At 68.4% G+C, this 56,085-nt stretch carries 55 protein-coding genes (2 of these 55 running past the window's edge); 32 read left to right on the top strand and 23 right to left on the bottom strand.

All coding sequences use genetic code 11. The annotated features are described in order from the left end of the window. The 3 genes in view from mauD to VEC57_04670 are tightly spaced (at most 19 nt apart) and all read left to right on the top strand, a layout consistent with a single transcriptional unit that may run on beyond the window. A protein-coding gene (mauD, locus tag VEC57_04660) for a methylamine dehydrogenase accessory protein MauD (GenBank protein ID HYB98407.1) crosses the window boundary here: on the top strand, nt 1–288 show its end. The gene continues 327 nt to the left of window position 1, outside the view; only the last 288 of its 615 coding nucleotides appear in the window; its start codon lies beyond the left edge, outside the window; the stop codon is at nt 286–288. A gap of 1 nt (nt 289) precedes the next feature. Continuing rightward, nucleotides 290–844 carry a methylamine dehydrogenase light chain gene (locus VEC57_04665; GenBank protein ID HYB98408.1) on the top strand — a complete coding sequence of 185 codons (555 nt, stop codon included), beginning with the start codon at nt 290–292 and terminating at the stop codon, nt 842–844. Between the two features lie 19 nt (nt 845–863). Continuing rightward, nucleotides 864–1,529: a hypothetical protein gene (locus VEC57_04670; GenBank protein HYB98409.1), complete on the top strand. Its 666-nt coding sequence runs from the start codon at nt 864–866 to the stop codon at nt 1,527–1,529. A 20-nt stretch (nt 1,530–1,549) separates the two neighbouring features. On the opposite strand, the gene VEC57_04675 is transcribed toward VEC57_04670, so the two are convergent. Beyond that, nucleotides 1,550–2,632, bottom strand: coding sequence for an MBL fold metallo-hydrolase (locus VEC57_04675; GenBank protein ID HYB98410.1), 1,083 nt, complete (start codon nt 2,630–2,632; stop codon nt 1,550–1,552). A 39-nt stretch (nt 2,633–2,671) separates the two neighbouring features. Beyond that, nucleotides 2,672–3,478: an SDR family NAD(P)-dependent oxidoreductase gene (locus tag VEC57_04680; protein HYB98411.1), complete on the bottom strand. Its 807-nt coding sequence runs from the start codon at nt 3,476–3,478 to the stop codon at nt 2,672–2,674. 128 nt (nt 3,479–3,606) lie between these two features. On the opposite strand from VEC57_04680, the gene VEC57_04685 reads away from it, so the two are divergent. Both VEC57_04685 and VEC57_04690 read left to right on the top strand, forming a co-directional pair. After that, nucleotides 3,607–4,470: an alpha/beta hydrolase gene (locus VEC57_04685; GenBank protein ID HYB98412.1), complete on the top strand. Its 864-nt coding sequence runs from the start codon at nt 3,607–3,609 to the stop codon at nt 4,468–4,470. Nucleotides 4,471–4,474: 4 nt separating this feature from the next. After that, complete coding sequence (locus VEC57_04690; protein ID HYB98413.1) at nt 4,475–5,188, top strand: hypothetical protein; 714 nt, start codon at nt 4,475–4,477, stop codon at nt 5,186–5,188. Between the two features lie 30 nt (nt 5,189–5,218). Here VEC57_04690 and VEC57_04695 read toward each other — a convergent pair whose 3' ends face one another. Next, the gene (locus VEC57_04695) at nt 5,219–6,763 is read right to left on the bottom strand and encodes a mechanosensitive ion channel family protein (GenBank protein ID HYB98414.1); all 1,545 of its coding nucleotides are present in this window, start codon (nt 6,761–6,763) and stop codon (nt 5,219–5,221) included. A 267-nt stretch (nt 6,764–7,030) separates the two neighbouring features. Here VEC57_04695 and VEC57_04700 point away from each other — a divergent pair, with 267 nt between their 5' ends. Both VEC57_04700 and VEC57_04705 read left to right on the top strand, forming a co-directional pair. Next, nucleotides 7,031–7,813 (top strand): SDR family oxidoreductase, encoded by a 783-nt coding sequence (locus VEC57_04700; protein ID HYB98415.1) that lies wholly within the window; start codon nt 7,031–7,033, stop codon nt 7,811–7,813. Nucleotides 7,814–7,857: 44 nt separating this feature from the next. Beyond that, nucleotides 7,858–8,607 carry a glutathione S-transferase family protein gene (locus VEC57_04705; GenBank protein HYB98416.1) on the top strand — a complete coding sequence of 250 codons (750 nt, stop codon included), beginning with the start codon at nt 7,858–7,860 and terminating at the stop codon, nt 8,605–8,607. A 227-nt stretch (nt 8,608–8,834) separates the two neighbouring features. Here the strand turns inward: VEC57_04705 and VEC57_04710 are convergent, their stop codons facing one another. Next, nucleotides 8,835–9,218 (bottom strand): hypothetical protein, encoded by a 384-nt coding sequence (locus VEC57_04710; GenBank protein HYB98417.1) that lies wholly within the window; start codon nt 9,216–9,218, stop codon nt 8,835–8,837. Between the two features lie 251 nt (nt 9,219–9,469). Continuing rightward, nucleotides 9,470–10,651, bottom strand: coding sequence for a hypothetical protein (locus VEC57_04715; GenBank protein ID HYB98418.1), 1,182 nt, complete (start codon nt 10,649–10,651; stop codon nt 9,470–9,472). 80 nt (nt 10,652–10,731) lie between these two features. Between VEC57_04715 and VEC57_04720 the strand changes: the two genes are divergently transcribed. Continuing rightward, nucleotides 10,732–11,490 (top strand): DUF72 domain-containing protein, encoded by a 759-nt coding sequence (locus VEC57_04720; protein ID HYB98419.1) that lies wholly within the window; start codon nt 10,732–10,734, stop codon nt 11,488–11,490. Here VEC57_04720 and VEC57_04725 read toward each other — a convergent pair. From VEC57_04725 to VEC57_04740, 4 genes are all read right to left on the bottom strand, one after another. Further along, nucleotides 11,459–13,027 carry an ATP-binding protein gene (locus VEC57_04725; protein ID HYB98420.1) on the bottom strand — a complete coding sequence of 523 codons (1,569 nt, stop codon included), beginning with the start codon at nt 13,025–13,027 and terminating at the stop codon, nt 11,459–11,461. The genes VEC57_04720 and VEC57_04725 overlap by 32 nt on opposite strands. After that, entirely contained in the window at nt 13,024–13,911 is an 888-nt protein-coding gene (locus tag VEC57_04730) for a DUF2333 family protein (protein ID HYB98421.1), read from the bottom strand. The genes VEC57_04725 and VEC57_04730 overlap by 4 nt, the downstream gene beginning before the upstream one ends. A 46-nt stretch (nt 13,912–13,957) precedes the next feature. After that, nucleotides 13,958–18,055, bottom strand: a complete 4,098-nt coding sequence (locus VEC57_04735; GenBank protein ID HYB98422.1) for a chemotaxis protein CheB — start codon at nt 18,053–18,055, stop codon at nt 13,958–13,960. 127 nt (nt 18,056–18,182) lie between these two features. Further along, complete coding sequence (locus VEC57_04740) at nt 18,183–18,572, bottom strand: hypothetical protein (GenBank protein ID HYB98423.1); 390 nt, start codon at nt 18,570–18,572, stop codon at nt 18,183–18,185. A gap of 256 nt (nt 18,573–18,828) precedes the next feature. Between VEC57_04740 and VEC57_04745 the strand changes: the two genes are divergently transcribed. Further along, nucleotides 18,829–21,456, top strand: a complete 2,628-nt coding sequence (locus VEC57_04745) for a hypothetical protein (GenBank protein ID HYB98424.1) — start codon at nt 18,829–18,831, stop codon at nt 21,454–21,456. A gap of 78 nt (nt 21,457–21,534) precedes the next feature. After that, nucleotides 21,535–22,314: an enoyl-CoA hydratase gene (locus VEC57_04750; GenBank protein ID HYB98425.1), complete on the top strand. Its 780-nt coding sequence runs from the start codon at nt 21,535–21,537 to the stop codon at nt 22,312–22,314. Between the two features lie 102 nt (nt 22,315–22,416). Here VEC57_04750 and VEC57_04755 read toward each other — a convergent pair whose 3' ends face one another. Continuing rightward, nucleotides 22,417–22,707 (bottom strand): hypothetical protein, encoded by a 291-nt coding sequence (locus tag VEC57_04755; protein HYB98426.1) that lies wholly within the window; start codon nt 22,705–22,707, stop codon nt 22,417–22,419. Nucleotides 22,708–23,088: 381 nt separating this feature from the next. Here VEC57_04755 and VEC57_04760 point away from each other — a divergent pair, with 381 nt between their 5' ends. Next, nucleotides 23,089–23,823 carry a TerC family protein gene (locus tag VEC57_04760; GenBank protein HYB98427.1) on the top strand — a complete coding sequence of 245 codons (735 nt, stop codon included), beginning with the start codon at nt 23,089–23,091 and terminating at the stop codon, nt 23,821–23,823. 197 nt (nt 23,824–24,020) lie between these two features. Here the strand turns inward: VEC57_04760 and clpB are convergent, their stop codons facing one another. After that, the gene (clpB, locus tag VEC57_04765; GenBank protein HYB98428.1) at nt 24,021–26,627 is read right to left on the bottom strand and encodes an ATP-dependent chaperone ClpB; all 2,607 of its coding nucleotides are present in this window, start codon (nt 26,625–26,627) and stop codon (nt 24,021–24,023) included. A 244-nt stretch (nt 26,628–26,871) separates the two neighbouring features. Between clpB and VEC57_04770 the strand changes: the two genes are divergently transcribed. From VEC57_04770 to VEC57_04790, 5 genes are all read left to right on the top strand, one after another. After that, complete coding sequence (locus VEC57_04770; GenBank protein HYB98429.1) at nt 26,872–27,165, top strand: PGPGW domain-containing protein; 294 nt, start codon at nt 26,872–26,874, stop codon at nt 27,163–27,165. Nucleotides 27,166–27,205: 40 nt separating this feature from the next. Next, nucleotides 27,206–27,529 (top strand): zf-TFIIB domain-containing protein, encoded by a 324-nt coding sequence (locus VEC57_04775; GenBank protein ID HYB98430.1) that lies wholly within the window; start codon nt 27,206–27,208, stop codon nt 27,527–27,529. 4 nt (nt 27,530–27,533) lie between these two features. Then, nucleotides 27,534–28,142: a riboflavin synthase gene (locus VEC57_04780; GenBank protein ID HYB98431.1), complete on the top strand. Its 609-nt coding sequence runs from the start codon at nt 27,534–27,536 to the stop codon at nt 28,140–28,142. A gap of 135 nt (nt 28,143–28,277) precedes the next feature. Continuing rightward, the gene (locus VEC57_04785; GenBank protein ID HYB98432.1) at nt 28,278–28,901 is read left to right on the top strand and encodes a hypothetical protein; all 624 of its coding nucleotides are present in this window, start codon (nt 28,278–28,280) and stop codon (nt 28,899–28,901) included. Between the two features lie 48 nt (nt 28,902–28,949). After that, entirely contained in the window at nt 28,950–29,414 is a 465-nt protein-coding gene (locus tag VEC57_04790; GenBank protein ID HYB98433.1) for a hypothetical protein, read from the top strand. A 129-nt stretch (nt 29,415–29,543) separates the two neighbouring features. On the opposite strand, the gene VEC57_04795 is transcribed toward VEC57_04790, so the two are convergent. The 6 genes from VEC57_04795 to VEC57_04820 all read right to left on the bottom strand — a co-directional run bounded on the left by VEC57_04795 (nt 29,544) and on the right by VEC57_04820 (nt 34,640). After that, a complete protein-coding gene (locus VEC57_04795) occupies nt 29,544–30,887 on the bottom strand; it encodes an AarF/ABC1/UbiB kinase family protein (protein HYB98434.1) in 1,344 nt (447 codons plus the stop codon). A gap of 33 nt (nt 30,888–30,920) precedes the next feature. After that, a complete protein-coding gene (locus VEC57_04800; GenBank protein ID HYB98435.1) occupies nt 30,921–31,085 on the bottom strand; it encodes a CcmD family protein in 165 nt (54 codons plus the stop codon). After that, complete coding sequence (gene ccsA, locus VEC57_04805) at nt 31,082–31,786, bottom strand: cytochrome c biogenesis protein CcsA (protein HYB98436.1); 705 nt, start codon at nt 31,784–31,786, stop codon at nt 31,082–31,084. The genes VEC57_04800 and ccsA overlap by 4 nt, the downstream gene beginning before the upstream one ends. A 258-nt stretch (nt 31,787–32,044) precedes the next feature. After that, the gene (locus VEC57_04810) at nt 32,045–32,704 is read right to left on the bottom strand and encodes a heme exporter protein CcmB (GenBank protein HYB98437.1); all 660 of its coding nucleotides are present in this window, start codon (nt 32,702–32,704) and stop codon (nt 32,045–32,047) included. Between the two features lie 7 nt (nt 32,705–32,711). Continuing rightward, nucleotides 32,712–33,431 carry a heme ABC exporter ATP-binding protein CcmA gene (ccmA, locus tag VEC57_04815; protein HYB98438.1) on the bottom strand — a complete coding sequence of 240 codons (720 nt, stop codon included), beginning with the start codon at nt 33,429–33,431 and terminating at the stop codon, nt 32,712–32,714. Further along, entirely contained in the window at nt 33,432–34,640 is a 1,209-nt protein-coding gene (locus tag VEC57_04820) for a hypothetical protein (GenBank protein HYB98439.1), read from the bottom strand. Between the two features lie 99 nt (nt 34,641–34,739). On the opposite strand from VEC57_04820, the gene VEC57_04825 reads away from it, so the two are divergent. The 3 genes from VEC57_04825 to VEC57_04835 all read left to right on the top strand — a co-directional run bounded on the left by VEC57_04825 (nt 34,740) and on the right by VEC57_04835 (nt 37,677). After that, nucleotides 34,740–35,753: a prenyltransferase gene (locus VEC57_04825; protein HYB98440.1), complete on the top strand. Its 1,014-nt coding sequence runs from the start codon at nt 34,740–34,742 to the stop codon at nt 35,751–35,753. A 201-nt stretch (nt 35,754–35,954) separates the two neighbouring features. Next, nucleotides 35,955–37,133: a thiolase family protein gene (locus VEC57_04830; GenBank protein ID HYB98441.1), complete on the top strand. Its 1,179-nt coding sequence runs from the start codon at nt 35,955–35,957 to the stop codon at nt 37,131–37,133. A 67-nt stretch (nt 37,134–37,200) separates the two neighbouring features. Next, nucleotides 37,201–37,677, top strand: a complete 477-nt coding sequence (locus tag VEC57_04835; GenBank protein HYB98442.1) for a hypothetical protein — start codon at nt 37,201–37,203, stop codon at nt 37,675–37,677. A 38-nt stretch (nt 37,678–37,715) separates the two neighbouring features. On the opposite strand, the gene VEC57_04840 is transcribed toward VEC57_04835, so the two are convergent. From VEC57_04840 to VEC57_04855, 4 genes are all read right to left on the bottom strand, one after another. Further along, entirely contained in the window at nt 37,716–38,846 is a 1,131-nt protein-coding gene (locus VEC57_04840) for a pilus assembly protein TadG-related protein (GenBank protein ID HYB98443.1), read from the bottom strand. Between the two features lie 328 nt (nt 38,847–39,174). Continuing rightward, a complete protein-coding gene (gene glmS, locus VEC57_04845) occupies nt 39,175–41,004 on the bottom strand; it encodes a glutamine--fructose-6-phosphate transaminase (isomerizing) (protein HYB98444.1) in 1,830 nt (609 codons plus the stop codon). Nucleotide 41,005: 1 nt separating this feature from the next. Next, nucleotides 41,006–42,430 carry a bifunctional UDP-N-acetylglucosamine diphosphorylase/glucosamine-1-phosphate N-acetyltransferase GlmU gene (gene glmU / locus VEC57_04850; protein ID HYB98445.1) on the bottom strand — a complete coding sequence of 475 codons (1,425 nt, stop codon included), beginning with the start codon at nt 42,428–42,430 and terminating at the stop codon, nt 41,006–41,008. 62 nt (nt 42,431–42,492) lie between these two features. Continuing rightward, the gene (locus VEC57_04855) at nt 42,493–43,437 is read right to left on the bottom strand and encodes an SdiA-regulated domain-containing protein (protein HYB98446.1); all 945 of its coding nucleotides are present in this window, start codon (nt 43,435–43,437) and stop codon (nt 42,493–42,495) included. A 19-nt stretch (nt 43,438–43,456) separates the two neighbouring features. On the opposite strand from VEC57_04855, the gene VEC57_04860 reads away from it, so the two are divergent. Next, nucleotides 43,457–44,113 carry a L,D-transpeptidase family protein gene (locus VEC57_04860; GenBank protein ID HYB98447.1) on the top strand — a complete coding sequence of 219 codons (657 nt, stop codon included), beginning with the start codon at nt 43,457–43,459 and terminating at the stop codon, nt 44,111–44,113. Nucleotides 44,114–44,158: 45 nt separating this feature from the next. After that, entirely contained in the window at nt 44,159–45,298 is a 1,140-nt protein-coding gene (gene ribB / locus VEC57_04865; GenBank protein ID HYB98448.1) for a 3,4-dihydroxy-2-butanone-4-phosphate synthase, read from the top strand. Between the two features lie 76 nt (nt 45,299–45,374). Here the strand turns inward: ribB and VEC57_04870 are convergent, their stop codons facing one another. Further along, complete coding sequence (locus VEC57_04870) at nt 45,375–45,962, bottom strand: acyloxyacyl hydrolase (GenBank protein ID HYB98449.1); 588 nt, start codon at nt 45,960–45,962, stop codon at nt 45,375–45,377. Between the two features lie 13 nt (nt 45,963–45,975). Between VEC57_04870 and VEC57_04875 the strand changes: the two genes are divergently transcribed. From VEC57_04875 to VEC57_04900, 6 genes are all read left to right on the top strand, one after another. Then, a complete protein-coding gene (locus tag VEC57_04875; protein ID HYB98450.1) occupies nt 45,976–46,563 on the top strand; it encodes a thioredoxin family protein in 588 nt (195 codons plus the stop codon). Between the two features lie 4 nt (nt 46,564–46,567). Then, nucleotides 46,568–48,061 carry a DEAD/DEAH box helicase gene (locus VEC57_04880; protein ID HYB98451.1) on the top strand — a complete coding sequence of 498 codons (1,494 nt, stop codon included), beginning with the start codon at nt 46,568–46,570 and terminating at the stop codon, nt 48,059–48,061. Between the two features lie 4 nt (nt 48,062–48,065). Further along, nucleotides 48,066–48,917 (top strand): 1-acyl-sn-glycerol-3-phosphate acyltransferase, encoded by an 852-nt coding sequence (locus VEC57_04885; GenBank protein ID HYB98452.1) that lies wholly within the window; start codon nt 48,066–48,068, stop codon nt 48,915–48,917. A gap of 3 nt (nt 48,918–48,920) precedes the next feature. After that, nucleotides 48,921–49,118 (top strand): hypothetical protein, encoded by a 198-nt coding sequence (locus VEC57_04890; GenBank protein HYB98453.1) that lies wholly within the window; start codon nt 48,921–48,923, stop codon nt 49,116–49,118. A 31-nt stretch (nt 49,119–49,149) separates the two neighbouring features. Further along, on the top strand, nt 49,150–49,368 hold the full coding sequence (locus tag VEC57_04895) for a glutaredoxin family protein (GenBank protein ID HYB98454.1): 219 nt from the start codon (nt 49,150–49,152) through the stop codon (nt 49,366–49,368). Nucleotides 49,369–49,439: 71 nt separating this feature from the next. After that, entirely contained in the window at nt 49,440–49,736 is a 297-nt protein-coding gene (locus tag VEC57_04900; protein HYB98455.1) for a hypothetical protein, read from the top strand. Between the two features lie 66 nt (nt 49,737–49,802). On the opposite strand, the gene VEC57_04905 is transcribed toward VEC57_04900, so the two are convergent. Then, nucleotides 49,803–50,036 carry a hypothetical protein gene (locus VEC57_04905; GenBank protein HYB98456.1) on the bottom strand — a complete coding sequence of 78 codons (234 nt, stop codon included), beginning with the start codon at nt 50,034–50,036 and terminating at the stop codon, nt 49,803–49,805. Nucleotides 50,037–50,160: 124 nt separating this feature from the next. On the opposite strand from VEC57_04905, the gene ileS reads away from it, so the two are divergent. From ileS to VEC57_04930, 5 genes are all read left to right on the top strand, one after another. After that, nucleotides 50,161–52,926: an isoleucine--tRNA ligase gene (gene ileS / locus VEC57_04910; GenBank protein ID HYB98457.1), complete on the top strand. Its 2,766-nt coding sequence runs from the start codon at nt 50,161–50,163 to the stop codon at nt 52,924–52,926. A gap of 22 nt (nt 52,927–52,948) precedes the next feature. After that, the gene (gene lspA, locus VEC57_04915; GenBank protein HYB98458.1) at nt 52,949–53,428 is read left to right on the top strand and encodes a signal peptidase II; all 480 of its coding nucleotides are present in this window, start codon (nt 52,949–52,951) and stop codon (nt 53,426–53,428) included. A gap of 93 nt (nt 53,429–53,521) precedes the next feature. Beyond that, nucleotides 53,522–53,977: a glycine zipper domain-containing protein gene (locus VEC57_04920; protein ID HYB98459.1), complete on the top strand. Its 456-nt coding sequence runs from the start codon at nt 53,522–53,524 to the stop codon at nt 53,975–53,977. A 10-nt stretch (nt 53,978–53,987) separates the two neighbouring features. Next, nucleotides 53,988–54,818, top strand: a complete 831-nt coding sequence (locus tag VEC57_04925) for an OmpA family protein (protein ID HYB98460.1) — start codon at nt 53,988–53,990, stop codon at nt 54,816–54,818. A 263-nt stretch (nt 54,819–55,081) separates the two neighbouring features. Continuing rightward, nucleotides 55,082–56,085 carry the 5' portion of a hypothetical protein gene (locus VEC57_04930; protein HYB98461.1) on the top strand. It continues 1,090 nt past the right edge of the window, so only the first 1,004 of its 2,094 coding nucleotides appear in the window; the start codon lies at nt 55,082–55,084; the stop codon falls past the right edge of the window.

A 56,085-nucleotide genomic window follows, 5' to 3' on the forward strand; every position in this document is an offset into this window, starting at 1 on the left:
CTGCGCGTGGTGCTGGCCAGCGACGGCCCGCGTGACGAGCACGCCTCGTTCGTGGCGCGCGAGAGGCTCGGCGACTTTCCCTACGTCCTCTCGGCGCAGCTCGGCCTGACGCATCAGGTGTCGAAGCTGCCGTACGCCATCCTTCTCGACGGCGCCGGCGTGCTGCGCGCGCGCGGCCTCGTCAACACGCGCGAGCATCTGGAGAGCCTGTTCGAGGCGAGCGAGCAGGGCGTGGCGACGATTCAGGAGCTGCTGCGGCGCGAGCGAGAAACGGTTAAGGTGGCATGACATGAGCACGGACCGACGCTGGATCGATTCACTGGTCGAGGGCGCCTCGCGACAGCTGGCCAGGCGCACGTCGCGACGCAGCTTTCTGGCCCGCCTGGGCGGCGTGCTCGTGGGCGGCGCTGCGTTCCCGCTGCTGCCGGTCGAGCGTGCGGCCGCCGAAGAGCCGCGCGCGCCCGCGCCCGACGAGAGCAGGCTCGAGGGGGAGGTCGGCGATCCTTCGAACTGCGACTACTGGCGCTACTGCGGAATCCACGGCTACCTGTGCCAGTGCTGCGGCGGCTCGCCCAATACGTGCCCGCCGGGAACGGAGATGTCGCCGGTGACCTGGATCGGCACCTGCCGCAATCCGGGCGACGGAAAGGAATACGTCATCTCCTACAACGACTGCTGCGGCGCATCGCTGTGCGGACGCTGCCTGTGCACCCACACCGACGGCGAGCAGCCTGTCTATCAGACGTTTCGCAACAACGACCTTCTTTGGTGCTTCGACACCAAGAGCCGCGCGGTGCACTGCAGCGTGGCCGTGGTGGCCGGCCTTGCGACCAAACCGAGCTGAGAGCGCGCTCGACGCCGCCATGGGGGCGCCGGTGAACAGCCGCGCCGCCCCCTGCACGGCAAGCCTGGGCGGCGTCCGTCCGGCCAGCCAGGCCGCCGCGGCCTGCACGGCGGGCCTGCGCGGCGTCCGTCCGGCCGGCCAGGCCGCCGCGGCCTGCACGGCGGGCCTGCGCAGCGTCCGGCCGTCGGTGCGCGCCGCGGCGGCGTGCGTGCTGGCGGCGGCCGCGCTGGCCGTGTCGGAGGCGGCTCCGGCGCACGCGCAGCGTGTGACGCTGGCGCCTGCGTCGGTGCGCGACGTGTGGGCGCAGCCGAGCGACATCGGCCTGGGCACCGCCGGCGATGCCGAGCTCGACTACGTTCTCCACTGCCAGGGCTGCCATCGCGCCGACGGCGGCGGCACGCCCGGGGCCGTCCCGCAGCTTGCCGACCACGTCGCGGTGTTTCTGCGATCGGCGGCGGGGCGCGAGTACCTCGCGCGCGTGCCCGGCGTGGCCATGTCCACGCTGGATGATGCGGCGCTGGCGGCGTTGCTGAACTGGCTCGTGGTGCGCTTCGATCCGCGTGGCGTTCCCGCCGGCTTCGTTCCGTACACCGCCGCCGAGGTGGCGCGGCTGCGGCAAAGCCCGCTCGTGCGCGTCACCGAAACACGTGCCGCGCTGCTTCGCGACGATCGACCGAATCCGTAGTCAGGCTGCCGCGCGCCGGCTCAGTCCATCATCGAGGTGCGGATTTCCTTGCCGGCAAGCGGCAGCTCGACCACGAGGCCGTCGCGCGCCAGCTCGACGCCTTCGCTGCGAGCGTCGGCCACGCCGCGCAGGAAGATCGTCTCGGGCACGCCGTGCGGCGGCGGCGGCGTCAGGTGATAGAGCACCAGCAGACGCACGGCGGCGTCATTGGCGACGTGCGCCGCCTCCACCGGGCTGGTGTGGTAGTCGGGAATGTCGCCGAAGACCTTGGCAAGCCGCGGCGCGCCCAGATCGGCCGAGGCCTGCCGCAGGATGTCGACCATGAAGTTGGCCTGCGCTTCGTGCGCGAGAACGTCCGCCTCGCGCGCCACGTCGATGAGATTGTCGTTGCGGATGGTGTCGCCGCTGACGACGAGCGAGCGGCCCCGGTAGTCGAAGCGATAGCCGACGGCAGGCCGGATGGGCTCGTGGGCGACGTTGAACGCCGTGACGCGAAGATCGCCGTCCTCCAGCACCACGCTGCGCCAGCGCGGGTCGTCGCCGGCCTGGAAACGCACCTCCTGCATCCGCCCGCGCGCCGGCGGCATGAAGTCGGCGCCGTGATGTGCGGCGCGGTAGCCGATGTCGAGCGCGTAGGCTTCGTTGAAGCCGGCGACTACGCGCTCGACGCCCTGCGGCCCGATGATGCGGAGAGGGTCGGCGCGGCCCGCCACCCACGTCTGCAGGTTCACCTCGCCCAGCTCGCCGATGTGGTCCGAGTGAAAGTGCGTCAGGAACACGCCGCCGACGCGCTCGCCGGGGATGCGCCACATCGCCATGTTCTCCCAGGAGCCGGGGCCGGCATCGACGAGATAGAAGCGGCCGCCGGCGATGACGGCGATGCACGGACCGCCGCGTTCGCGGCTGGGAAGCGGCGAGGCGCTGCCGCACACGATCATGCGCAACGCATCGTCGGCGAAGAGATGTTCCACCGGCCGTGCGATCTGCGCGCGCGCCATGCGCTCGATGAGCCGGTCCTGCATGGCCGGCGAGCGCAACGCCACGACCACCATCACTGCGAGACAGACCAGCACGGCGGCAAGCACGAGAAGCGCCCGTTTCATGATGATTCCCCTCTCGACCGGCCCGGCTCGCGCGACCGCTCACCAGGCCACGTAACCACCATCGACCGGAACCGTCGCACCGGTGACGTACGTCGTTGCCGGTGCAGCCAGGAAGATGCACGCCGTTCGCAGCTCGCCCGTGCGGCCGATGCGGCCCATCGGATTGGCCGAGGCCATGCGTTCCTCGATGCCGCCGCGCTCCAGGCTCTCGTGCGTCATCTCGCTCGGAAACCACGCCGGCGCGATCGCATTGACGGTGATGCCGTCCTTCGCCCACTCGACCGCCAGCTGCCGCGTCAGGTTCTCGGCGCCGCCCTTGCTCGCCGCGTAGCTCGCCACGCGAAACAGCGAGCTGCCCAGCCGCGCGAAGATCGAGGTGATGTTGATGATGCGCCCGCCGCTGCCTGCTCGCCGCATCTGCTCGGCGGCCAGCAGGCTGCACTGGAACAGCGCGCTCAGATTGAGCGCCAGCGTGCGGTCCCAATCCTGCGGCCACTGCTTCTCGGCTTTTCCGGTCGGGGCGACTCCGGCATTGTTGACGAGCGCCCAGATCGGCCCGAGATCGTCGGCAACGCGGGCGAACGCCACCGGCACGGCATCGCGGTCGGTGAGATCGGCGTCGACCGCGATCGCCCTGTTGCCGTACCGGCGCGAAAGCTCTGCGGCGACCGCCGCCAGCCGCTCGCCTCGGCGGGCGAGCAAGGCGACATCGGCGCCTGCACAAGCCAGGGCGTCTGCCAGCTCGAGGCCGAGCCCGGCCGATGCGCCGGTGACCACGGCCACGCGGCCTTCCAAAGAGAAAAGGGCATCGAGCGATGACGGTGGAACAGGGATGGCATCGGCCACGGCGAGGCAACCTACCCGAGCGCGCGACGGGCCGCGAATGGCAGGGATGTCCCGGCAACTTGCACCTCCGGCAGGCGGCTGCGACAACGAAAGCCTCGCAGGCCTTCATGGCGGAGCCCTCCCAACAAATGTCTGCGCCGCGGCACGAGCGTCTTCGCGTCGGCAAGCTGTGGATCAACGTGACGGACTGGGGCGGCGCCGGTCCTGCGATCTTCTTCGCGCATCCCACGGGTTTCCTCGGCGCGGTGTGGAAGCCGATCCTGCATCGCCTGCAGGCACTCGACGTGCAGGCGCGCCTGATTACGTATGATCAGCGCGGTCACGGCCTGTCCTCCAAGCCCGACAACGACTACGACTGGGCCCGCTTCGTCGACGATACCGAGGCCGTCATGGACCAGCTCGGCCTCGAGCACGTGCTGGGCGTCGGGCATTCGGCCGGGGCCACGACGCTGGCCGGGGTGGCAGCCGCCAATGGTCGGCGGCTGCGGCGCCTGGTCATGATCGATCCCGTGCTGTTTCATCCCGAGCTGGTGCGGCTGATGGCCGAGGCGGGCGTCAATCCGATGTCGGCGCGGACGCGCACGCGCCGCACCGTCTGGCAATCGCGGGAAGAAATGTTCTGCTCGTTCCGGAAGCGCGAGCCCTACGACACCTGGACCGAGGAGGCGCTGCGCGCGTACGTGGAGGAGGGGACGTTCGAGCGGCCCGACGGTGAGATCGAGCTGCTGTGCCCGGCGCGCGTCGAAGGTCACATCTACGCGGCCGCCTCCGGCTTCGACGGCTACGGTGCTCTGGCGCGGCTGCGCATTCCGATCCTGCTGCTGCGCGGCCAGTCCAGCACCACGCTCGACGAAGAGCGGGCGCGGCGCGTGCTCGAGGTCGCGCCGCAGGCGCGGCTGGTGACCGTGCCCGGAACCACGCATTTCATTCCGATGGAGAAGCCGGCCGAGGTCGCGCGTCTGATCAAGGCCGAGTACGAAGCGAGGGGTTGAGACCGTGGAACGACACGACTCCGCTCCGTCCTTCGCGCAGCTGACCTTTGGCTGGGCCGTCCATTTCTACACCGCCTTCGGCGCGGTGCTCGGGTTCCTCGCGCTGTGGGCGGCGTTTCAGCAGGACTACACCGAGGTCTTCTGGCTGCTGGCGGTGGCTTTGCTGATCGATGCGACCGACGGGACGTTCGCGCGGCGCGCGCGCGTCAAACAGGTGGTGCCGTGGATCAACGGCGAGATGCTCGACAACATCGTCGACTATCTCACCTACGTCGTGGTGCCGGTGGCGATCTTCGTCCAGCCGGGAATCCTGCCGAATGGAACGCAGTCGCTCGCGCTCCTGGTGCTGCTGGCGAGCTGCTACGGCTTCTCTCGCACGGACGCCAAGGGCTTCGTCGAGCATTACTTCCAGGGTTTCCCGTCCTACTGGAACGTGGTGGCGTTCTATTACGTCATTCTGGAGACCCATCCGGCGTTCAACCTGGCGCTGCTGATGGTGTTCGTCGCGCTCGTGTTCGTGCCCATGCGCTGGCTGTACCCGAGCCGCATGGAACGCTTCCGCGCGCAGGCCCTGATCCTCGGCGCGGTCTGGGCAGTCATGGGGCTGATCCTGATCTGGCAGATGCCCGAGCCATCGAAGGCGCTCGGATGGATCTCACTCTTCTATCCGATCTACTACACGGTGATGTCGGTCCGATATCACTTCAGCTCCGAGTAGCGTTCGCGACGCCGGCCAAGACCAGGCAGGTCATTCCTCGGACATTCCGAAGAAGCGGCGGATGCTGCGCAGGATGGCGGCGTGGGTGGAGGCCGTCTTCTGTCCGACGGTGCCCAGGTCGGAGGTCGTGAGGCGTTCGGCGGTGTTGCGGGCGTGGCGCTCGACGACTTCGCTCAAGCCTTCCAGGATGCCGATGTCGGCCGACAGGATCGGTGCGAGCGCCTCCTTGTCGACGATCACCACCTCGATGTCGGTCTCGGCAATCACGGAGGCGCTGCGCGGTGCACCGGTCAGCAGGCTCATTTCGCCGAAGAACGCTCCGGCGTCGAGGACGTCGAGCACGGTCGGCGACAGGCCCGTTCCGGAACGCGCGGCGGCATCGGCCGGTGCATCGGCGATCACCTCCACGCGGGCCCTGCCGCTGCGCAGCACGAACAGCGAGTTGCCGAGGTCTCCCTGCTTCACCAGCACCTCGCCCGGTCCGTAACGGTGCAGCGTGGCGCCGTGGACCAGCTCCTGGATCTGCGCATCGTCGAGCGGCGAGAACAGGTCGAGCGGCCGCAGCACCTCGAAGATCTCGCGCTGGTGCCTGCGCGCGCGCTCGGCATCGTCGTCGGGTGCCAGCGTGCGCATCGTGATCTGCCGCAGCGGCACAGGAATGTGGATCTGGCAGCGGCGCAGCTCGTACCAGATGCGCGACAGCACGTCGTCCGTGATCTGGTTGACGCGCGCGAAGTCCATGATCCAGAAGCGCACGTCGTATTGAACCGCGAAGTCCCCGAACGACAGTACCAGCGCTTCGATCGGCGGCTCGGGCACCACACCGGTTGCCGCCGCCGCGGCACGCGTAAGCGCCTCCTTGACCGTTCCCGGCGGATGCTCGTAGCCGACGCCCACCGTCACGTGCAGCCGCTGCAACGGCGTGGGCCGCGTGAAATTGGAGATCTCGCTCTTGGCGACGATGGCGTTGGGGATGATGATGTCGTCGCTGTCGCGCGTTCGGATGCTGAGCGTGCGCCAGTTCAGCTGCGTGACGTAGCCTTCGCGACCGCCCACCATGACCCAGTCGCCCACGGTGAACGGCCGCTCCACCTGCAGGGCCAGCCCGGCGATCAGGTTGCCGAGGATGTCCTGCAGGGCCAGACCGATGATCGCCGACACCACCGTCGACGTGACCAGCAGCCCCGTCAGCGAAACGCCGAAGACGAACTTCAGCAGCAGGAGGCCGACTGCCAGCAATGCCAGCAGGTCGAACACGTCCACGAGCAGGCGCGGCACGAACACGCCGCGGCGGCGGTCGAGCAGGAACGTCCAAAGCAGCAGGTCGATGAGCTGAAGAACGGTGTCGGCGGCGAACAGGACGGCCAGGGCAAGCAGGATCTGGAGCGGCAGCGGCTGCTCGACGATTCCCGAGCCCGCGAGCAGCGCGTAGGCGCAGCCGGTCCAAGTGGCGAGGACCGCCGAGAAACGCAGCCTCCCCACGGGCCCGAAGCGTCGCAGCGCGCGCGCCATCAGGCCGACGACGAGGCCGAGAGCGAACGCGAGCGCAGCGCGGAGCAGGAGATCGCTGTTCATGTGCAGGAGGGCCTGCCGCAGCCGGCACGGCCGTCTCCAAAGTAGGCCGGGCGCTACGCGGGAGGAAGGGACATTGCCCGTCGGACTGCGGGTCGAGGCCGCTCGTCGCAAGGCTCCGCAAGGCCATCGCCTACGCCGGCGCCCGTGGCGGCGGCCGCCTTGTGAAGGATCGGCGTCCGGTTTACGGGCGTTGCCGAACGCGGCATCGCCGGGCTCGCAGGGGACGCTGCGTGCGAGTCGAGCCGCGCCGCGAAAAGGAGCATCGTCATGTGTCGTCTGGACGGAAAGGTTGCACTGATCACTGGCGGCGTATCGGGCATCGGCCTGGCGGCCGCGCGCGAGTTCGCCGCCTCCGGCGCGCGCATCGCCATCGGCGACGTGGCCGACGGGGCGGCGGTCGCCAGCGAGCTCGATGCGCTGTTCATCCGCACCGACGTCACCGACGCCGACGCGGTGGAGGCGATGGTGGCGGCCGTGGTCGAACGCTACGGCCGCATCGACGTTCTCTTCAACAACGCGGGCATCGAGCGGCACGGGCCGCTCGCGGCGATGGATCCGGCCGAGCACCGCAAGGTCATCGACATCGACCTCAACGGCGTCTTCTACTGCCTGCAGTCCAGCATTCGGGCGATGGTCAACAATCCGGGGCCGATGCGCGGTTCGATCATCAATACGGCCTCGGTGGCCGGCCTGGCCGGCGCGCCCGGCCTCTCCAGCTACAACGCGGCCAAGGGCGGCGTGGTCCTTCTGACCAAGAACGCGGCGCTCGAGTATGCGGCCTTCGGGATACGCGTGAACGCCGTCTGCCCCGGCATCATTCGTACCCCCATGGCTGGGGATTTCTTCACGGGCGATGATGCGCAGAGCTCGCTGGAACGGCTGGCCGCGCGCGCTCATCCGCTCGGCCGCATCGGCGAGCCCTCCGACGTAGCCAAGCTGGTGACGTTCCTTGCCAGCGACGACGCCTCGTTCATCACCGGCACGGCCATTCCCATCGACGGCGGCATGACGGCCGGTTTCCCGGTTCGGTCGCCCGAGGAGATGTTCTAAAAGGGACACGGGCGCCCGTCAGCGCCGGGAGAAGGGGAACATTCGTGAGCGAGCGGGTTCAGGTGGTCGGCAGCTTCCTGTCGCCGTACGTGCGCAAGGTTCTGGTGTGCCTGCACATCAAGGGGATTCCCTTCGAGATCGACCCTATCGTTCCCTTTCTTGGCGACGACCGCTTCTCGCAGCTCAGCCCGTTGCGGCGCATTCCGGTCTTCATCGACGACTGGGTGACGCTGTGCGACTCCTCGGTGATCTGCCAGTATCTCGAAGACCGCTACCCGCGCCCGTCGCTGTACCCGCTCGACCTCGCCGACCGCGCGCACGCGCGATGGCTCGAGGAGTTCGCCGATACGCGCATGGGCGAGGTTTTCATCTGGCGGCTGTTCAACCAGGTGGCAATCCGCCGTGCCGTGTGGGGCGAGGACCCGGACATGAGCGTCCTGTCCAAGACGCTCAACGAGGAGATCCCGACCGTACTGGACTATCTCGAGTACGAGGTTCCGGACCAGGGCTTTCTCTACGGCAACATCTGCGTGGGCGACATCGCCATCGCCAGCTTCTTCCGCAACGCCGCCTTCGCTCGATTCACCGTCGATGCATCGCGCTGGCCGCGCACTGCGGCCTACGTCACGCGCGTCCTCTCCACCGACGGCTTCACGCGCCTGCAGCCTTACGAGGAGCGCTGCGCCAGGACGCCGATCGCGCAGCATCGTGCCGCGCTGGCCGAGATGGGCGCGCCCTTGATGAAGGACACCTACGGCACCTCCACGCCGCGGCGCGGAATCATGACGATCTGACCGCGGCGTCTGCGTGCGGCGACGCCTTTCCCAGCAGTCGCCCTGCAACGCTACGCGCAGTGGCGCTGGCCCGGTCAAACGACGGCGCTGCGGCGACACGGGCATCGCCGGCGGCCGCGAAGATTTCGCGACTCGACTGAGGAGATCTTGAGAGGCACGAGGTGCGCGTGCGGCGTCCGCAGCCGCAGACACCGCACGCGCGAGGATCGAGTGGACGTCAGCCGCTGCTAGCGGCGGTTTCCCTGACGGCCGCCGCCGATGGTGCCTTCTTCCTCTTCGAGATCGGCTTCCTCTTCATCGAGGCGCTCTTCGAGCTCTTCGTCATCCAGCGACCCCTGCTGCGTGGACTGCTGAGTCTGCTGGCGGCCCATTCCGCCCTGGCCTTCCTGCTGGTTCTGCTGGCGGCCCTGTCCCTGCTGGCCTTGCTGACGCTGTCCCTGCTGTCCGCCTTGCTGCTGCTGCTGCTGTCCCTGCTGCCCCTGCTGGCGCTGCTGACCTTGCTGACCCTGCTGGTTCTGCTGACCTTGCTGACCCTGCTGGTTCTGCTGACGCTGCTGGCCCTGATGGGTCTGCTGTCCTTGATCGCCCTGCTGCTTGTTCCTGTCGGTCATGGTCAAACTCCTAGGGTTGGGGAGGCGAAAAGCCTCGGGTTCTCGCGTGCAGTGGCGATGCTACCGCCGTTCGGCCGTCGCATCGCGGGCTGCAAAACAGAAAGTGCGCGGCAGGGTCGAAATCGAGCGTCGCTGCCCGCAACGGGGAGCAAAGCGCCACCCGCGTGCGGGCAACTGCCCGCGCAACGCGCAGCGGCCAGCGCAACGCCTGCGTGTTCCGCGAACGCGGCAGGCTGGGGGAAACCGCCGCGTCACGCTTTCGCGCGACGCGCAGTGCGGCGGGCGGCGCGGCCGTGCGTCTTCGAGGCACGAGAAGCGGGCGACGTGCGAGACGTGGCGGACGCTCGCGTCGGACGAGGCGTGCGGCCGCGGCAGCGGCGCAGAAACCGCAGCGTTTCGAGCTCGTCGGGTGCCATCCCCGTACGCGGCCGCTTGACCGGCGCGATTGCCGGCACCTCGCCGTCGCCTTTGCCGTTGCCGGAGGCGGAGAGCTCTCCCGAAGCGAAGCGCTCCAGAACCAACGGGTGAATGTAGCACTTGCGGCAGACAGCGACGGTGTTGCCGAGCTTTTCGGCGACCTGCTCCACCGCACGCAGGACCAGCTTCTTCGCCGCGCGCTCGGTGCTGGCGCTCGGGCACTTGCGCAGCAGCGACATTGCCAGGACGGTGCCGGCCCAGGTGCGAAAGTCGCGCGCGGTGAACTCGCCGCCGCTGATCTCTCGCAGATACTCGTTGACGTCGCCCGAATGGACGTCGTGGATGTTGCCGTCCTCGTCGTAATAGCCGAACAGGTCCTGACCCGGAATGTCCTGGCATTTGCGCACCACACGGGCCACGCGCGGATCCTCCACGGCGATGTCGTGGCGCTTGCCGCTCTTGCCGCGAAATTGGAACCGGATAGTCGAGGCCTTCACGGACGCGTGGCGGTTCTTCATCGTCGTCAGGCCATAGGAGTTGTTGGTGCGGGCATACTCCTCGTTGCCGATGCGGATGAACGTCAGGTCCATCAGGCGTATGACCGTGGCCAGCACGCGTTCCCGCTCCATTCCTCTGCCCGCGAGGTCGCGCGTGACGCGGCGGCGGATGGCCGGTAGCGCCTTGGCGAAATCCAGCATGCGGTCGTATTTGGTCGCGTCGCGCACCTGGCGCCAGCGTGGATGGTAGCGGTGCTGCTTGCGGCCGCGCGCGTCGCGGCCGGTGGCCTGGACGTGCCCGTTCTCGTCAGGGCAGATCCAGACGTCGGTCCATGCAGGTGGAATGGCGAGCGAGCGAATGCGCGCAAGGGTGCGGCCGTCGCGGACGGGCTTGCCGCTGCCGTTGACGTAGCGGAAGGTTTTGCCTGCCTTGACGCGGCGGATCCCCGGCCCATCGTCGCTGACGTAGCGAAGGCCCACTGCGCGCGCCGACTCGGGGGGCGGGGGAACGGCTCCCATGGTGTTGCCGCCATTGCGCATGCGATTCCGGAGCACGGCGGCTCTGCCTGCCAGGCCGGGCCACTGTTATAGGTTCTAACATGGAAGCGGCGAGGGTTGGGACCAGCGGATGGATCTACAAGAGCTGGGCGCAGACGTTCTACCCACCCGACGTCGGCAAGACCGGCCACCTCGAGCACTACGCGCGCCGCTTCGACACCGTCGAGATCAATGCGAGCTTCTACCGCCTGCCGCCGGCCGAGACGGCGCGCGCGTGGTCGAAGAAGGTTCCGCGCGACTTCGTGTTCGCGCTCAAGGGCAGCCGCTTCATCACCCACATGAAGAAGCTGGCGGTGGATGGCAGGTCGATCGAGATCTTCTTCGAGCGTGCGCGAATGCTGGGCCGCAAGCTCGGGCCCATTCTGTGGCAGCTCCCGCCCCAGCTCGGTTACGACCCCGAGCGCCTCGAGCGGTTCCTGAAGACGGTCCCGCGACGCCATTCGCACGCCGTCGAGTTCCGCCATCCCTCCTGGTACGACCACGAGACGACGTTCGACATCCTGCGCGAGCGCCGCGCCGCTCACGTCTGCGTCAGCTCGCTCGGCATGGCGCGCAATCTTGCCGTGACGGCGGACTTCACCTACGTCCGCTTTCACGGGCTCGACGGCGGCGCAGCGCACGACTACACGCGTCGCGAGCTGCGGCCGTGGGCCGATCACTGCCGGCGCTGTCTGGAGACCGGCGTGGCCGTCTATGCGTACTTCAACAACGACGCCAACACGCGCGCGCCGAAGAATGCCGACACGTTCCGCGAAATGATCGGGGTCGTCACGCCGGCGGCGCGGGCAGCGTCACGGTGAACTCACTGCCCTGACCGATGCCGCCGCTGGCGGCCGCGACACTGCCGCCGTGCAGCTCCACCAGAGTCCGCACCAGCGTCAGCCCGATGCCGAGGCCGCCTTGCGATCGTTCCAGCGACCTGTCGCCCTGCGTGAAAAGGTCGAAGATCGTCGGCAGCAGCTCGGGGGCGATGCCGATGCCGGTGTCGCGAACGCGAATCCGGATCTGTCCAGCCTCCGCGGTGATGCCCAGGGTGATGATGCCGCCGTCATCGGTGTACTTGGCTGCGTTGTTGAGGAGGTTCGCCAGGACCTGCTCCAGGCGCGCGGCGTCGGCGTCGACGGGGAGGGGGCCTTCGGGCACCGTGACCTCGAGACGGTGGCGGCGCGAAGAGAGCAGCGGCGAGCAGGTTTCCACCGCCCGCGCCACGACCGTCTGGAGATCCACGCGCTGCTTTCGCAAGGCGATGGTGCCGCGCGTGATGCGGGCGACGTCGAGCAGATCGTCGACCAGGCGGGTCATGTGCTCGAGCTGCCGCACGACGATCGCGCTCGCGCGGCGGATATCCTCGTCCGCGTGGCCGGCGAGGGAGACGATCTCCATGGCGTTTCGCATCGGCGCCAGTGGATTGCGCAGCTCGTGCGCGAGCATGGCCAGGAACTCGTCCTTGCGCCGATCGGCTTCGACCAGCGAGGCTTCGGCGCGCTTGCGCTGCAGGAACTGGCCGATCTGGCTGCCGATGGCCGAGAGCATGTTCAACACGTCGTCGTCGGTGGCGCGGACTTCGGGGCTGAAGAACTCGAGGGCGCCGCGTACGTCGGCGCCGAGCAGGATCGGAAACGCGAACGCGGCGTGCAGCCCGTCCGCGGTCGCGGCGGCGGCGCGCGGGAAGTTGTCGTCTCGCTGGATGTCCGCGGCCCATGCCGGTTGCCGAGAGGCCCACACGCGGCCGGGGAGACCTTTGCCGCGCGGCAGCACCAGCGCACGCGTCGCCGCCTCGAACTGCGGGATCTGCACGCCCGGCTGATGCCACACCTCCACGCAGCGCATGACGGCGGCGCGATCGTCGACGATCCACAGGTCGCCGACACACCAATCCAGACAGTCGCACAGCGCCTCGATCACCCGCGGGGCGGCAGCCCTCAGCGTGTCGGCTTCGGCGAGGATGGCCGTCACCGCATGCTGCGCGGCGACGCGCCGCTCGGAGCGCTTGCGCTCGGTGACATCGCGCAGGATGGCCAGGTGCCGGTGCGGAAGGTAGTTGGCCGTGGCGCGAAACTCGATTTCGCACGTGCTTCCGTCCGGCCGCTGCAGGCGCAGCTCCCCGGCCAGCTCGCCGTCGCGCAGCAGGCCGCGCCACATGCGCGCAAATTGCTCGTCGCTGCCGAGCGCGCCCGACCCGGCACCGATGCGCTTGCCGAGGACGTCGGCAAGCGGGACGCCGTTCATCGCGCATGCGGCGGGGTTCGCGTCGACATAGCGGCCCTCGTCGTCGAGGATCACTACGCCGTCGAGCGCGCGGCGGAACAGCTCGGCGAAGTGACGATCGGTCGCTATTTCTCCAGCTCCTCGCGGATCGTGTACATGAGCTGGCGCGCGTCGATGATGAAGACGTCGAGGTTGCGCCGGTGGTTGGCGAAGATTCCCGAGGGGCCGCCGTTCATCACGACGAGCGGCTTGATCCACGCGGCTTCACGCAGCGAGTGCGCGACGTGATCGAACAGCTCGAGCACCGCCTCGCGTCCCGCCAGCGACGTCTCGTACTCGCGCCGCAGCGCCACCGTCAGGTGGAACATGACGTGCGCGACGCCCTGCGCATGGTAGAAGTGATCGTCGGTCTGCAGGAAGCCCACGTCCTCGCGCAGAAGATTGGCGTGCGCATCGCCGAGCATGTCGGTCCAGGTCTGGAAGAGGCGGATCAGCTCGACGTTGCGGCGATTGATCGGCTTGGACGTCGGCGCCGGCGTCGCGAGGCCCGCGACGTAGCGCCGCAGCGACTCGACGCCGTCGCGGAAGCGCGACTCCGCCGACGGGAACCAGAACTTGTGCTCGTCGTTGCGCAGCCGCGTCTCCGCATCGACCAGGTTCTGGTCGTATTCGCTCGCGGAGACCTTGGTCAGATGATCGCGAAAGACGCGCGTGCTCTCGCGAACCGCCTGGATGATGCCGAGCTGACGGTTGGCGTTGTTGTCCGCCATCAGCGCCGGTCCCCACAGGATGAAGTCGTTGGGCCGCCAGCCCGTGGTGCTGTCGAGCTCGTGCTGGACCAGAGCCGCTACCGTCGACGCGAATGCCTCGCCGCCCACCATCGGACGGTCGGCCGGGAACTCGTTGTGGACGTGGAACGGAAGACGGTTGTGGCTTATCTGCGTGAAGTGCAGGAACAGCGGGGTCACCAGGAAGAGGAGTATCAGGATCGCGCCGGCTGCGGACTGAAGCATGGTGGCGAAGCGTACTGTGTGGCCGCGGAGGGTCCAACCGCGGCGCTCAGGAGGCCGGAAAGTCGCGAGCATCCTGTCCCCGCGTCAGCCTCGCCAGCGTCGTCTCGACCTGCGCCAGCTCGACCGGCTTCATCAGGTGGGCGTTGAACCCTGCGTCCGCGCTCTTTCGGCGGTCTTCCCCCTGGCCGTATCCGGTCACGGCAATGAGCGCGGTATCGGCGTGCTGGGGCTGCTTGCGCAGCCGTCGTGCGACCTCGTAGCCGTCCATGCCGGGAAGCCCGATATCGAGCAGGATCGCATCGGGATCGAAGCGTGCGGCGATGTGAAGGGCCGCCTCGCCGTCGTGTGCGGTGCGGACCTGATGGCCGGCCAGTCGAAGCAGGACCGCGAGGCTTTCGGCGGCATCGACGTTGTCGTCGACGATCAGCACCCGCCGCGCGGCGGCCGCCCTTTCGGCCTCGGTGCGCGGCATGGGAGCCATCGCGCCGTCCTCGCGCCGGATGGGAAGGCGCAGCTCGAAGACGCTGCCACGTCCGATGCCTTCGCTGCCGGCCTGGATCTGGCCGCCGTGCAGCTCGACCAGCCGCCGCACCAGAGTCAGCCCGATTCCGAGGCCGCCGCCGGAGCCGGTGGAGCGGTGCACCTGCATGAAGGGCTCGAACACGCGCGAGAGCATCTCGGGAGCCAGTCCCGTTCCATCGTCCCTCACGCGCACCACGGCTGCGGGAACGGCGGCGCCGTCAGCCTGCTCGCGCGACAGCGTTACCCAGATGTTGCCGCCCTCGTGCGTGAACTTCGAGGAGTTGCCCAGCAGATTGGCCAGGATCTGCTCGAGGCGCATGGGATCGCCGTCGACGAACGTCGCCTGCCCGTCCAACTCCAGATGCAGGTGCTGCTCGTGGCCTTCGAGTGCGGGACGCAGCGCCTCGCACGTCCGATGCACGACCTGCGCGAGGTCGAGCGGCTCCAGCCGCAGATGGATCCGGCCGCTGGTGATGCGAGAGACGTCCAGGAGATCGTCGATCATGCGCGCCATGTGCGCGATCTGGCGCTCCATCATGGCGCGCGTGCGGACTGTCGTATCCGGATCGTCGACCATTTGAAGCACTTGCGAGCCGCTGCTCATGGCGGCAAGGGGATTGCGAAGCTCGTGCGCGAGCATGGCCAGGAATTCGGTCTGACGGCGGTTGGCCTGCGCGAGCTGCTCGACCCTGGTACGCAGCGACTCCTCCAGGGCCTTGCGGTGCGTGATGTCCTTCATCGAGAGGACGATGGAGAAGTCTCCGTCGTCTCGCGTCAGCCGCTGCGCGTTCAGGAGCAGGGTGCGGCGCACGCCGCCGTCGGCGGTGAACGAGTGCTCGAAGTCCTCCATGGGCGTGCCGGTGTAGCGAACCGCATCGAGGGCGCGTCGCAGGTCGGCCGTGTTCCACCGCCCGTCGCAGATGCGCGGTAGCGGGCTTTGCTCGACGTCGGCGGCCGACAGTCCCATCGCGTCATAGAACCTGTCACTCGCCTTCTGCACGCGCAGGTCCGCATCCAGCACGAGCAGCGGCTCGGCGACCGCCGCCACGATCGCTTCGGCGTACCGCCGCGCGCGCGCTAGCGTGTCGATGTCCACGAGCAGCAGCACCACCCCGTCCAGACGGTTGTCGAGCGTGCGATACGGCCATATGCGCAGCGAGTGCCAACGGCCCTGCTTGTCCTGGACGTCCATCTCCTGAAACGTCATCGAATCGATGACCTCGGTCACCAGGGGTTCCAGGTCGTCGATGCTGAGGCCGAGCTTCAAATCGGAGATGGAGCGGCCGACGTCGCTGCTGCGCACGTTCAGGACGCGCTCTGCTGCCGGCGTCACCCGGCGGATGCGCAGGTTGGCGCCCAGCATGATAATCGGCATGCGGACGCTGGCCAGGAGGTTGACGAGGTCGTTGTTGGTCTGGCTCAGCTCGTGATTCCGCCGGCTGAGCTCGTCGTTGAGCGTGGCCAGTTCCTCGTTGCTGGACTCGATTTCCTCCTTGGAAGTCTGCAGCTCCTCGTTGATGCTCTGCAGCTCTTCATTGGCCGACTGCACCTCCTCGTTCGCTGCCTGCAGTTCCTCGTTGGCCGCTTCCTGCTGCTCCACCACCGATTGCAGATACTCGCGAGTCGCCGCCAGCTCGCTGAGCAGCCGGCGTGTCTCGTCGTTGTCCTCCGGTGCCATCGTGGCCATCGGCACGGCCGGCTGCGCGTCCTCCGTCGGGCTGGCGGAGAACGTCACGAGATAGTGATCGCCGCTGCCGGTGCTGCGGACAGGGATGACCTCGACGTGCGCTTCGAGCGGATCCTCATCGGTGCCGAGCGCGATGCCGGACGTCCGCACGGGTACGCCATCGCGCCGAGCGCGGTCGCACGCGTTGCGTACCGGCGCCACGAGCGCCTCCGGCAGCATCTTCAGCAGGTTCAGCGATGCGGTGCCCGACGCTGGAGCGATGAACCGGCTGGTGTCGCCGCGGAACTGCAGTATCTCGAGGTCAGCGGTCACCAGCACGCCCGGCGGTGCGTAGCGCGCGAGCAGCAGGCGGTCCGCCTCTTTGTGCGGATCGCTGGACCTTGCCGCGGCCGGACGTTCGGAGCGTGCCGGCCAGTACGCCGCCAGGCCGCTACGGCGCGTTCCCGGCGCCGATATGGTGGGGGAGGAGCGCGCGCCGGCTTTCTTGCCGTAGAAGTTGAACGTCTGGCTGGCGCTGTCGAACAAGTGCGCGGCCCCGACGATCGCTTCCGAAGGGCCCAGCCATAGGATGCCGCCGGGCTTGAGCGCGTAGTGCAGCGTCGGCATCAGCCTCTCCTGCAGGCTGCGTTCGAGGTAGATCATCATGTTGCGGCAGCTGACGAGGTCCATGCGCGAGAACGGCGGCTCTGCAAGCCCGTTGTGCGTCGCGAACACGCACATCTCCCGCGTGGCGCGGTTGACGCGGTAGCAGTCGCCCATGCGAACGAAGAACTGACGCAGCCGCTCTGGAGAAACGTCCTTCTCGATGCTCCTGGAGTAGACGCCGCTGCGAGCCTTCTCGATGCCTGCCGGATTGAGATCGGTGGCGAATATCTGCACCGGCAGGGGCCGTCCTCTCTGCTGTGCGAACTCCTGGCAGATGATCGCGATCGAATACGCCTCCTCTCCGGTCGAGCAACCCAGAACCCAGATCCGCAGCGGCTCCAGCCGGCTGCGCTCCGACACCAGTGCCGGAAGAATTTCGTCCCGCAGCGCTTCGAAAGCTTCGGGGTTACGGAAGAAGCTGGTGACGTTGATCAGGATGTCGTGGAAAAGGTTCTCCACTTCCTCCTGGCTGGAGCGGAGCAGCTCGAGATACTGGCCGAGGTCGTGCAGCTTGTGCAGCACCATGCGCCGGGTCACGCGGCGGAACAGGGTGCTGTGCTTGTAGTGCGAGAAGTCGGCTCCGAGGCTGTCGCTGATGACGTCGAGGATTTCGCGCAGCTCGTTCCCGTCGAGGCGCTCGCCGGCTTCGAATCTGTCCCGGTCGACGTACGGGTGGCGCGCCATGCGTCGCAGCTCGCCCGCGATCTGCTCGGGAGGCAGCACCAGATCGACACAGCCGGCCGCAATGGCCGAGCGCGGCATGCTTACCTGCTGCGCGGTTGAATCCTGCGCGAAGGCGAAGCCGCCGGCGCCCTTGATTTCCTCGAGACCGACGGTGCCGTCGTCGCCCAGGCCCGAGAGCAGGACGCCGATTGCGCGGCGCCCCTGCTCGGAGGCCAGAGCCAGCAAGAACGTGTCGATCGGCTGCGGCCGCCCGTGCGTGTCGTCGCGCGGCGTCAGACGGAGCCTGCCACCGGCAATGACCATGCTCGTGTTGGGAGGGATGACGTAGACGTGATCGGGAGCGACCTCCTGATCATCCTCGACCTTGACCACCGGCATGTCGGTGAGGCGGGCGAAGACCTCGTCGAGCTGGCTCGGATAGTTGGGCGCAAGGTGCGTGACGAACACGAAGGCCATGCCGGTGTCGGGCGGCAGGGCCCGTAGCATGGCCGAAAACGCTTCGATTCCACCGGCCGAAGCGCCCACGCCCACCACCGGGAACGGCAGCGCTGGCTCGGGCAGATCGAAAGCTATTTCTTCTTTTCGGGCCCCGGTGTCATCGGCCATGACGGACTCGGCGATCGCGCTGCGTGCGCGGCCGCACTGCGCGGCCGTGCCCCGAGCGGCGCGGCAGCCGTCGTACGTCCGCGGTCACGCAGCGTCAAGATAAAGTCGCCTGGCCGATGGCCGTAAGCTAACGATCGAACACCTTCTCTTCGGAAACGCCATGCGCGCCGGTCACGTCCTGGCGCGATTCGTGTGGGTCATCGTGCTGGCTGCGCCGGCTGGCCTTGGCGGACGGGTTGTCGTCATCCAGCTGCGCGTGCGCTTCCCGGTCGCGAGCGAAGCCGGCGTTCTCGCTGGAGCCGCCGACCTGCTGCGTGGAGCCGCCGGCGATCTCACCGGCCTGCTGAGCCGGGCTGTCGGTGGAGTGGCGTGCGTTCTGCTTGCTCGGATCGGCGCCGACCCCGCCGCCACCGAGACCGGTCTCCGGTGTCTCGCCGTACTCGTACTCCTGTCCCGAGCGGTGGCCGGTTTTTGAGGGATCGGGTCGGTCGGTGGGCGGCTGTCGTTGCTCGCTCATGAGGTCTCCTTGCGCATTCGCGCCGAAGGGGCGCGTCGCGTCTGAAACGGCGACTGCCTCCGGCGCCGGATTATTCGTAACGTCCCGTTTGCCGCGAACATTCGCGGGACGGGCTGCCTGACCCGTTCGAGGCGGGTTTCGCACGCATCGAGTCTGGGGCGGCCTCTTTGGAGGGACGCCGCCGCATTGCGCGACCGCCTTCGGGTCAAACCGTCTTGCTGAGGTCGCCCTATGCGGCGTAGCCATGGAGAGAACAGTGATTCCTGACGACCTGCAGCGTTTCCGCGCTGCGCGTGCGCTGAACGAAGGAGAGACCCAGATGCTGACGTTCCGAAGCGCCACGATGAGAGCCGCCGCGTTGGCGCTCGTCTGCCTGTTCCTTCCCCTGCCGGCCCAGGCACTGACCGACGCCGAGACCGAGTGCCGACTGGTCATCGCCAAGAGCATGGCCACATACACGCGGGCCGCGCTTCGCGTCACCAAGAAATGCCACCGCCGGCGCAGCGCCGGGCGTATCCCCCTCAGCATCGATTGCAGCGATCTGTCGCAGGCGGACACGCGCAACAAGCTGCCCGAGTACCGAACGCTCGTGCTCGACCGCATCGGCGGAGCAGGCAGCCCCTGCTCGCAGACGCCCGGGCTCCTGTCGCGCTACCCGAGTTGTCCCGCGCCTGCCCAGAGCGCCGATGACGGCGGCGCCTCGACGGGAATCGACTCCTTCACCGAGGTGGCGCAGTGCCTGATGGCGCTGACCGACGCCGAGGTCGGTGATTTGTCCGAGGAGACGGCCGGCGATCCGGCAAGCCCGCTCAGCGAAGCGGCGCTGCAGTGTCAGACGGCGATCTCCGAAGGCGTCAAGCGCATCGTCAAGCGCTACATGCACGAGCGGCGTCTTTGTCAGCGCAATCTCGACCAGGCGGGCGGCGGTCTCGACTACGGCTGCGAGGGCGCCGACCCGAACGGCCGCATCGCGCAGGCGCGCACCGCGGTCAGCAACTCCATCGCCACCCACTGTACGCTGTCGCAGGCCGAGCTGGCCACGCTCGACTCGTGCGGCGATACCACGGCCGAGCTGCAGCAGTGCGTCGTCGCCGCCGCCGACGAAACCGGCGCCGATCTGATCGAGAACGCCTACGAGCTGCCCGGCGCAACGACGACGACCACGGAGGCGCCGCCGACCACGACGCTGGCGCCCACGACGACCACGACGATCTCCGGCCCGACGACCACGCTCGGCGCCACCACCACGACGATCACCGGCCCCACCACCACCGTGGGACCGACGACGACGACGCTGACGGGCCCGACCACCACCGTCGGGCCGACCACGACGACCCTGACGGGCCCGACCACCACGACGATGCCGGAGGCGCAATGCGCCGATACGTTCCCGCTGTGCAACGGCGCGTGCGGCGACGGCACGTTCTGCGGCGTCGACGGGACGGCGTGCGTCTGCGAGGCGGCCACCGGCGCCTGCGCGCCGGCAACGATCGAACGCGTCTTCCACGCGAAGTACGAGGGCAGCCAGACCAGCCTCAGCACCGGCTGGACCGGCACGGCGCACGACGTCGACATCCCCGGCGGCAGCCGCGACGTCGTCGACGTCGTCTGCGACCAGGAGTGCGAGAACTGCCAGGTCTCGCTCAACGTGCAGGAAGGGCAGACCGTGTCGAACTGTCGCTGCGCTTCCTCGCCGCAGACCACCTGCACCGTCATCAACGGGCCCGATCCCGACAACTGCGGCGTCGTCGACTCCTCGTGCAACTGCTACTTCGGCTCCCCGCTGGCCATCTCCGCCGGCGGAACGCCGGTGTGCGTGACCAACGAGATCATCGAGGACTACAGCGGGACGATGAACCTGCGTACCGGCGAATGGTACGAGCGCACCAAGCTCGCCTCGGTGGTCCATCTCGGCGCCGACGTGTTCAATCCCTGCCCGCTGTGCGCAGGCGACGAAACGGCCAATGACGGCGTTCGCGGCGGCACCTGCGAGGGCGGCCTGCAGGACGGCATGAGCTGCGACGTCAACGGCGACCACCTCACGTTCGGACCGACCAGCTTCGACTGCCCGCCGCCGAGCCTCAGCAACATCAGCGGCAGCGGGCTGCTGCTCGACCTGAAGTTCTCGACGGGCCCGCAAGCGCTGGCGGCGAACCTCCCGTGCGATACGCCGGACGATGCGCTGTGCGCGTGCCGCGTCTGCTCGGGCAACAACAGGGTCGGCTGCGCCACCAACGCCGACTGCGAGGAATTCGACGCAGGAACCTGCACGGCCGGAGGTGGCGCGGGCGTCCAGCCCAACGAGTGCACGGATTTCGAATGCGGCGAGGACGATCGCTGCACGCAGGGCCCCATCGACAACTTCTGTGACGGCGTGACCCATCCCGACGGCCGCGGTTTCCTCAGCTGCGTGAGCGACCTGGACTGCCAGGCCCTGGGAGCGGGGCAGTGCACGGTCCAGGATCTGCGCCGCTGCTACAACTATCCGATCGAGACCACCGGCGACCCGGACATCGAGGAGCCGGTCAAGGCATCGATCTTCTGCATCCCGCCCACGACGAGCCCGGCCGTGAACTCCTCCGGCGGCCTGCCCGGCCCCGGTGTGTTCCGTCTGGACTTCGACGTGGACGTCCGATGCCAGAACGATCCGACCAAAGCCTACCAGTTCCCGAGCGGCGACAACTGCAACGAGTCCACGACCACGACGATCCAGGGCGGTACGACGCTGCCGCCGCTGACCACGACGCTGCCGGATGTGCCGACGACGCTGCCGGTGGCGGACTGCGCCCAGGCCACGCCGCCGCTGTGCGTGGGCGTCTGCGGGCCGGGAGAGGCGTGCGTGCAGGGCCTGTCGGGCTGTCAGTGCGGGGGGATCATGCCCTAAAGGCTGGCGGCCGCAGCCGAGCGCGGCGGCCGCGGGCGGGCGTGGATCCTGGGGCGCTCGCTCGTTACGAAGGTGGGCATGGATGAACCGTTCGTTCTTCGGGAGGATCGCGGCGGCGTCGTCCGGCTGACGCTGAACCGCGGCGACAAGCTCAATCCATTGTCGAGCGCGATGCTGGAGGCGTTGCAGACGGAGCTCGATTGTCTGCGCGAGGATGCGTCGGTGCGGGTGGTGGTGCTGGCGGCGGCGGGCAAGCATTTCTGCGCGGGACACGATCTGCGCGAGATGATCGCGCACCCCGACCAGGCCTGGCAGCAGGCCCTGTTCGCGCGCTGCAACGCGATGATGATGAGCCTGGTGCGATTGCCGCAGCCGGTGATCGCTCGGGTGCAAGGCGTGGCGGTCGCCGCCGGCTGTCAGCTGGTGTCGATGTGCGACCTCGCCGTCGCATCGACGGAAGCCCGCTTCGCTCTGCCCGGGATCAAGAGTGGTCTGTTCTGCACGACGCCCGGCGTCGGCGTCAGCCGCAACGTGTCACGCAAGCATGCGATGGAACTGCTGCTGACGGGCGATCCGATCGATGCGCCGACGGCCGAGCGCTGGGGGCTGATCAACCGGGCGGTGGCGCCGGAAAAGCTCGATGATGCGGTGGCGTCGCTGGCAGCGACCATCGCCAGCTACAGCGCCGCGGTGGTGCGGCTGGGAAAGGAGCGGTTCTATCGCCAGATCGAGTGCGGAATGGACGACGCTTACGCGCTGGCGGCGGACGCCATGGCCTGCAACATGATGATGGAGGATGCCGGAGAGGGCATCGATGCGTTTCTTGCCAAGCGGACACCGAACTGGCGGCAGCGCTGAACCAGCCGCTCTGCCCGCGGCAACGCGTGCGAACGCGCGAGAAAAAGAAAAGGCCGGGGCGATTACTCGCGCCGGCCTTTTCGTTCTTGAATCGGGACGGCCCTACCGCCCTTTGGGAGCAGCGCCGCCGGAAGCGGGTGCGGTCACCGGCCGATTCTCCGGTGTGCCGGGCGCATGTCCGCCGGCCTGACCGCCGACGGCACCGCCCTGCTGCTGCTGGCACTTCTTCACCTCGTCGACGGAAACGGCCATTCGCTCCGCGATGTCCTCGACCTTGCGGCCCATGTCCAGGTCTTTCTTGATGAGGCCGCAGTTGACGGCTGCCACGCCGGGAGCGGCAGTCGCAGCGATCAGAGCCATTGCACCAACGACACCAAGAATTGGCTTCTTCATACTGCTTCTCCTTCGTCGTCCCGTTTCAGTTCGAGCCACGCTCGTCATCGCTCCCGATGGGATTGCACCCTCATGCGCCGCGCGCTGGTGAAGCATCGGGAAAGCCCGGAGCGCTGCTCGTGTCGCCGGCAAATATGGGCGTGCTCCGGCGCTGGCAGCAAGGCATTCACCCAGGCGCGGCCGCCGTTGCGGCGCGTATGCATGGTGATCGTGCGGTGGTGCCGCGGTTTCGCACGCAAAACGGGCGCAGCGCGCCGGCCGCCGGTGCGGTCGCGCCGGGGGTGGCGCAACAGAAGCACGGCGCCGGAGGTCGGAGTGTCGCGCCACGATCACCCATGGTAGGCAACGATCCACCATCGCATACCGGAGGTCTTCGCATTCATGGAATGGCTGCAGAACCCAGAGGCCTGGATCGCGCTCGTCACCCTGACCGTTCTCGAGATCGTTCTTGGCATCGACAACATCGTGTTCATCTCGATCTTGTCGGGAAAGCTGCGCGCCGAAGAGCGAGCGCGCGCCCGCACGACCGGGCTGGCGCTGGCCATGCTGATGCGAATCGTCCTGCTGATGGCGCTGAGCTGGGTGATCCGGCTGTCGGCGCCGCTGTTCACGGTCTTCGGCAACGAGATCTCCGGACGCGATCTGATCCTCATCGGCGGCGGCCTGTTCCTCCTGGCCAAGTCGACCTACGAGATCCATCACCGCATGGAAGACGACCCGCACGCCGAAGGGGCCAAGCCCGTCCCGTCCTTCACTGCCGTCATCGTGCAGATCCTGATCCTGGACATCGTCTTCTCGCTGGATTCGGTGATCACGGCTGTGGGCATGGCCGAGGACGTCGGCGTCATGATCACGGCGGTGGTGCTGGCCGTCGGCTTCATGATGTTCTTCGCGCGGCCGATCGGCGACTTCGTCGAAAAGCACCCGACCGTCAAGATGCTGGCGCTCAGCTTCCTGCTGCTGATCGGCATGGCGCTCGTCGCCGACGGCCTCGATCAACACATCCCCAAGGGTTACATCTATTTCGCGATGGGCTTCAGCGTCTTCGTCGAGGCGATGAACCTGCGCGCGGGAACGCGCAGGAGCGGGATCATAGCGACCGGCAAGCCTCACTGACGCGCGGGCGACGGTGGCGCCCGATCTGCGGCGTTGCGCAGCGAGCGCTCGCTCCGGCGGGCCGCCGGCCGGCCAACGCTGTGCGCCCGCTGCGCGCCTTGCATCTCGGACAGTCTCGTCGCCGGCGCTCGGCTCGGCGCGCGCGCACTTGCGCCTTGCGAAGCGACGTCGTGTGACGTCGCTTCGCCGTGCCCGCGCTAGGCCGCCTCGGCCAGCGTCGTGCGGAAGCTGAGCTTCCTGCCGCCGTCGCCTCGGTCGACTTCGACTTCCATGCCGTCGCGGATCTCGCCGGCCACGATCCGGCGGGCGAGCTCGTTCTCGATCTCGCGCTGGATCGTGCGCTTCAGCGGACGCGCGCCGAAGGTCGGGTCGTAGCCGACCTCCGCGATGTAGTCGCGTGCGGCGTCGGTCAGCCGCAGGTGGATGTTGCGCGATTCCAGGCGCGCCTGCAGGCGTGCCACCTGCAGGTCGACGATCCTGCGCAGCTCCTCGCGCGTCAGCCCGTGGAAGACCACGATCTCGTCGAGGCGGTTGAGGAACTCGGGCCGGAACTCGTGCTGCAACAGCGCCAGCACCTCGGCCTTCATGCGCTCGTACACCTCCGGATCGCCTGCGCCGCGGTAGGCGAGGATCTCCTGGCTGCCGATGTTCGAGGTCATCAGGATCACGGTGTTCGTGAACACCACGGTGCGGCCCTGGCCGTCGGTCAGGCGCCCGTCGTCGAGCACCTGCAGCAGCGTGTTGAAGACGTCGCGGTGCGCCTTCTCGATCTCGTCGAGCAGGACCACCGTGTAAGGACGCCTCCGCACGGCCTCGGTGAGCTGACCGCCCTCTTCGTATCCGACGTATCCCGGCGGCGCGCCGATCAGGCGCGAGACCGAGTGCTTCTCCATGTACTCGGACATGTCGATGCGCACCATCGCGTGCTCGTCGTCGAACAGCTCGGCGGCCAGCGCCCGCGCGAGCTCGGTCTTGCCGACGCCGGTGGGGCCGAGGAACAGGAACGAGCCGAGCGGACGGTTGGGGTCCGACAGGCCCGAGCGTGCGCGCACCACCGCGTCGGCGACCGCCTGGACCGCCTCGTCCTGACCGATCACCCGTTCGTGCAGCCGCTCGGCCAGGTGGATGAGCCGCTCCGCCTCGCCTTCCATCAGCTTGGACACCGGAATGCGCGTCCAGCGCGAGACGACCTCGGCGATGTCGTCCTCCGTGACTTCCTCGCGCACCATGCGCCGGCCCTCGCCGGACAGGCGCGACTCGGCCTCCGCCAGCTGCTTCTCCAGCTCGACCAGGCGCCCGTACTTGAGCTCGGCTGCCTTGTTCAGGTCGTAGGCCCGCTCGGCCTGCGTGATCTGATTGCGGACCTCCTCGATCTGGCTCTTGAGCTCGCCGAGCTTCTGGCTCTGCTGGCGCTCCACGTCCCACTCGGCCTTGAGCTCGTCGTGCCTGGAGCGGATCTCCGCGATCTCCTTTTCGAGCTTCTCCAGGCGCTGCTTGGACGCAGTATCCGTCTCCCGCCGCAGCGCCTCGCGCTCGATCTCCAGCTGCATCACGCGACGAGAAACCTCGTCCAGCTCCACCGGCAGGGAGTCCATCTCCGTGCGCAGCCGCGCAGCAGCCTCGTCCATGAGGTCGATCGCCTTGTCGGGAAGGAAGCGGTCGGTGATGTACCGGTCCGACAGCACCGCAGCCGTCACCAGCGCAGAGTCCTTGATGCGCACGCCGTGATGGATCTCGTACCGCTCCTTGAGGCCGCGCAGGATCGAGATCGTGTCCGCCACCGATGGCGGCGCCACGATCACGGGCTGGAAGCGGCGCTCGAGCGCAGCGTCCTTCTCCACGTACTTGCGATACTCGGACAGCGTGGTGGCGCCGATGCAGTGCAGCTCGCCACGCGCCAGCATCGGCTTGAGCAGGTTGCTGGCATCCATCGAGCCCTCGGAGGCGCCAGCGCCGACGACAGTGTGCAGCTCGTCGATGAAAAGCACGATCTGCCCCTCGGCCTCCACCACCGCCTTGAGCACGGCCTTGAGGCGCTCCTCGAATTCGCCGCGGAACTTGGCGCCGGCGATCAGCGCGCCCATGTCGAGCGCGACCACCTTGCGATTCTTCAGCCCCTCGGGAACGTCGCCGGCGACGATCCGGCGCGCCAGCCCTTCGACGATCGCCGTCTTGCCGACGCCGGGCTCGCCGATCAGTACAGGGTTGTTCTTGGTGCGGCGCGACAGCACCTCGATCGTGCGTCGGATCTCTTCGTCGCGGCCGATGACGGGGTCGAGCTTGCCCGCCGATGCCATGGCGGTAAGGTCGCGGCCGTACTTCTCGAGCGCATCCATCGTCGCTTCGGGATTCTCCGACTGCACGCTGGAGCCCTGGCGCAGGTCGCGCACGATCTTCTCGACCTCGACGGAGTTGATGCCCGACTCCTGCAGGATTTTGCCTGCATCGCCTTTGTCCGCGATGAGCGCGAGCAGCAGATGCTCGACGCTGACGTAGGCGTCGCCGAAGCCTTCCATGACGCGTCCCGCTTCGCGCAGGACCTTGGCGAAGCGCGCGCTGGCGTGCAGGTCGGACGCTGCGCCCGAGGACGTGGGCAGCCGCGTCAGCGCCTGCTCGACGCGTGCCTTGATCGCCGACGGCTCACGGCCGAGCCGTCGAATGATGGTGGGGACGAGGCCATCGCTCTGCGTGACCAAAGCCAGCAGCAGGTGCTCCGGCTCCAGCGTGGTGTTGTTCCGATCGAGCGCCAGCCCCTGGGCCTCCGAAAGGGCCGCGCGTGTCTTCTCGGTGTAGTTCTTTTCCATGTCGATACCGTCCGGTCTTCTTCTTCATCCCGGCGCGAGCCGTGAGTGCGCGCCATGCTAGGCGCACTGGCCACTTGCCGGTGCTCGTTCTCGGCCGCGCCAGCGCGCCATCCATCCGCGCCGCGACCTGCCGCGAAGCTAAGCATGATGGCCCTCGGAGCAACCGTGGGGCGTGACCGCTGGCCCTGAACATACGCTCTTTCTAAGATGCTGGCTTCGTTCCCGGCCTTCTGGAGACCCATACTTGAAACGAACCGTCGTGCGCGCGGCCCGTCTGGGCATCGGGTCTCTTCTCGTCCTCGTCGGCGTGATCTCGGGATTCGTTCCAATCCTGCAGGGCTGGATCTTCATCCTGGCCGGGCTTTCCATCATGGCCCCGGAGAGCGAGCGGGCCCGCAGGGTGCTCGATTGGGCGAAGAAGAAGTTCAAGCGAGGGGATGCCGAGAAGACCGGCGATGAGCAGCCGCCGTCGTCGCGCACGGGCGATGGTGCTCCGCGCTCATCTGCGCAGGATGCAGAGCAACGGCGCGACGTATAGAGGAGAGGCGGCCCCCGGCGGGCGAGGATAAGGAAGTACCATGGACGAGAAGGATCGTTTCGGGGACAAGCTGCGCGACAAGCAGAAGGCAGAAGAAGACCGCTTCATCGCCGAGCAGGAGAGGGAAAAGATTGCCCGGTTGCGCGAGCGCCTCGCCAAGGAGAACGCCCCGCGCGGCCTGTGTCCGCGCGACGCCACTGCGCTGGTGCTGCGCGAGCAGGACGGCGTCACCCTGGACGAATGCCCGACCTGCCGGGGCCTGTGGATGGATCATGGCGAGCTCGATCAGCTGCTGTCCAAGCGCAAGGACGAGGCGTGGATGACGCGCTGGATCCGTTCGGTGCTGGAGTCGCAGAAGGGCTGAGCCCGTGTTCACGGGCATCATCGAGGACCTGGGCCGCCTGGCTGCTCGCCAGCCACTGGCGGCCGGCCAGAGGCTGCGCATCGCCACGCACCTTTCCACATCCGATTTCCAGCTCGGCGAGAGCATCGCGCTGAGCGGCGCGTGCATGACGGTCGTGGAATGGTCGGCGGGCGAGTTCGCCGTCGACGTCTCGGCCGAGTCGCTGCGCCGCACCACGCTCGGCGCGCTGGCAGAAGGCGAACCCATCAACATCGAACGGTCGATGAAGCTCGGTGACCGTCTCGGCGGTCACATCGTCTCCGGTCACGTCGACGGCACCGGAACGGTCGTGGCGATCCGAGAAGAAGGCGAGTCGGCGATCTTCACGTTCGCCATCGACGAAGGGCTCATGCCGATGCTCGTCGAGAAGGGGTCGGTCGCCGTCGACGGAATAAGCCTGACCTGCTTCCATTGCGGCACGGACCGTTTCGACGTGGCTGTCATTCCTCACACGCGCCAGGTCACCACGCTCGGCGCGCGCCGCGTCGGCGACCGCGTGAACATCGAGACCGACGTTCTCGGCAAGTACGTGGCGCGTCTGGTCGAGGCGTCGGTGCGGGCGCACACGCGTTGACCCGCCATCGGGCCCTCCCGCCTGCGTGATTTTCTCGCGCCGTCGAATGGCGCGAGAAAAGCCCGCGTCGTCTCTCGTAGCGCAAGGCGACCTGCTCGTGCAGGGAACCCCCGCTTTGTGCCGGAGGATGCGCCGATGAGAGTGACGCATTGGTTGGGCGCCGTTGCCGGCGCTTTCGCGATGTCGACCGCAGCCGAGGCCCACGTGCCGGCTGCCCATGCTTCCTGCGCCGGCGCCGGCGGCGACGCGGCGCAGATGCTCGCCCAGACCGCTTCCCCGCAACCTTCCACGATCGCACCAGGCCAGCTCGGCACTTCGCCGCACGTCCCCGGCCATTTCCCGGGCGCGGGCGGCAGTCCGGGCCGAGCCACCGGCGGCCCCGGCACCGGCGCCACCGGCGACGGCGGCGTCGCCGGCACCGCGGCATCCGGTGAGCGCGGAGCAACGGGCACTGGCGCAGCAACGAACACGGACGCCGGCGTCGGTACCGACGCCGGCCCGGGCATGGAGACCGGCGCAGGCGCGGCGCCCGCGTCGGAGGTCGAGGAAGGAAGCCGTCTCGATACCGAGGCCTTCCGCCCTCGCATCGGCAGCGATGCCGAGCGCGCCGGCACCGGCGGCGCGGGCGGCGCGGGCGTCGAGGCGGATGTGAACAGGCGCGTGTTCGCGCCGAGCGGCACCGGCGTCAGCGGCGAGGCTGGAACCGCCGCGCCCGGCGGCGCGGGAACCGCAGCGGGCGGCGCCGCCGCCGGCCGCTGATGATCGACTCACGGCGAGGGAACTCGCCACAACCAGGAGGTAGCAGTCATGAGCAGGATCTCTTTTCGCACGGTCGCCGTCACCGCAGGTCTGATCGTTGCAGCGGGCACCGTGTACGCCGACGCTCCCAGGCTCGACGATGGCGCGACCGGAGCGCAGCTGGCGCAGACCGGCAGCGGGTCAGGCAAGGCCGGCTCGGCGGCCGGAAGGATGGGAGCGGGTACGAACACCGACTCGGGAACCAACACCGACAGTGGGACCAACGCCGACGCCGCGCCGGGCGCCGCGGGCAGCGCGCCCGGCCGCTTGGGAACCACGCCAGGTCAGGCGGGCACGGCGCCTGGAATGGGCGGCACGGCTCCCGGCACGGCCGGCACCGTTCCGCCGGCCGGATCGGGCGCGGGCAGCACTGGCAGCGGTACCGGCACTGGTACCGGCACGGGCACCGGTACCGGTAGCGGCACTGGCAGCGGCACTGGCAGCGGCACCGGCACTGGCAGCGGCGGTCGCTGAGGATCAACGGCCTCGCGTCGACCGCGGCGGCCCTGACGCACGCTGGCGCGTCGCGACGGCCGCATGAAAGCCGGCGCGAACGACGCGCCAAACGACGAGGGCGGCGGCAGTTCATGCCGCCGCCCTTGTCTATCTGGTCGGCCTCAGCGGCGAGAACGACATGCCGAGGAACGGCATCATCGCCGCCAGCGGATCGACCTTGGAGTCGAGCGTCTTTCCGATTCCCGACAGCAGCCCCATCACGCGCAGCACGAGCAGAAGATCGGAGGAGGCGCGCACGATCGGATTGGCGCGCAGCGCGCGCATCAGCTCGTCGTTGATGCGCTCGACCATCGCCAGGTCGGCGTAGGCCCGTCCCGCACGCAGCGCCTGCCCCAGGAACAGCTCACCGATGGTGACGAAGGTGTCGTCGCTGCCCGTGCGCGTGCGAAAGCCGAGTTGCCGGAACGCTTCGCCGACGGCGGCTGCATCCTGCGCGATGATCGCGGTGGTCAGGCGGATCAGCCCGTCGCGCAGCGCCGGCGTGAATTCCTTGGCGAGCCCCAGATCCAGGATCACCAGCACCGGGCCCGCCGTGCCTCGCTGCACCAGCAGATTGCCGGGATGCGGATCGCCGTGGAAGAAGCCGTGCACGAGGATCTGCCGGATGTACGTGCGCGCCAGCAGCTCGGCGACATGGTGCTTGTCGACGCCGATTCGTTCGAGACCGGCAAGGTCGGTGATCTTGACGCCCTCGATATAGTTCATCGTCAGCACCGTGCGCGTGCACAGGGCGGCCACGGGCGTGGGAAACACGACCTGGGGGTCGTCCGCGAAGTCGGCGCCGAAGCGGCGGGCGTTGGCCGCCTCGTTGACGAAATCGAGCTCGAGCGGAATGTACTTGTAGAGCTCGTCCAGCAGGATGCGAAAGTCGAACGTCCTTTCGATCCGGGCCAGCAGCCGGATGAAGAACGCGAAGTTGGCGAGATCGGTGGCAATGACGCGCTCGATCCGCGGATACTGGATCTTGATCGCGACGTCGCTGCCGTCGTGCAGCTTTCCGCGATGCACCTGCGCCAGGGATGCCGATGCCAGCGGCGTCGGCTCGATGTGCGCGTAGCACTGCTCCAGCGGCCGCCCGAGCTGGGCCTCCAGCCAGGGTCGGATCTCCTCGAACGGCCGCGGCGGCACCCTGTCCTGCAGCTGCGCCAGGATGTCGATGAACTGGGGCGGAAGAATGTCGGCGCGGCTGCCGGCGAACTGGCACGCCTTGATCAGCAGGCCTTCGAGCCCAAGCGCCGTATCGCGCGCCATCTCCGCCGAGCGCGTATGCCAGGCATCATAGTAGTCGGGGCGGCTGGATGCGCCGGTGATGGCGCCCCAGGCCTGACGGGCCTTGTATCCGACATAGATGGTTACGACCATGCGCGCGACGGCGGTGAAGCGCCGCACGCGCGTCGGGAACGGAAGGGAAGGGGAGTCGGTGGGCGACATGGAACAGGACGAGCTCGCGAGGCGAGCGCCATCTCAGCGCGGTGCGGACCTGTTCTCGCGCTCCAGCTCCTCGACGCGTTCGCTCAGTCGCCGCGTAGCCGAGGTCAGCCGCCACGCATAGAGGAAGATGAGGACGAAGAAGGCGGCATAGGCTGCACCCACGTAGGGCAGGGCACCGGAGCCGGTAATGGTGTTCACGACGGGACGCTCCTGCGGTAGGACTCCTCGCTCAGCAGATTCACGCGCTCGCCCAGCCGCAGCGTGGACACGCACAGCGCCCACAGCCACAGCATCAGCGCGATCTCGGCGGCCATGCTCAGCATCAGCGTCGTGACCATGCGCGGATCGGAGATGCCGCCCTGAGGGTTGTTGATGACCTGCGGGTGGATCGTGCGGAACAGGCGCGTTGCCAGCATCACCAGCGGCACGTTGAGCGCGCCCACGATGCACAGCACGGCTGCGTAGCGCGGGCCCATCTCGTTGTCGCGGGTCAGCGTGCGCAGCAGCAGATAGGAGGCGTAGACGAGCCACAGCAGAAGGAACGTGGTCAGACGCGAGTCCCACGTCCACCAGGTTCCCCACGCCGTTCGTGCCCAGATCGCGCCGGTGACCAGGACGATGGTGGCGAACAGCATTCCGACCGAAACGAACGCGTGCGCGGCGTGGTCCCACACCGGCCTGCGCGTGTACAGATACAGGGCGCTGCCGATGCCGCCGCCGGCAAAGGCGATGAAGCACGAGGTGGCCGCGGGCACGTGGTAGTAGAAGATGCGCTGGCTCAGGCCCAGGCCCGCGTCGGTCGGAACCCAGAAGAAGATTGCGATCAGCGACAGCAGGACCAGCGCCAGCACCGGAATCGGCGCGAGCCGAAGCAGCCATCTCTGTATCGCGTCCACCATCGTAGTTCCTCTGCGCGCGGCACGGCGCGCGTCCACAGTTTTGATTGGGCACGACGAGTAGTCTAGCCGGCTGCCGCTCCGTCTCTTGCGCGTGGCCGGCCTGCTCCTGAGGCGGGCTGTGGCGTCACACTCGATGGAGCGACCGCGCAGGTACGTTTCGTCATCTGCGTCGAGCACCGCCGCGGCTGCGCGATCGCCGGCGGCCGCGCGGTCGCGGCGGCGAACGCAGGAAGACGCCGGAGGACGCGACGAGTGTATCTAATCGAGCAGGACGAACTCGAAGAGCAGCCAGCCCGAGGTCACGAACAGGATGTCGAAGGCGGCGAGAAGCGTGGCGCGTGCGCCCAGCGTCAGGATGCCAGCGCCGCCGAGCACCATCTCGGTGGCCTGCACCGCAGCGATCAGCAGCGGCACCTGAAGCGGCAGCACCAGCAGCGGCAGCACCATTTCGCGTGCCCGCGTGCCGAGCGCGGCAAGCGCGAACAGCGTTCCGGTTGCGGCCAGGCCGACGGTGCCGGCCACCAGCACCAGAATCAGGCCCGGCAGGTTGGCGAGCAGGTTGACGCCGAACAGCAGCGCGAACATCGGCAAGAGCAGCGCCTCGAACGCCAGCAGAAGGATGACGTTGACCGCCAGCTTGCCGAGGAAGATTGAGCCGCGGTCCATCGGCGAGGTCAGGAGGCCTTCGATGCATGCGCCGTCGCGCTCGATCATGAAGCTGCGGCCCAGCGCCAGCACGGAGGCGAAGACGATGCCGATCCACAGGATGCCGGCAGCCATGCGCTCGATGTCCTGCGGCCGCAGCGCCAGCGAAAAATAGAATACGACCAGGATCAGCACGCCCAGCACGAGCAGCGTCGGCAGCGTCTCGCGTGTCCGCGCCTCCAGCACGATGTCCTTCCAGATCAGCGCCAGCATCGCTCCCTCACGTCCCGGCCATTGCCTGCGAATACCGTAGCGCCATCGTGGCGACGTCGGGAAGCGCGGGTCCGCTGTCCCATGCGATGCGGCCGCGGCTGACGATGACGGCGCGCGTGGCGGAAGCCAGCGCGCGCTCCAGGTCGTGCGTGGCCATCAGCACCGTGGCGCCGCGGCTGCGCTGCTCGGCCAGGAGCTGCGCGAGCAGTTCCCCGCCGCTCGGGTCGAGGCCGGTCAGCGGCTCGTCCAGCAGCAGAAGGTCGGGCTCGTGCAGCAGAGCGCGCGCCAGGCCGAGCCGCTGCAGCATTCCGCGCGAGAACGTCGCGACGCGGCGGTCTGCGAAGCGCTCCAGCCCGACACGCGCCAGCATCGCCTGCGGCCGGTCCGGATCCTCGATGCCGTAGAGCCGGGCGTAGTAGCGAAGGTTCTCGTGTGGGCTCAGGTCGCGGTACAGCGAGCTTTCGTGGCCGAGATAACCGAGCCGGCGGCGCAGCCGCGCGCCGCCCGGCAGCGCGGTGCCGAAGACGCGCGCCTCGCCTTCGTTCGCGCGCAGCAGCCCTGCCAGCGTGCGCAGAAGCGTCGTCTTGCCCGCGCCATTGGGGCCGAACAGCGCCAGCGTCTCGCCGGCGGCAACCGTCAGGTCGAGGCCCCGCAGGATCGGCGTGGCGCCGAAACGGCGCGTCAAGCCGCGAAGCTGCACCGCGGGTGAAGTGGCGGACGCCGTCACTCAGGCCGGCTTGTCGCGCAGCACCGCTCGCGCGGCGGCTCGCTGCCGTGCCAGCAGCCACAGCAGATAAAAGAGATGGCTGGCCACCGCCGCGCCCCACAGCAGCAGGTCGAGACGGCCGATGAGCGCCGCGAACAGCAGGGCGTACGCGATGCCGTCGCGCTGGGTGAAGCGCGAGACGAACTCGTCGCTGGACGGCTCGTAGCTGCCGGCGCGCTCGCGCGCGGTCCACAGGTCGTGCAGCACGTAGATGTAGGCCAGCGCGGTGCTGATCATCAGGCCGATCGTGGCGATGGCGGCTAGCGCGAGCGCGCCGCCGCCGCCGGCCGGCCCGCCCGCGACGCTCCAGAGCATCGCGATGTGGACGACCGTGTCGCCGGCCAGCTCGAGCTTCTCGCGCAATCCGCTGTCGGCGAAGCCGGCGCGCGCCATCACGGCGGCGGCCGCGCCGAGCACGCGCGAACCCAGGAAGAGCAGGGCGCCGGCGATGCCGGCCTCGTAGCTGGTGCCGCCGAGGATCCAGGCGGCGGTCAGGCCGGCGAACAGCTTGAGCGTGGCCAGGCGCGCCGGTCGCAGCGGCGTGGCACTGAGCACGCGCGCCAGCCCGGCAGCCAGCCTGCGCTTGACGCGCACGGCGCCGAGCCCGCGCGGCGCGCCGAACAGCGTTTCGACGAGCTTGGACTCGGCGTGCGCGGCCGAGACGTTGTCGCTCAGTCGCTGCTCGTCGCGCGGATTCAGGTCCAGCACCGCTCCGTCGTGCTCGAGCAGCTCGGCCAGCGCCGTCGAGGCCGACACGGACGCCAGGCGCGCGGCCACGGCGCGCGCCTCGGCGAGAGAAATCCGTCCCAGTGGCACGGCGATCGCTCCGCGCTCGCAGACGCGAGCCAGCACTCGCCGCTCGCGTCGCGCTCGCACGCCGAGCAGCGCCCCCAGCGACAGGTACCACTCGGCGCTGACGACCATCGCCAGGCGCGACTCGTCGCCCGGCTGCAGACCTTCCGCAAAGCGCGGTGCGGAGATGCACTGGGCGCGGGTGCCGATCAGTCCCGCGATCTCGGCGAGCAGCGCCTGGAGGGAAGCGGGGACGACGACCACGGGGGTCATGCGCAAGCGATGAGCCGCCGCCACGTGACGGACCACAGAGGGCACGCCGGCAAGCCGGGTCAGCGCGCCACGGCCGCTGACGAGCACCACGAACGGCTCTGCCATGAGCCTCGTCTATAACGGTCCGGCCGCGGGTAATCGAACGGGAATCGGCGGCGCGCCGGCGCTTGCACGGAAGTGCTTCGTCTGGGAATCTCGCCGCCCATGAGCGCCAGATCCTCCGTGCTTTCCAGTTGGGGTGAGATCCTCCGTACGCAGAACCTCAAGGATCAGAGCCGGCTCGATTTCGTCTCGCGATGGCTCCTGATCACGCGTGCCAGCGTTTTCACGATGACCATCACCTCCGGGCTGATCGGCGGCCTGCTGGCCGCGCACTCGCCCGATGCCAACTGGTGGTTCTTCTTCCTGTCCGTCGTCGGCCTCGTCATCGCGCACGCGGCCAACAACATGATCAACGACTACTTCGACCTGTCGGGCGGGGTCGATACCGAAGGCTACACGCGCACGCTCTACGCGCCCCATCCCATCCTTTCGGGCCTGGTCTCCAAGAATGGGCTGATCGCGGCGATCGCTCTCTTCAACCTCATCGACCTGCTGATCCTGGCCTATCTGACCGCCGCGCGCGGCCCGCTGGTCGTGTTCTTCGCGCTGGCGGGCCTGTTCATCAGCGTCTTCTACGTGGCGCCGCCCGTGCGCCTGAAGCACCACGGGCTGGGCGAGCCGGGCGTGGCCATCGTCTGGGGGCCGCTGATGATCGGCGGCACCTACTTCGTCACCACCGGCGAGATTCCGATGTGGGTGCTGGTGGCCAGCGTGCCATACGCGCTGCTGGTGACGACGGTGCTGTTCGGCAAGCACGTCGACAAGCTCGATTCGGACGGCGCCAAGGGCATCCGAACCCTGCCCGTGCTGATGGGACGCGAGAGCGCGCTGCGGGCCACGCGCCAGATGATGGTGGCATTCTTCGTGGTGGTCCCGCTGCTGGTGCTCACCGGCGCGCTCGGCCTCTGGTGCCTGCTGACGCTGCTGGCGCTGCCGCGCCTGCGCGAGACGCTCGAGACGTTTCGCGAGCCGCCGCCGCGCAACCCACCGCCGCGATATCCGATCTGGCCGCTCTGGTACGTGGCGTGGGCATTCCGGCTCAATCGCCTCGCCGGCGGCCTGTTCGTGCTCGGACTGCTGCTGGACGCCGTCATTCCCCTGCACATCGGAACCTGACCCCGCGGCCGTCGACGCGAGCACGCAGCGCACGGCCGGCGCCTGGCACGCCGGCACGGCGGCGCGGACGGGCGCACGCGCTCGCGCGCCAGCGCCGTCTGGCGGCGTTTCGACGCGCCGGCAAATTCGCGTAGTCTCCGCCCGCCGGTGAAGGGACAGGCGTCTCTGACCGAGCCTCTCGAGTTCGAAGGAGTTCCGTTCATGCGAGAAGCCGTCATCGTGGCCAGCAAGCGCACTGGCCTTGCCAAATCGTACCGCGGGTCGTTCAACGCGACGCGCCCGGACGAAATGGCCAGTCACGTCATCAAGGCCGCGCTCGAGCAGGTCCCGCAGCTCGATGCCAAGGAAGTCGAGGACGTCATCCTCGGCTGCGGCTTCCCCGAAGGCGCGCAGGGAATGAACGTGGCGCGCATCGCCGCCCTCGGCGCCGGCATGCCCGAGACCGTTGCCGCCACCACCGTCAACCGCTTCTGCTCTTCGGGCCTGCAGGCGATCGCGATGGCCGCCCACCAGATCCAGGAAGGCGCCGATGCCGCCATCGGCGGCGGCGTCGAGTCGATCACGATGGGCCAGGGCAAGATGAACGCGGACGGCATCGTCAGCGGCCGCGTCATGGAAATGTGGCCCGGCGTCTACATGGGCATGGGCGAGACGGCCGAGGTCGTGGCCGAGCGCTACAACATCTCGCGCGAGGACCAGGACGCGTTTGCGCTGCGCAGCCAGCAGCGCACGGCGGCGGCGCAGCAGAACGGCATCTTCAAGGACGAGATCGTGCCGATGGCGACCAGGTTCGCCAGGAAGGGCAACGACGGCAACATGGAGATGGTCGAGACGGTGGTCGACAAGGACGAGTGCAATCGCCCGAGCACGACGCTGGACGGACTGGCCTCGCTTCCGCCGTCGTTCCGTCAGACCGGCACGGTCACCGCCGGCAACGCCAGCCAGCTCAGCGACGGCGCCTCGGCAACCATCCTCATGTCGGGCGATCGCGCCAGGCAGCTCGGCATCGAGCCGCTCGGCATCTATCGCGGCTTTGCCGTGGCCGGCTGCCGACCCGAGGAGATGGGCATCGGTCCGGTCTTCGCCGTGCCGAAGCTGCTGCAGCGCGCCGGCCTGAAGATCTCCGACATCGACATCGTCGAGCTCAACGAGGCGTTCGCCAGCCAGCTTCTGTACTGCATGCGCACGCTGGGCATCAGCGACGAGCAGATCAATCCGAACGGCGGCTCGATCGCGATCGGTCATCCTTACGGCATGACGGGCTCGCGCATGACCGGCCACATCCTGTACGAGCTGCGCCGTCGCGGCGGCAAGTACGGCATCGTCACCATGTGCATCGGCGGCGGCCAGGGAATGGCTGCGCTGTTCGAGGCCTGCTGACCTGCGGGCGCCGGCTCCGTCTCGCTTCGGCGAAAGCGGAGCCGGCGCCTCCATCGCCGCACACGCCGTGTCGGCAACACGAAAAATCGTCCTGGTCGCGGGCGCGGTCAGCCCCGACCGCACCATCGCCCTGGAGCGCCTGCTTCGGCGTGAAGCCGACAACACCGGCTGGAGCGATCGTCTGGAGATCCGTCTGGGCGGCATCGGTGCGGGCGCGGGCCACGTCAGCGATGCGGGCGAGGCCGCCCTTCGCGCGCACGGCATCGACGCCGCCGGCGCCGCCTGTCCGGACCTGGAGCGGCGGCGCGACCTGTTCGACGGCGCCACGATGATCGTCACCGACAGCGGCCAGGCCGCCGACACGCTGGTGGACTGGGATGAAACGGCCGATGCCGACTTCGTCAGCCTCGATGAGCTCGGCGGTGGCGGCGGCGAGGACGCCGAGACCGCTCCCGGTCAGGCGCCCATTGCCCAGGACGTCGACGAGATCGCCCGGCTGGTGACCGAGGTCCTGCGCCGGGTCGTGGCTACGCCCGCGCTCTAGGCTCGCTCAGCCGTGACCGGCGCCTCGTGTCTTTCGCGCTACTGGATCGTACGTGGCTTGGCCACGGCCATGCCGTAGTACGTGGTGTTCTCGCTGCTGCCGAAGTCGATGATGTCGCACTCGACGTTGGCGTCGATCTGCTGCTTGGTGACGCTGTAGATGCGAGCCCGCGCGAACCCGATGATCTTGGTGAAGCCGCTCGGGTTGCCGCAGCCGTCGCTGTCGTAGACCGGTACGAGCACGCGCCAGTTGTTGGCCGCGTCCCTTTTCGCCTTGTACAGGTCCTCGAACTCGTCATAGGCCGAGGAGACCGTTCCGCCGGTGAAGTTGAAATACGTGGAGCCGGCAACCACCGCCGGCGCCGTGTAGGTGCCATCCTCCAGCCCCTCGATGATCTTGCGCAGGGTGCTGGCGCTGTGGCTGGGATCGTTGAAGGTGTGCCAGCCGGCGCAACCGATGGTGCTGTTGGTGGGGTGGAAGCGGATCGCCGAGTCGGTTCCGCAGGGGGAGTCCTTGGCGGTAAACCAGGCCTTGGAGATTCCTACCGGAATGTCGGCCTTGCCCGCCGGGATGGACGATACGGATGCAACGCCCGCCGCCGCCGCCGAGGCGGACACCTTGAACGTGTCGACTCCCACCACGCTGGCCAGCAGCGTCGAGACGGCGCCGTTGACGGTTTCGTCGCGGCGCGCACGGATCTGTACGGCGTCGGCGCCGGTGTCGGTCGCGGTGACGGCGCCGGTCTGCTTGTTCCACGTGCCGATGACGACGTCGGCGGCGGCGATGTCGACGCTCTTGCCGGCGGCGTAGTTCTGCTGGGAGAATTCGTTGATGTTGGCCAGAATGCGGGCCTTGTCGGCGGCGGTCAGGGTGTACTTGCGGTAGTCCTTGTTCCCCATTTCGTCGTAGACGCGGCCGAGCTCGCGACCGCCGGAGGCCGCGCCGGCGTCGGCGATGCTCTGCAACTGCGTTCTGGTCAGGACGATGTAGCCGACGTCCATGACGAGCGCCGCCATTGCCAGCAGCGCGATGCCGCCTCCGAGCGCCAGCATCGTCACGATGCCACGCTCGCCGCGGCGCTCGGCGAACACCGGATCGACGGTTCCTCCCGTGCCTGGAAGCGCCGGCCCTGACGGGGAGCCCTCTTTGCGGTCTGTGGTCAGGCTCATCACGTGTTCCCCCTTCGACACTGGCCGGAAATCCTTCCCGGCAAGGACAGCCAACGGACAAGCAAAGGCCGTGCCCAATGCGGGAGTGTCGCAAGCGATAGCCAGTGCCGCGAAAAATCAGCCTGTAACGGTCTTCGCCGGCTGAGACAGAGAGACACGTGCGGGAACAGGCCCGCAGGCCGCTGCGGGTCTCGCGCCGCAGAACCGCCTCGTCTGCGTTGCAATGTTGCACGATCATCACGGGCCGTGGCTTTTGGCCGCCGGTCCGCAGCGTGCCGTTGGTAGTCGGCTGCGGTCATCCCGAGGGAACAGAGGGCGCGGTCGCGGCCTACTCGACGGTGACGCTCTTGGCCAGGTTGCGCGGCTGGTCGACGTCGGTGCCGCGCTCGACGGCGACGTAATAGGACAGAAGCTGCAGGGGCACCGTCAGCACTGCCGGCATCAGCAGGCTCTCGGTCGCCGGCACCGTCACGACCCACTCGGCAATGCGAGTCAGCTCGGCGTCGGCATCGTCGGTGACGGCCAGGATGCGCCCGCCGCGGGACTGCACCTCCATCAGGTTGCTGAGCGTCTTCTCGTAGACCTCGTCCTTGGGGATGATGACGACCACCGGCAGCGTCTCGTCGATGAGCGCGATGGGGCCGTGCTTCATCTCGCCGGAAGGATAGCCCTCGGCGTGGATGTACGAGATCTCCTTGAGCTTGAGCGCCCCCTCGAGGGCCACGGGGAAGTTCACGCCGCGGCCGAGGTAGAGGACATCGGAGGCCGTCGAGATCTGCCGCGACAGCCTGGCAATGTCGGCCTCGCAGCGTAGCGCCGCCTCCACGTGCATGGGCAGCTCGACCATGGCCTGCACGTAGCGCGCTTCCTCTTCCTGCGAGAGATCGCCGACGCGTCGCCCCAGCCACACCGCGAGCATGTAGAAAGCGCAGAGCTGGGTGGTGAAGGCCTTCGTGCTGGCCACGCTGATCTCGGGACCCGCGTGCGTGTACAGGACGTAGTCGGCCTTGCGCGCGATGGAGGAGTCGACGACGTTGCAGATCGCGAGCACCCTGGCGCCGCGCTCGTGCGCCGCCTCCACCGCTGCCAGCGTGTCGGCGGTCTCCCCGGACTGCGACACCACGATCATCAGAGTGCGCTCATCCAGGACTGGATTGCGGTAGCGGTACTCGCTGCCGTAATCGACGTCGACGGGCAGGCGGACCAGCCGCTCGATGGCGTACTTGCCGATCAGGCCGGCATGCCAGGCCGTACCGCACGCGACGACGGCGATGCGCTCGATCGCGTCGAGCCCCGCCTCGAGCTCGTTCAGCTCTCCGAGCGTGACCGTACAGGCATCCTGGTCCAGGCGGCCTCGCAGCGTGTCGATCATGGCGGTCGGCTGCTCGTGGATCTCCTTGAGCAGGAAATGCTTGTAGCCGCCTTTCTGCGCCGTGACGGGATCCCACGTGATCCGCCGTGGCGCGCGGTCGACCGCCTCTCCGTCAAACGTGCGGATCCGCACCGACTCCGCGGTCACCTCGGCCATCTCGCCGTCTTCGAGAAAGATGACCTCGCGCGTGTAGTCGAGCAGCGCCGGAACGTCGGAGGCGACGAGGTTCTCGCCGTCGCCGAGGCCCACCACAACAGGCGTGGCGTTCTTGGCCGCGATCAGCCGCCCCGGCTCGCTCGCCGACAGCACCACGATCGCGAACGATCCGCGCAGCCGCGCGATGGCCGCCCGCGTGGCCTCGGACAGGGACTTGCCGCCGCGGCACTCCAGGTCGATCAGGTGACCGATGACTTCGGTGTCGGTGTCCGAGCACATCCTGCAGCCGGCCGCCGCCAGCTCCTCGCGCAGCCCGACATAGTTCTCGATGATGCCGTTGTGGATGACGACCACGTCGCCGGCGCGGTGCGGATGCGCGTTGCGCTCGGAGGGCTTGCCGTGCGTGGCCCAGCGCGTGTGGCCGATGCCCACGCTTCCCTGCAGCGGCTCGCCGTCGAGCAGCGCCTGCAGGTTGTCGAGCTTGCCGACGGCACGCCGGACGTCGATGTTGCCGTCGACCTGCGTGGCCAGCCCGGCGCTGTCGTAGCCGCGATACTCGAGCTTGCGCAGACCGCCGATCAGCACGTTCTCGGCGCGCCGGTGGCCGACGTATCCGACGATCCCGCACATCCTACTTCTTCTCCTTGGCCTTCTGACGCGCGCGAAACGCTTCGACCCAGCCATCTCGCCCGCGCTGCGGCTTGTCGTTGAACGCGAGCGAGCCGGGCGCGACATCCTTGGTGATGGTGGAGCCGGCGGCGATGTAGCTGTCGGCGCCGACGGTGACCGGAGCGACCAGCTGGGTGTCGCTTCCGATCTGCACGCGGTCGCCGATGACGGTGCGGTGCTTGCGGAAGCCGTCGTAGTTGCAGGTGATGGTGCCGGCGCCGATGTTGGCGTCCTCGCCTACGCTGGCGTCGCCGATGTAGGCGAGGTGGTTGGCCTTGCTGCGCGCGCCGATGCTCGCCTTCTTGACCTCGACGAAGTTGCCGATGTGCACCTGCTCGCCGAGGTCGGCCTCCGGCCGCAGATGCGCATAGGGCCCGACCTTGGCGCCCGCGCCGATGGTCGCGCGGTCGGCGACCACTCCCCACCGCACCAGCGCGCCGTCGCCTACCCGCGTATCGCGCAAAAACGTCGAGCCTTCCAGAACGCATCGCTCGCCGATCACGGTTGCGCCCGAAAGGCGTACGGTCGGACCGACGACCGTGTCGGCCCCGATGCGGACGTCCACCGACAGCATCGTCGACGGCGGATCGAGGAACGTCACGCCCTGGTCCATCCAATCCAGGATCAGGCGCTCCTGCAGCAGGCTCTCGACGCGGGCGAGATCGGCGCGGCTGTTGACGCCGAGGCCTTCCTCCCCTTCCTCCAGCGTCGCGCATGCCGCGGCGCCTTGATTGGAAGCGATCTCCACCAGATCGGTCAGATAGTACTCGCCCTGTGCGTTGTCGCGCCCGAGCCGGTCCAGCTCGCGCAGGAGGAACTGGGCGTCGAAGCAGTAGGTGCCGGTGTTGATCTCGTCGATCATCGTCTCTTCTTCGGCCGCGTCGGCGTCCTCGACGATGCGAAGCTCGCCCTGACCTTTGCCGCGAACGATGCGCCCGTAGCCGGTCGGATCCTCCACCTTCGCGCTGAGCACCGTCACCTTGGCGCCGGCCGCGCGATGCTCGAGCACCAGCTCCTGCATCGTCTCGCTGCGCAGCAGCGGAACGTCGCCGCACAGCACCAGCACGTCGCCGTCGAAGCCTTCGAGAGCCGGCCTCGCCTGCATGACGGCATGTCCGGTGCCGAGCTGCTCGCTCTGAAGGACGGTCGTCACGCCCTCGCCGACGACCGCGCGTACCGCATCGCCTTGATGACCGACGACGACGATGATGGGCGAAGGCGACAGCGCGGCTGCCGACTGCAGCACGTGCAGGATGAGCGGCCGCCCCGCCACTTCGTGCAGCACCTTGGCAAGAGAGGACCGCATGCGCTTGCCTTGGCCGGCCGCCAGAACGACGGCTGCCAGTGGACGTGAGCGCTTGGGAGAAGGCTTCGATTGTCTGGTCATGGCTGGAGGCGCGACAGACTAGAACAGAAAATCTCGCGTCTCCACGTCCTGAAGGCGAAACTCTACTGTGCCGATGGCGCCGCCGGCTGGGCCGTCTCGCCGGCGAATGGGTCAGTCGGGGGCGCCCACAGCAGCAGCCCGCCGGTGTCCTGCGCGATCACGAAGCGGCCATCGGGCAGCGGCGTCAGGCCCTCCGGCATCAGCCCCGGCACACGCGCCGCGCGCAGATTACGGCCCTGGGCATCGACGACGTAGACCTTCTTCCACAGCGCCGACACCACCAGGAAGGCCTTCATGGCGGGCTGCCAGATAACGTCCGAGAGCGGCGGCGCCTCCACCGCCCTGGAGCTGACGATGCGGGCGTTCTCGAACTTGTCCTTCGTGGAACGGATGGGAATGGCCAGCTCGATCAGGACGGGCGGATCGTACTGGTTGGCGGCGTAGAAGCGCCCGCCCTCCTTGGCCGACTCGTCGGGAACGAACGTGATGCCCTCGATGCCGTCGCCGCCGCGCGCCAGAAAGTTGGGGTTGCCCTCGAAGGTCCGGTCTATGGTGTAGCGGCGGGTGATGCGAAAGTCGTCGGCGGTGACTTCGAAGACGATCTCGTGCCCTTCGCGCGCCACGTACAGGAGCCCGGTGGCCGGATCGACGGTGACGCCTTCGAGATCGCCGCCGAGATGACTCTTGCGAAGGAGCTTGCCCTCCAGCGACACCTCGCCGATGTCGCCCTCATCGCCGACGATGAAAAGGGACTTGCGTAGCGGGTGGTAGACCACCGAGGATGGCTCGGAGAATTCCGGGAGCGGCCACTCCGTGACGGTGGGGTCGGGAGTGCCCAGGCGGAAGGCGGCGATGGCCGGCAGCAGGAGGGCGAGGAGCGCCGCGCGCGCCAGCAGCGTGCGGCGACCGGCATGGCCAGCGTGCATCAGCGATGGACCGCCGTTCGCGTCGTTGCCACCGGCCGTGCGTTGTTCGAGAATGCCCTCAAGCGCCGGTTTATACGCCATGGCTCGCCACGAAATCCAAATGCGACTGCTTCGCGCGACGTTGCGCCGATGCATCGCGCCGGCGATGCTCGTGATCGCGCTCTCGATTCCAGCCGTCGCCACCGCCGAACAGAAGATGCTCGTGTCGCCGGCTTCGGCGCTTGCGCACTTCCTGTCGCTGTTCCGCAAGGAGCCCGCTCCCGATCCGCGCCGCATTCCCGATACGCTCGTGGACAAGGAGACGCCGTGGGGACCGCTCCAGGTCGTGGTCTTCAAGGGCCGCCGCATGCTCGCCGTCTACCGCCACGGCATCCTCGAGCGCGAGTACCCGATCGTGCTCGGGATCAAGCCCGACGGACGCAAACGCTTCGCCTTCGATGCGCGCACTCCCGAGGGCAAGTACCGCATCACCGACAAGCGCCCGCACGAGCGATGGCAGTACTTCCTCGCCATCGACTACCCGAACGATTCCGACAAGGCGGTCTACGCTCAGGAGCTCGCGCGCGGCATCATTCCCGACGTCGGCGGTAAGCCCTTGGACATCGGCAGCGGCCTCGGAATTCACGGCAACGACCGGCCGCAGGAGCAGGCGGCCGGCATCGACTGGACCAAGGGCTGCGTGGCGATGAGCCGCGACGATATCGCCGCGCTCTACGCCATCGTCGAGGTCGGTACGCCGGTCTGGCTGGTGGAGTAGCGGGCCGTTTTGCACGGCGCCGCGAGGGGTGTATTCGCCGACCCGATGTTCTCGAACGCGCCCAGGCTCGACCGCGAAGGCGGCTCGCCGATTTCTCCGGTGCCGGAGGTCGTCGACGAGATCCGTGCGGGCCGCATGATCGTCCTCATGGATGACGAGGACCGCGAGAACGAAGGCGACATCGTGGTGGCGGCCGAGAAGGTCACGGTCGAGCAGGTCAACTTCATGATCCGCCAGGCTCGCGGCCTGATCTGCATGCCGATCACCGAAGAGCGCATCGCGCGCCTCGGCCTGCGCATGATGGTCACCGAGAACACGGCGCCGCTGGGCACCGGCTTCACCGTCTCGATCGACGCGCGCGGCTGCACCAGCGGCGGCGTCACCGCGCGCGACCGCTGGTGCACCATCCGCAAGGCGGCCGAGGACGGCGCCGACGCGTCCGATTTCGTCATTCCCGGACACATCTTCCCGCTGCGTGCGCGGGAGGGCGGCGTTCTGGTGCGCACCGGCCAGACCGAAGGCTCGATCGACCTGTGCCGCCTGGCGGGTCTGCGACCGGCAGCGGTGATCTGCGAGATCCTCAACGAGGACGGCACGATGGCGCGCCTGCCGGATCTCGTGCGTTTTGCGCGCGACCATTCGCTGAAGATCTCCACGGTCGCCGATCTCATTCAGTACCGCCTGCAGAACGAGTCGCTGGTGGAGCGTGTCGCCACCGCGCGGCTTCCCACGCGTTACGGCGGCGAGTTCACGGCGCACGTCTATCGCTCGAGCGTCGAGGAGGGCGAGCACCTGGTGCTGGTCAAGGGCAGCATCGATCCGGACCGGCCCGTGCTGGTGCGCGCGCACGCCGAATATCTGCCGGGCGACGTCTTCGGCTACACGGTTCGCAACACGGCGGCGGTGCTGCAACGGGCGATGGAGAAGATCGCTTCGGAAGGAGCGGGCGTCGTCCTGTACGTTCGCCGCCGCGGGCGCGGCGCCGAGATCCTGGCCGAAGACGGCGACGGTCCGGTCACCACCAATCCATCGGCGCGCCTGGCCAACTTCAAGGACTACGGCATCGGGGCGCAGATCCTTCGCGACCTCGGCGTGCGCAAGATCCGCCTGCTCACGAACTCGCCGTTCCGTCTTCCCAACCTTTCCGGCTACGGGCTCGAGGTCGTCGAGGTCGTTCCGGTCTGAAGGCCGATCCGCGCATCGTGCGGCTCATCGACGCGCCTTGGCCGCGGCCGATCGCCGTCGGATGACCGCTGCGGGCCTACAGGTCCACCGCCACCACCAGGAAGTGCGCGTTGAGCCCGTCGTTGTGGTCGCTCCACAGCCCGAGATTGGAGATGTGGCGGAACCGGTAGCCGATCGTCCATTGCACCGAGGATTCCGGGCCGAACGCGATGCCGATCCCGGCGTTGTCGCTGAAGTTGACGGGCGAGCCCAGGCCGTAGCCGGACAGGGTCGTGTAGACCAGGCCGATGCCGCCTTCGAAGTAGGGCGAGATGCGGTCCCACCCGGCGACGCGAAGCTGGAAGTACGGGACGACCGAAGCCTCGAACGCCTCCTGGTCCTCGACGATCAGCACCATGGCCAGCGGCTCGACTGCGGCCGAGAAATCGATGTGCGCGCGCTCGAACAGCCGGTCGATCGCGTCGTAGCCGTCGAAGCGCCAGCGCCAGCCGAGACCGGTGGCGACCAGGTCCATCTGCTCCTCGATGGCGTCTTCATCCGGAGAGTATCCGACCGGAATGAACGGCCCGCTCTCGATCGCGCCGGCCAGAGCGACGGACGCTGCACCCGTCGCCACGCTCGCCGAAATCCATACCGCAAGAAAGTGCAGGAAAGGTCGTCTCATCAGCATGTCCTCGATGAAGATTCGGCTGCTCGACCGGCGGGTCCCCGACTCGCAAATCCCCGAATGCTCGGCTACGGTGTGCCGGTTCGTGGCCTACTGCCAACCCACCCCGTCGGTCGTGTCCCGTCTCCGCACACGACGCTCGCGGCTCGCGGCAAAATGCGTCGCTCGCGCCATTGCGCTGGCCGCCGTGTGCGTCCTTGCCGGCGGCGCATCGGCGATGGCGGCGGGCGGCGGCGCGCTGCCATGGGTGCCGTTCACGTCGGAGGCCTACACCAAGGCCGAGCATAGCGGCCAGCCGTTCGTGGTCACGTTCGGCGCCGAATGGTGCGCGCCGTGCAAGGAGATGGAGCAGCGGACCTATACGGATCCGGCGGTGGTGGAGGCGGCCAAAGGCATCCACTTCCTGCAGGTGGACATGACCGGCAACGACTCCTACGCCGAAGTGGTGCGCAAGAGCTTCAAGGTCTTCGGCGCACCCACCACGGTCTTCTTCGGTCCCGACCGAAAGGAGCGCACGCGCCGCATCGGCTTCATCGGCCCGGAAGACTACGTCAAGCTTCTTCGCGAAACGCGTGCGCCGGCATCGGCGAGCAACTGAGGACATGACCTCCGGCCCTACCAGCGCCTCCACCTCGCGGCTTGCCTTTGCGGAGCTCGATCTTCCCGAAAGCCTGCGACGCGGGATCGACGAAGCCGGCTTCGTCCACTGCACGCCGATCCAGGCCGAAACGCTTCCCTTCGCACTGGCCGGCCGCGACATCGCGGGCCAGGCGCAGACCGGCACCGGAAAGACGGCTGCGTTCCTCATCGCCACGTTCCACCACCTGCTTCGCCGGCCGCGCCGGCATGAAGGCGCCGGATCGTGCCCGCGTGCGCTGATCATCGCGCCCACGCGCGAGCTCGCCATGCAGATCCGCGACGAGGCCGAGCTGCTCGGCAAGCACACCGGGCTCAGCATCCACGCCGTCTACGGCGGCGTCGACTACAACAAGCAGCTCGATCGTCTCAAACGCGGCGTGGATGTGCTGATCGGTACGCCCGGCCGCCTCATCGACTACTACAAGCAGAAGGTGTTCACGCTGCGCGACACCGAGGTGCTCGTGGTCGACGAGGCCGATCGCATGTTCGACATGGGCTTCATCGACGATCTGCGCTTCCTGGTGAAGCGAATGCCGCCGCCGACCGAGCGCGTCTCCTCGCTCTACTCCGCCACGCTTTCCTATCGCGTGCTGGAGCTCGCCTACGAGTACATGAACGACGTCCACCGCGTCGCCATCGACGAGGATCAGGTGACCGTCGACCGCGTCGAGCAGGTGGTCTACCACGTCGGTGTCGATCAGAAGATGACGGTGCTGCTCAGCCTGATGGCGCGCGAGAAGCCGCCGCGCAGCCTGGTCTTCGTCAATACCCGCAGCGCCGCCCGCCAGATAGCCTCGCGGCTGGAGCGGCACGGCTATCGCTGCGGCGTTCTGATGGGAGACCTTGACCAGAACAAACGCATCGCGATGCTGCGCGCGTTCAAGAGCAACGACCTGGACATGCTCGTGGCCACCGATGTCGCCTCGCGCGGCCTCCACATCGACGCGGTCACGCACGTGTTCAACTACGATCTTCCGCAGGACCCCGAAGACTACGTGCACCGCATCGGGCGCACCGCGCGCGCCGGCGCCTCCGGCAAGGCGCTGTCGCTGGCATGCGAGCACTACGTGTACTCGCTCGAGGCCATCGAGGAATACATCGGCCTTTCGATCCCGCACAAGTTTCCCGAGCCCGAGCTGCTCATCCTGCCGCCGGCCACCGAGCGCGCCGAGGGCGGCCCGATGCTGAACCTGCACGAGTCGCCGATTCCCGAAAAAGGCGGACGCGGCCGCTCCAGGCGCGGCCGCGCGTCCGGACGCGAGGGCGCGCGCGATGGCGGGGCGCGCAAGGGCCCGCCGCCCGAGCGCGCTGCGAGCAAGCCTGCGGCCAAGAGCGCCGAGGCTCCGGCTGCAGCTCCGAGCGACGGCAACGAGCCGAAGAAGCGGCGACGGCGGCGGCGGCGGCGCAAGGGCGGGGCGGGCGATGGCGCCGCAACGGCATCCAACGAGCCGTCCTGATCGCATGGCGGCTGCCCGCCTCGATTCGCCGCTCACGGCGGCGGGTAACGGCGCCGCATCCCTGGTACCGCGCCGCCGCGCCGGTCACGGCGCCTTCGAGATCGACCACGAGCTGCGCGAGCGGCTTCGGCCGGCGGTGCGCTTCTTCTTCGAACGCTACTGGCGCGTCCGAACCCGCGGTCTCGCCAACGTGCCCAGGCACGGCGGCGCCATCCTCGTCGGCAATCATTCGGGCGCGCTGCCCGTCGATGCGGCGATGGTCGCGTACGCCGTCGACGATCCCGGCAATCCCGACTCGCCCAGACGCGTGGCGCGAGTTCTCTACGACCGCTTCGTGGACGGCATGCCGTGGCTGGCCGACATCTATCGCCGCGCCGGCGGCGTGCCCGCGCGCTACAGCGTGGCCGAGGAGCTGGCACGGCGCGGCGAGCTGGTCGTGATCTTTCCGGAGGGCATCGACGGCGTCGCCAAGCTGTTCGACCAGCGCTACCGGCTGCAGCGCTTCGCGACCTCGGCCGCACGCCTGTCGTGCAGGTATCGCCTGCCCGTCATTCCCTTCGCCGTCGTCGGCGCCGAGGAGGCGTATCCGGTCATCGGGCGCAGCGCCGAGGCCGGCCGTCTGGTGGGCGCGCCGTATCTGCCGATCACGCCGTTCTTTCCCTTGCTCGGCCCGCTGGGCATGCTGCCGCTGCCGAGCAGGTGGACGCTGGTGTTCGGCCCGCGTATCTACCTGTTCCGCGAACGGCGCTTCCGCGACGGTCGCGATTTCGATGCCATGACCGAGCGCCTGCAACGCAGCGTGCGGCTGCTGCTGGAGCGGGCCGTGCGCGAGCGACAATCGGTTCTGCTGGGGTGAGGGATGGAGGAAACGATCAAGATCGGGGATCAGGTGGTGCATCAGAGCCACCCCGGGCGCTTCGAGGTCGTCAAGATCGAGCCGACGCCCGGCATGAACGTCTACAGCAGCATCCTGACCATCCGCAGCAAGGACGGGCTCGAGATGCGCGTGCTCGAGACGACCGTGCGGCCGGTCGAAGGCGACGGCCTGCGCATCTGACGGACCATTGGCCGCAAGACGTGGTCGCGACATGGCGGTTACGCTCTACACCCAAGACGGCTGCCGTTTCTGCGATGCGCTCCGCAACGGCCTGCGCGAGCGCGGCGAGCGCTTCACCGAGGTCAACCTGACGAGCAATCCGCAGGCCGTTCCCGAGCTGCTCAAGCTCACGCGAGGCCGCCGCATCGTGCCGGTCGTGGTCGACGGCGCCAGCATGCGGATCGCGCCCGATGGTGGAAGCGAATTCTAGCCGCGCCACCGGGCCCGGTGCGCAAAGAAAGACTGGTCAGGAGAAAACGAGCCGTGTATGTTTGCGGCGTCGTGAACGAGAAGCGACTGTTCCTGCACCTCGGTGACCGTGTCTACAACGCGTACCACGAAGAGTGGGGCGTCGGCTCGGTGGTCGAGGAGATGACGTCGACCGTCGTCGGCGGAACCTGTCTGGTGCGCATCCTGTTCGAGGACGGCCAGCAGCGGACGTTCCACAACGATCTGGATCACGACATGTGCTGCTACTTCCTCGGCATGCGCCGCGAGCTGTCCTTCGACTGGGACCGCATGCAGCGGACCACGCAGCGAGCGGCGTCCGCGCGTCCGCGCCGGCGCATTTCCGGCTGATTCCGGCCCGCTTCCCGTCGATTCGATCGTGTCGCGCCTGCCGGTGCGGAGGCGCGCGAGTGGATTTCAGCGCTTCAGCGTCGGGTTCTGCGACAGCGGCCGCCCCTTGGCGTCGGTGCGCGGAATGTTGCGCTTGCGCAGCGTGGCCAGCGTGTCGCTGTTGACCCACGGCACGCCCATCGCGCACGGACGCGGCTGGCCGTCCTCGGAGACGACGGTGGGGCCGGGCCGCCGGAAATTGACCTGCAGACGTTTGGCCATGTCACGCGCCATGTAGCGCGGATACGTTGCCGGTTCCATCGCGCCGGCGAGAGCCGGCGCGTCCGTGCGCTCATCGGGGCATGACGCGGCCCGCCCCCGAAGTTGCCACCCCGTCACACCGTTGGTATGCCCCGAGCCTTCGCGACCACCTGGCCGGCCCGCCATGGACTACAAGCACACACTCCAGCTTCCGAGCACGGACTTTCCGATGCGTGCGAACCTGCCGCAGCGCGAGCCGGCCATGCTGGAGACGTGGCGCCAGGAGCGCATCTACGAGCGCATGCTCGAGGTGCGTCAGGACCGGCCGCTGTTCCTCCTGCACGACGGACCGCCCTACGCGAATGGCCACATCCACATCGGCCATTCGATGAACAAGATCCTCAAGGACATCAACGTCAAGTACAAGGCGCTGGCCGGGTTTCGCGCGCCGTATCGTCCGGGCTGGGACTGCCACGGCCTGCCGATCGAGCTGGAGGTCGAGAAGCAGATCGGCCGCAAGGCCAAGTCCGAGATGAGCCTGGTCGAGGTGCGCCGCCTCTGCCGCGACTACGCCGACCGCTACGTCGACATCCAGCGTCGCGATTTCCAGCGCCTGGGAGTGTTCGGCGAGTGGGAGCGGCCCTACCTGACCAAGGACTTCGACTACGAAGCGCGCGAGGTGCGCGAGCTGGCCGACATCCTGGCCACCGGCGCCATGTTCCGCGGCCGCAAGCCGGTGCACTGGTGCGCGTCGTGCCGGACGGCGTTGGCCGAGGCCGAAGTCGACTACGACGAAAAGACGTCGACGTCGGTCTTCGTCGCGTTCGCGCTGCCGGCGCAGGGGCCGCTGGCGGCGTTCGCGGACCGATCCCTGGCCATCGCGATCTGGACGACGACTCCCTGGACGCTGCCGGCCAACCTGGCCGTAGCGGTCGGTCCCGATTTCTCCTACTCGCTCGTCGAGGCCGGCGAGCGCGCGCTGGTCGTCGCGACCGACCTGGTGGAGCCGCTGCGCGCACGTCTTCAGCTCGGCCAGACGCTGGCGACGTTCCGGGGCATAGAGCTCGAAGGCATCGAAGCGCGCCATCCGTGGATCGACCGTGCCTCGCGGATCGTGGTCGGCGAGCACGTCGGGCTCGATACGGGCACCGGCGCCGTCCACACCGCTCCCGGCCACGGCCATGACGACTACGTCGTCGGCCAGCGCTACGGCCTGGAGGCCTATGCGCCCGTCAACGCCGCCGGTTGCTTCACCGAGGAAGTGCCCGACTTCGCCGGCCGCTTCGTGTTCGAAGCCGACGCGGACATCGTCGTGCTGCTGCGCGAGCGCGGCGCGCTGCTCGGCGAGGAGCCGATCCGGCACAGCTACCCGCACTGCTGGCGGTGCAAGAAGGCCATCATCTTCCGCGCCACCGAGCAGTGGTTCCTTTCGATGGAGCACAGCGGGCTCCGCGCCCGGGCGCTTGCCGCCATCGATGAGGTGCGATGGGTGCCGTCGTGGGGACGCGAGCGCATCCACGGCATGATCGCCAACCGTCCCGACTGGTGCCTGTCGCGCCAGCGGGCCTGGGGAGTGCCGATCGTGGCGCTGCGCTGCGCCGGCTGCGGAGAGGTTGCAGCCACGCCCGAGCTGATGCGCCATGCCGCCGACATCTTCGAGCACGAAGGCTCGGACGCATGGTTCGCCCGCCCCGTCGCCGACTTCGTTCCCGACGGATTCTCTTGCGCCGGCTGCGGCAACGCGCAGTTCGAGCGCGAGACGGACATCCTGGACGTGTGGTTCGACTCGGGCGCCAGCTTCGCCGCCGTCGTCGAGCAGGACCTCGGCTCGCAGACGATCGCCGATCTGTACCTGGAAGGCAGCGATCAGCACCGCGGATGGTTTCATTCGACGCTGCTGGTGTCCGTGGCCACGCGCGGCCGCGCGCCCTACCGCAGCGTGCTCACGCATGGCTTCGTGCTCGACGGCGAGGGGCGCAAGCAGAGCAAGTCGCTGGGCAACGTCGTGGCGCCGCAGGACATCCTCAAGACCTACGGCGCCGACATCCTGCGCCTGTGGGTGGCCGCCGAAGACTACAGCGACGACGTGCGCATCTCCGACGAGATCATGAAGCGGCTGGCCGATTCGTATCGGCGCATCCGCAACACGTGCCGCAATCTGCTGGCCAACCTCGCCGACTACGATCCCTCGGCGCACGCGGTCGCCGCCGCCGACATGAGCGAGCTCGATCTTTGGGTGCTGTCGCGCCTGGACGAGTTCGTCACGCGCTGCCGGCGTGCCTACGACGAGTACCAGTTCCACATCGTCTTCCACGCGCTCAACAACTTCTGCAGCGTCGACCTGTCGGCGCTGTACTTCGACATCGTCAAGGACCGTCTCTACTGCTCGGGCAAGGACTCGGTGGAGAGGCGCAGCTCGCAGACGGCCATGCACGCGATCCTGCTGGCGCTGGTGCGGGTGATCGCGCCGGTCCTCTGCTTCACCGCCGACGAGGTCTGGCGCGCCATTGCGCCCGCGCAGAAGCCGTCCGGCGGCGACCCGACCAGCGTCTTCCTGTCCGACTTTCCCTCGGTCGACCCTGCCTGGCACGACGAGGCACGCGCGTCGCGCTGGGCGCGCATCTGGGAAATCCGCGCCGTGGTCACCAAGGCGCTGGAGGAGCAGCGCCGCGCCGGCATCCTCGGGCAGTCGCTCGAGGCGCGCGTACAGCTGGCCAGCTCGGGCCGCGATGCGGAGCTGCTGACCGAGCTCGGCGAGAAGGCGCTTTGCGAGCTGTTGATCGTCTCGCAGGTCGAGCTCGTGCACGGCGTCGGAGACATCGAGGTCGCGGTCGAGCGCGCACGCGGCGGCAAGTGCGGCCGCTGCTGGAAGTTCAGCGAGAGTGTGGGAACCCACGGCGATCATCCCGAGCTCTGCGACCGCTGCCACGGCGTCGTGGCGAGCCTCTGATCGCTTCCAGGAGAACGAGAACTTGAGCGGCAAGCTGGCGGCCCTCCTGGCCACCCTGATCTTCGTCGTCGACCAGTGGGCCAAGAGCCGCATCGTCAGCGAATTCCAGCTCGGCGAGTCGCGCCCCGTCATCCCGGACTTTTTTTCGCTCACCCACGTGCGAAACCGCGGCGGCGCCTTCGGCCTGCTCGCCGACCTGCCGCCGATCTACGGTCAGCTCCTGTTCGTGGTGTTCGCCATGGTGACGGTGGCGCTGCTGGCGTGGATGCTGCGCCGCACGCCGCGCCAGGATTTCTCGCAGCGCCTGGCGCTGACATCGGTCATCGGCGGTGCCATCGGCAATCTCTACGACCGCATCCGTTTCGGCGAAGTCGTCGACTTCCTCGACGTGTACGTGGGCGCGTGGCACTGGCCCGCCTTCAACGTCGCCGACAGCTTCATCACCATCGGCGTCGTCCTGCTGTTCTGGGGCGCGGTGCGGCCCGAGCCCCAGCGCCGCTAGCGCGCGCACTCGCACGCCTCGCGAAGTGGCGATGCGCGCTGCGGATGAAATAGAATCGCGGTTGCTCTAGTCGAAAGAGCCGGAGGAGGAGACATGAGCAGTCGTGGAAGTCTGGTGGTGTTCGCGACGACGATGGCTCTCGGAATCGCCGTCGCCGGTTGCGCGTCGGGGCCGATGACGCGGCGTGAGGAAGGGCTGGCGGCAGGCGCCATCGTCGGCGCCGGCTCCGGAGCGGTGATCGGGGCCGCCGCGGGCGATCCGGCGGCGGGCGCCATCATCGGCGGCGCTCTGGGCGCGATCACGGGCGCTGCCATTGGCGACGCGCAGCAGGCACGGGAGCAGGAAGCGTACTATCTCGAGCAGCGCGCTCGGGAGCAGGAATACGAGCTGGCCCGGCAGCGCGCGGAGATCGAGCGTCTGCGTCGCGAGCGCGGAGAGCCCGGGTATCGCGACCCCTACGAGCCTCCCTACAGCCAGCCGCACGGCTACTACTCGGAGCGCTACTACGAGAGCCGTCACAACGACGACGGCGACTATTACGAGTACTGAGGAACGTTCGATGAAAGAGCACGATGCGCGGCGCGACGCAGCGCGTGCCGACGGCGCCGCTGACGGCCGGCGCAGGTCCGCCTCCGCCGTCCGGCATGGCGACGGCGCCTGGCGGGCTGCATGGGGCGCAGGGTGGGCAGCCGTCGTGGTCCTCGTCATCGCGGGGTGCGCTTCGGGTCCTCCCACGGCACGCGAGCACGGCATGGCCACGGGCGCGATCCTCGGTGCCACGAGCGGCGCCATCATCGGCCAGGCTGCCGGCGGCACGGCCGAAGGAGCGTTGATCGGTGGGGCGGTCGGCGCCATCGCCGGCGGCGCCATCGGCGATCAGCACGACGCCTACCACCGGCGCAACGCCCCGCTGCACGAGGACGTTGCGCGCCGCGACGCCGAGATCGCCCGCAACCGCGCGCTCATCGCCGAGCTGAGGGGCCGCAGCGTCGCCGTCTCGTCCGATGCTCGCGGCGTGGTCGTCACGCTCCCCGACGTCTTCTTCGCATTCGACAGCGACCGCCTGACGCCCGACGCGGTCGTGGCCATCGCGGACATCGGCGAGGTTCTGCGCGGACCGCATGCATCGGGGCGCCGCATTGCCGTCGAAGGCCACACCGATGCCGTCGGCACGCGCCAATACAACCAGTGGCTGTCGGAGCGCCGTGCATGGGCGGTGGCGGATGAGCTGGCGGCGCGCGGCGTCGACCGCCGGCGGCTGGCCGTACGCGGGTTCGGCGAAGCGTTCCCGGTGGAGCCGAACGTGCTTCCCGACGGCTTCGACAACCCCCGCGGACGTGCACGAAACCGGCGTGTGGAAGTGATCGTTCTCAACCCGCCGCTGGGCTGACCGCCCGCCGTGTGGCTGCGCCAGGGCGGCAGCCGCGCGCGGGCGCCGGGCCCAGCCGCGCCTTGCCCCCACCTGGCCAAGGGGCCGCCGGGCCGCCGGCTCCTACCTTCGACCGACGGTTCGGAAGCAGGATCCGCCCCGGACGGCAGGCTTCTGGCCCTCAATTCGACCGCTGCAAAGCTTCTGAGGCCAAGGCTATAGTCAGCCGCGCCGACTCGGGGCTACAAAAGAAGGGAACCGCGCATCTCAAAGGAGGACCGTGCATGTCTTGGAAGTTGGCCTCACGCCTGTCGCTGTCCTTTGCTGCATCCCTGTTCGCGCTGGTGCTGTCGCTGCCGGCGGCGTCCGAAGCCGCTCAGGGCGACTGCAGCCAGCCCGTCACGTCCGGTCAGAACCCCACCGCCAGTGACTGCCTGTACATCCTCAAGAGCGCAGTCGGCACCGAAGAGTGCGAGATCTGCGTGTGCGACACGACGGGCAACGAGGAGATCCAGGCCACCGACTCTCTGCTTTGCCTCAAGTACGCGGTCGGACAGCCGGTCGAGCTGAATTGCCCCGAGTGCGATACCACGACCACCAGCACGTCGAGCACGAGCACGTCGAGCACCAGCACGTCGACCACCACCACGACGCTGGGAGGTCCGACCACCACGATCGACACACCCACGACGACGATCGATACGCCCACGACCACCATCGACACGCCGACGACGACGCTGAGCAACACGACCACCACGGTCGATACGCCCACGACGACGATCGATACGCCGACGACGACGCTGGTTGCCGCGGGGGCCTGCCCCGGCTTCGGCGAGCTGACGCTGTACTCGGGCTTCGGCGAGCTGTGCAGCAACAACGCCGATTGTCCGGTCGGCACCTGCAACAACGAGCGCGGCCGCTGCCAGACGGTGACCGAGCTCGACAGCGGATGGACGGGCCTGGCGCACGACTCCGACATCAACAACGAGACGCTCAGCCGCGGCTTCCTGGACTGTCCGGGAACCGGCGGCGCCTGCGGTGTCTGCTCGGTCGAAGGCCTGGATCCCTCCATCGGCAACTGCCGGTGCGCCAACAACAACCAGGCGGTGTGCGACGAGAAATTCGCGGCCGATGCGGACGACTGCGGCGGCCAGGTCTGCAACTGCTACTTCGGCGCGCCCTTCCCGCTCTCCTCGGGCGGCACGCCGGCCTGCATCGTCAACCGCTTCTTCGAGGACATCTCGGGAACGGCCAATCCCGATACGGGCTCCGGCGCGATTTCGGCGAA

It is taken from the genome of Candidatus Limnocylindrales bacterium, from assembly GCA_035626395.1.
Taxonomy (GTDB): domain Bacteria; phylum Desulfobacterota; class Binatia; order UBA1149; family CAITLU01; genus DASPNH01.

Coding starts and splice junctions, on each gene's coding strand:
- VEC57_04890 (HYB98453.1), top strand. CDS start 48,921: ATGGAGGAAACGATCAAGATCGGGGATCAGGTGGTGCATCAGAGCCAC.
- VEC57_04925 (HYB98460.1), top strand. CDS start 53,988: ATGAAAGAGCACGATGCGCGGCGCGACGCAGCGCGTGCCGACGGCGCC.
- VEC57_04665 (HYB98408.1), top strand. CDS start 290: ATGAGCACGGACCGACGCTGGATCGATTCACTGGTCGAGGGCGCCTCG.
- VEC57_04785 (HYB98432.1), top strand. CDS start 28,278: ATGAGAGTGACGCATTGGTTGGGCGCCGTTGCCGGCGCTTTCGCGATG.
- VEC57_04905 (HYB98456.1), bottom strand. CDS start 50,036: ATGGAACCGGCAACGTATCCGCGCTACATGGCGCGTGACATGGCCAAA.
- VEC57_04880 (HYB98451.1), top strand. CDS start 46,568: ATGACCTCCGGCCCTACCAGCGCCTCCACCTCGCGGCTTGCCTTTGCG.
- VEC57_04675 (HYB98410.1), bottom strand. CDS start 2,632: ATGAAACGGGCGCTTCTCGTGCTTGCCGCCGTGCTGGTCTGTCTCGCA.
- VEC57_04895 (HYB98454.1), top strand. CDS start 49,150: ATGGCGGTTACGCTCTACACCCAAGACGGCTGCCGTTTCTGCGATGCG.
- VEC57_04920 (HYB98459.1), top strand. CDS start 53,522: ATGAGCAGTCGTGGAAGTCTGGTGGTGTTCGCGACGACGATGGCTCTC.
- VEC57_04855 (HYB98446.1), bottom strand. CDS start 43,437: ATGGCGTATAAACCGGCGCTTGAGGGCATTCTCGAACAACGCACGGCC.
- VEC57_04755 (HYB98426.1), bottom strand. CDS start 22,707: ATGAAGAAGCCAATTCTTGGTGTCGTTGGTGCAATGGCTCTGATCGCT.
- VEC57_04860 (HYB98447.1), top strand. CDS start 43,457: ATGCGACTGCTTCGCGCGACGTTGCGCCGATGCATCGCGCCGGCGATG.
- ccsA (HYB98436.1), bottom strand. CDS start 31,786: ATGGTGGACGCGATACAGAGATGGCTGCTTCGGCTCGCGCCGATTCCG.
- VEC57_04875 (HYB98450.1), top strand. CDS start 45,976: ATGAAGATTCGGCTGCTCGACCGGCGGGTCCCCGACTCGCAAATCCCC.
- VEC57_04840 (HYB98443.1), bottom strand. CDS start 38,846: ATGAGCCTGACCACAGACCGCAAAGAGGGCTCCCCGTCAGGGCCGGCG.
- VEC57_04870 (HYB98449.1), bottom strand. CDS start 45,962: ATGAGACGACCTTTCCTGCACTTTCTTGCGGTATGGATTTCGGCGAGC.
- VEC57_04710 (HYB98417.1), bottom strand. CDS start 9,218: ATGACCGACAGGAACAAGCAGCAGGGCGATCAAGGACAGCAGACCCAT.
- ribB (HYB98448.1), top strand. CDS start 44,159: ATGTTCTCGAACGCGCCCAGGCTCGACCGCGAAGGCGGCTCGCCGATT.
- VEC57_04790 (HYB98433.1), top strand. CDS start 28,950: ATGAGCAGGATCTCTTTTCGCACGGTCGCCGTCACCGCAGGTCTGATC.
- VEC57_04735 (HYB98422.1), bottom strand. CDS start 18,055: ATGGCCGATGACACCGGGGCCCGAAAAGAAGAAATAGCTTTCGATCTG.
- VEC57_04730 (HYB98421.1), bottom strand. CDS start 13,911: ATGCTTCAGTCCGCAGCCGGCGCGATCCTGATACTCCTCTTCCTGGTG.
- VEC57_04695 (HYB98414.1), bottom strand. CDS start 6,763: ATGAACAGCGATCTCCTGCTCCGCGCTGCGCTCGCGTTCGCTCTCGGC.
- VEC57_04810 (HYB98437.1), bottom strand. CDS start 32,704: ATGCTGGCGCTGATCTGGAAGGACATCGTGCTGGAGGCGCGGACACGC.
- VEC57_04760 (HYB98427.1), top strand. CDS start 23,089: ATGGAATGGCTGCAGAACCCAGAGGCCTGGATCGCGCTCGTCACCCTG.
- VEC57_04670 (HYB98409.1), top strand. CDS start 864: ATGGGGGCGCCGGTGAACAGCCGCGCCGCCCCCTGCACGGCAAGCCTG.
- VEC57_04715 (HYB98418.1), bottom strand. CDS start 10,651: ATGGGAGCCGTTCCCCCGCCCCCCGAGTCGGCGCGCGCAGTGGGCCTT.
- VEC57_04830 (HYB98441.1), top strand. CDS start 35,955: ATGCGAGAAGCCGTCATCGTGGCCAGCAAGCGCACTGGCCTTGCCAAA.
- VEC57_04885 (HYB98452.1), top strand. CDS start 48,066: ATGGCGGCTGCCCGCCTCGATTCGCCGCTCACGGCGGCGGGTAACGGC.
- glmS (HYB98444.1), bottom strand. CDS start 41,004: ATGTGCGGGATCGTCGGATACGTCGGCCACCGGCGCGCCGAGAACGTG.
- VEC57_04825 (HYB98440.1), top strand. CDS start 34,740: ATGAGCGCCAGATCCTCCGTGCTTTCCAGTTGGGGTGAGATCCTCCGT.
- VEC57_04700 (HYB98415.1), top strand. CDS start 7,031: ATGTGTCGTCTGGACGGAAAGGTTGCACTGATCACTGGCGGCGTATCG.
- ileS (HYB98457.1), top strand. CDS start 50,161: ATGGACTACAAGCACACACTCCAGCTTCCGAGCACGGACTTTCCGATG.
- glmU (HYB98445.1), bottom strand. CDS start 42,430: ATGACCAGACAATCGAAGCCTTCTCCCAAGCGCTCACGTCCACTGGCA.
- VEC57_04740 (HYB98423.1), bottom strand. CDS start 18,572: ATGAGCGAGCAACGACAGCCGCCCACCGACCGACCCGATCCCTCAAAA.
- VEC57_04775 (HYB98430.1), top strand. CDS start 27,206: ATGGACGAGAAGGATCGTTTCGGGGACAAGCTGCGCGACAAGCAGAAG.
- VEC57_04750 (HYB98425.1), top strand. CDS start 21,535: ATGGATGAACCGTTCGTTCTTCGGGAGGATCGCGGCGGCGTCGTCCGG.
- VEC57_04685 (HYB98412.1), top strand. CDS start 3,607: ATGTCTGCGCCGCGGCACGAGCGTCTTCGCGTCGGCAAGCTGTGGATC.
- clpB (HYB98428.1), bottom strand. CDS start 26,627: ATGGAAAAGAACTACACCGAGAAGACACGCGCGGCCCTTTCGGAGGCC.
- VEC57_04820 (HYB98439.1), bottom strand. CDS start 34,640: ATGGCAGAGCCGTTCGTGGTGCTCGTCAGCGGCCGTGGCGCGCTGACC.
- VEC57_04795 (HYB98434.1), bottom strand. CDS start 30,887: ATGTCGCCCACCGACTCCCCTTCCCTTCCGTTCCCGACGCGCGTGCGG.
- VEC57_04720 (HYB98419.1), top strand. CDS start 10,732: ATGGAAGCGGCGAGGGTTGGGACCAGCGGATGGATCTACAAGAGCTGG.